Source organism: Sphingomonadaceae bacterium OTU29LAMAA1, assembly GCA_024072375.1.
Taxonomy (GTDB): Bacteria; Pseudomonadota; Alphaproteobacteria; order Sphingomonadales; family Sphingomonadaceae; genus Sphingomonas.
The window spans coordinates 964,964-1,018,648 of record CP099617.1; the positions used below are offsets into that span (position 1 = coordinate 964,964).

Below are 53,685 nucleotides of genomic sequence, written 5' to 3' on the forward strand. Positions count from 1 at the left end.
ACGAATGACATGGATGCGTCGAGGGCATTCTACGACGCCACGCTGGGAGCGCTCGGCGCGGGGCCGGGTCGCGCCGATCCGATGGGGCGCACGGCCTACATGCATGGCGACGGCCTGTTGATCCTGACCAGGCCGATCAACGGCGAGCCGGCCTGCCACGCCAATGGCGGTACGATCGGCTTCGCCGCCTCCTCGCCTGACGCGGCTGATGCATGGCATGCGGCGGGCGTCGCGGCCGGAGGCACCGCCATCGAGGATGCGCCGGGCGTGCGTAATTCGCCGTTCGGGCCACTCTATCTCGCCTACCTCCGCGATCCCGCCGGCAACAAGGTATGCGCGATGCATCGCGTCGCCGCCTGATGACCGATGCGGCGCGCGCGCTGGTCCTGACGCTGACCTGCCAGGATCGCGTGGGCATCGTCGCAGCGGTGTCCAGCGCGCTCGCCGGTATCGATGGCTTCATCCTCGATAGCCAGCAATATGCGGATCTGGAGACGGGGCGCTTCTTCATGCGCGTCGTCTTCACCGGCGGCGGCGCGCGCTTCCCCCACGATCCCGCAGTGGTACGCGCGATGCTGGTTCCGGTCGCCGCCACCTTCGGCTTCGACTGGAACCTGCACGCGCCGGAGGATCGTCCCCGTGTGCTGATCGCCGTGTCGAAGGGGTCGCATTGCCTCAACGACCTGCTCCACCGATGGCAGACGGGCACCCTGCCGGTGGACATCGGTGGCGTGCTGTCGAACCACGACACGCTGCGACCGCTTGTGCAATGGCATGGTCTGCCGTGGCATCACCTGCCGGTCACCACCGAAACCCGCCACGATCAGGAAGCGGCGATCGTCCGGCTGATGGCGGACACGCGAGCGGATTATCTGGTGCTCGCCCGCTACATGCAGGTGCTCAGCCCCACGCTGGTCACGGCCCTGGAAGGGCGCTGCATCAACATCCACCACAGCTTCCTGCCGGGCTTCAAGGGCGCACGACCGTATCATCGCGCGCACGCCCGCGGCGTCAAGCTGATCGGCGCCACCGCGCATTTCGTCACAAGTGACCTAGACGAGGGACCGATCATCGAACAGGCGGTCGAGCGCGTCGATCATCGCGCCAGCGTCGACGATCTGATCCGCATCGGTCGCGACATCGAGTCGCAGGTGCTCGCCCGTGCGGTCGCATGGGTCGGCGAGCGACGCGTCTTCCTCAACGGCAACAGGACATTGGTGTTCAGATGACGATCGAGACCGTTTCAACGGCCAGGGCATATGGCGGCACGCAAGGCGTCTACACCCATGCCTCGACCGCGACCGGAACGCCGATGACGTTCTCGGTCTACGTACCGCCGCATAACGAGGGAGCGACGTTGCCGGTGGTATGGTATCTGTCGGGGCTGACGTGCACTCATGCCAACGTCACCGACAAGGGCGACTATCGCCGTACCTGCGCGGAACTGGGGCTGATCTTCGTCGCACCCGATACGTCGCCGCGGGGCGAGGGCGTGGCAGACGATGCCGCCTACGACTTCGGTCAGGGTGCGGGCTTCTACGTCGACGCCACGCAGGAGCCGTGGTCGTCCCATTTCCGTATGTGGTCGTACGTGACCGAGGAGCTGCCCGCACTGATCGCCCGACATTTCCCGGCAGACATGAACCGTCAGTCGATCATGGGTCATTCGATGGGCGGACACGGTGCGCTGACGATCGGACTAACGCTCGCGGATCGCTTTCGCGCGGTGTCCGCCTTCGCACCGATCGTGGCGCCGTCACAAGTGCCGTGGGGACACAAGGCGCTGGGCGGCTATCTGGGCGAGGACCGGGCGGCGTGGCGGGCGCATGATGCGGTCGCGCTGATCCAGGACGGCGCAAGCGTGCCATCGCTGCTGGTGGATCAGGGCGATGCAGACCAGTTCCTGGATAGCCAGTTGCAACCGTCACTGCTGGCGGACACCTGCGGGACCGAAGGGATCGACCTGACGCTGCGGATCCAGCCCGGGTACGACCACAGTTATTATTTCATCGCGACGTTCATGGCCGATCATCTGCGCTGGCACGCGGCGCGGCTGGGATAGCGGTTTGCGATGCTGCCGGGGCAGACGCGTTCCGGCATACGATCAGCCGCCGACCAGGCTGTGCATCATAACGCCAGCCGGTCATCGCGACCTGTCGATGACGGAGCACCGGTCAGGCCGGCGACGGGCCTTCTACGAATTAGCGGCGGGCGATGGTGATATCGGCCGCCGTGCGCTGGTCGGGCAAGGTGAAGCTGAGCGTATTGGCGGTCGCATCGCGTTGCGCCGCAACCGCGCGCCGCGCTGCCGATACCGCGCCTTCGCCCGTCCAGCCGTGGACCACCACGCGCAGCTGCTTCCACCACGGCGCATAACGCCCCTGCCGCGCCGCGAAGCGCAGCGTCATGCCGGCGTCGCCCACCTGACATGAGATCGCCTGCCGCAGGAACTGCCCACGGGTATAGCCCATGGAATGACCGTCGTCGGCGTACAGGTCGCCGCGGCAATCCTCGCCGGGATAGACGTCGAGTTGCAACGGGCCGTCCGGCACCTGCGCCGTGCTCTGTACCAGCGGCTGGCGGGGCAGGATCGTCCCTGCGCGTACGAACACCGGCAGCGTTGCGATCGTCGGGGTCACCGTAACCCGGTCGCCCGATACGGTCGCCTGCCCGGTCGCCTGCGTCGCCGACTGGATCTGCCCCGGTCCGGTCTGCTGCTGCGGCACGCCGGCGCGCTGGCCCGTCCAGTAATCGTACCAGCCGCCCGCCGGCAGGCAGACGTCATAGGCGCGCGGCTGGTCGGGGTTGGGCGCAGGCGCAACCAGTAGCGAGCGGCCGAGCGTGAAGGTCCACGACTGGTCGCACGACATGCGCATCGCCGACGGATAATCGTAGAACACCGGGCGCAGGATCGGGTCGCCGGTGCGTGCGTTCTGCTCCGCCAGCGCATACAGGTACGGCATCAGGCGATAGCGTTCCTCGACGAATCGCCGCCGGATCGCGAGATGTTCGGGCGAACCGACCCACGGCTCCACCCGGGGTGTGCCCTTGGCACTGTGGTTGCGGAAGACGGGATAGAAGGCGCCGATCTGGAACCAGCGCGTCAGCAAGTCCTCGCCCGGCCCGCCCGCGAAACCGCTGACGTCCGCCGCGCCATAGGAAAAGCCGGACAGGCCGAGATTGATGATCTGCTGGATCGACAGCTTCAGATGATCCCAGGTCGCGAGATTGTCGCCGGTCCACGTCACCGAATAGCGCTGTCCGCCGGCGTAGCTGGCGCGCGTCATGACGAACGGCCGCTCGTTCGGTGACAGCTTGCGCAGACCCTCGAAGGTCGCGCGGGTGTTTTCCATACCATAGACATTGTGGATTTCGGCATGCGTCGCGGTGCGGCGGGCGAAATCGTCGCTGACGATGCGGTGCACGACGTCGTCGGGCATCGTCTTGGTCGGCGTTTCGAAGATCGCCGGTTCGTTCATGTCGTTCCACGCCCCGGCGACGCCCATCTTCACCTGATCGGCGAACAGGCCGCCGAACCAGTCGCGCGTCTTCGCCTGCGTGAAATCGGGGAACACCGAGGGTCCGGGCCAGACGGGGGCGACGTATACCGAATGGTCGGCGCGGCGGATGAATTCGTCACGCTTCGTGCCATCGTCATAAGGGGCGTAGCCCTGCCCTTCAGCCCTGGCGATGTGCATGTCGGTGATCGTCACCACCTTGAAACCCTGCTGTTTCAGGTCGCCGATCATCCCCTTCATATCGGGAAACGCCTTGGTATCGACGGTGAACGGCCGGTTTCGATCCTGCCAGTCGATGTCCAGCCACAGCACGTCGGTCGGCACGCGTTCCTGCCGCAGCCTGGCCGCGACACCGCGCAACTCGTCGGCGGTCATGTAGCTGTAGCGCGACTGCTGATACCCCAGCGCCCATTGCGGCGTCAGCGGCGCCTTGCCGGTCAGGTCGGTGTAGCGGCGCACAACCTCCGCCGTCGTCGGTCCGGCGATCAGATAATAGTCCACCGGTCCGTCAGGCCCGCCGAAGCTCAGTTCGTTCGCGTTGCGGTGGCCAAAGTCGAACCAGGTCCGCCATGTGTTGTCGAGGAACACGCCATAGCTGCCGCCTGCCCCGCCGACTCCGATGAAGAACGGGATCGATTTGTAGATCGGATCCTCCGCGCTCGTGAAGCCGAACGCATCGGTGTTCCAGTGGACGAAGCTCTTGCCACGTCGGTCCAGCCCGCCAGTCTTGTCGCCCATGCCGAAATAATGTTCGGCCTGCGGCATCGTCTTTTTCAGCGTGAATGCGGTGCCGTCGAACGTCGCCGGAGTGGCATCTTCCGAGATAACGTTCCCCGCCAGATCCTCGACACGCAGCCGCCCGTCGGCAAGGAACCGCACCCGCATCGTCCTGGTCGTAAATCCATCCGCGGCGGGGGTGACGGCGACCTTTTGCGCGCGCGTCGCCTTGTCGACCGCCCAGCTCGCATCCTCGGGCATCGCACCGTCGCGGCCAATCCGGATGCGGAGGATGGCATCGGTCAGCGCGACCACGCGAACGATCGCATCGCCCTGCCGCGCTTCGGCGCCATCGGTCCGGACGGTAACGGCGGCGGCGGTCTGTGCCGTTGCGGCTGCCGGCACCGTCATCGTCGCCAGCGCAGTCATCGCCAGCAGCAGGTTGGCTCGCATCGTCGTCTCTCCCGTCGTCGTTTGACGCGGCTCTGGGCGGGAGGCGGGAGGCCGTCAACCGCACGGCCGAGGGCATACGTATGCAGGGATCAGGATGCCGGCGGGGCAGCTCGACGGGACCGTGGCCTCACCCCGAGCGCGTCGAGGGCGTCGGCATTCTCGCGTCCCCACGCGTACAGCATCTCGACCGGGGTGACGAAGCGGCGACCGAGATCGGTCAGGCGATATTCCACCGCTGGCGGGATCGTCCCCTGCACGTGGCGCGACACCAGCCCGCTGCCCTCCATCTCGCGCAGGGTCTGCGTTAGCATCTTCTTGGATATGCCGGGCAGACTGCGCAGCAGCACGCCGGTGCGCGCGGCGCCATCATGCCGGGCATGCAACGTGTGCAATATCATGCTCGTCCATTTCGTCGCGAACAGCTCCAGCACGCGCCGCGGTGCACAATCCTCGCGCCATTCGTCGTCGTCGCTACCCGGTTGCATCGCTGGGTACCTTCTGGTGCCTATGATCCCAAACGGTGCCGTCTAGAAGATGCGCCGCGCACTGCCTAGCTCGTTGACCGAACAGGATAAGGACACGACTTTATGGCAGGTACCGCATTGGTGGTCGGCGCGAGCGGCATCGTCGGCAGCGCGACGGCAGAATTGTTGAACCGCGAAGGATGGACCGTCCACGGCCTTGCCCGTCGCCCCGTCGCGCAACCCGGCGTCACGCCGGTCGCGGCCGACCTACTCGACGCCGCCGGCACCGCGGCGGCGCTGGCCGATATCCGCCCGGATGCGGTCTTCATCACCACGTGGCTGCGACAGGACAGCGAGGCGGAGAATATCCGCGTCAATGCGACGATGGTCCGCAACCTGCTCGATGGCCTGCGTCCGGGAGGTGCGCCGCGTCACGTCGCACTCGTCACCGGTCTGAAGCATTACCTCGGGCCGTTCGAGGCTTATGGCAAGGGCACGCTGCCCCAGACCCCATTCCGCGAGGAACAAGGCCGGCTGGACGTGGAGAACTTCTATTATGCACAGGAGGACGAGGTGTTCGCCGCTGCTCGGCGCGATGGATTTTCGTGGAGCGTCCATCGCCCGCACACGGTGATCGGTAAGGCAGTCGGCAATGCGATGAACATGGGTACGACGCTCGCCGTCTATGCCACCCTGTGCCGGGAAACGGGGCGACCGTTCCGCTTCCCGGGGTCGGCAGCGCAATGGAACGGCCTGACCGACATGACCGATGCCGGACAGCTGGCCGCGCACCTGCTGTGGGCAGTGACCACACCCGCCGCGCGCAACGAGGCGTTCAACATTGTCAACGGCGACGTTTTCCGCTGGAGCTGGATGTGGGGTCGCATCGCCGAATGGTTCGGCGTCGAACCAGCCCCGTTTGACGGCACGATCCAGCCGCTCGAAACCGCGATGGCGGGCGACGCCGACCGCTGGCGCCGGATCGCCGGGCGTCACGATCTGGTCGAACCCGACATGTCGCGACTCGCATCGCCTTGGCACACAGACGCCGATCTCGGCCGCCCCATCGAGGTCGTGACGGATATGTCGAAGAGCCGGCGGCTAGGCTTCACGTCCTATCGACCGACCGACGATGCGTTCTTCGATCTGTTCGCCCGGTTGCGTGCTGATCGGCTGATCCCCTGACGGACACGGACGGCCCGGCGGTGCGTTTACCCACTGCCGCGCCGTTCGCCCGGCCGTTTCAAGGACATCCGAATGACCGACGACAGCAGCCCCTCCAGAGGCCGCGCGGTGCCTAGCGGCCGGCTGTCGCGGCTCGGCGCGTTCGGACGGCTCGCCGCCGGGGTCGGCGGCGGCGTCGTCGCCGAGGGCGCGCGACGGCTCGCGGCGGGCGAACGTCCCCGGCTGGGCGACATGCTGCTGACGCCGGCCAACGCGACCCGCGTCGCCGATCAGCTCTCCCATCTCCGCGGTGCGGCGATGAAGCTCGGCCAGATGATCTCGATGGACGCAGGCGACATGCTGCCGCCAGAGTTGGCCACCATCCTCGCGCGGCTGCGCAACAACGCTCATCATATGCCGCCGCAACAGCTCGATACCGTACTGGCGCGCGAATGGGGGCGCGACTGGCGGCGGCGCTTCGCCCATTTCCAGGCGCATCCCATCGCGGCTGCATCGATCGGTCAGGTGCATCGAGCCCGCCTGCCCGATGGGAGCGAATTGGCGATCAAGGTGCAATATCCCGGGGTGAAGGAGAGCATCGACGCCGATGTCGACAATGTCGCCACGCTGCTCCGCGTCTCCGGCCTGTTGCCGAAGGAGCTCGACATCGCGTCGCTGCTCGGCGAGGCAAAGCGTCAGCTTCACGAGGAAGCGGATTATGTGCGCGAGGGCGACATGCTGGCCCGCTACCGCGCCGCGCTCGCCGGCGATCCCGCGTTCGTCGTCCCCGCCCTGCATTCCGATCTCACCACCCCGCGCGTCCTTGCGATGGACTTCGTCGCCGGCACCCCGATCGAGGCGCTGGAGACCGCCGAGCCGCCGATCCGCGACCGCGTGATGGCCAGCCTGATCGCGCTGGTATTGCGCGAGTTGCTCGACTGGGAGTTGATGCAGACGGATCCCAACTTCGCCAATTATCGGTGGCAGGCCGATACCGGACGGATCGTGCTACTCGATTTCGGCGCGACACGTCCGATCCCGGCGGAAACCGTCGCCAATTATCGTGCGCTGCTCGCCGCCGGGCTGTCCGGCAGCCGCGATGCGGTACGCGCGGCGGCGATCGCCGCGGGCTTCCTCGGCGCTGCCGCCGCCGCCCGGCACGAACCGCTGATCGATACGATGATCGACGTCATCCTTGGCGAACTCAACCGCCCCGGCCCGTTCGACTTCGGCGACCGGGCCTTCGTCGGCGTCGTGCGGGAACAGGGCATGGAGATGGCGCGCGACCGTGCCACCTGGCACCTGCCGCCCGCCGACACCCTGTTCGTCCAGCGCAAGATCAGCGGCACGGCACTGCTCGCCGCACGCCTGCGGGCGCGGGGTGACATTCGCGCGATGGTCGAGACCAAATTGGGTATTGCGCTCACGCGCTGACGCTTGCGCCTCGCCCCCACTGCCTGCGGCGGCGGAAGGTGAGGCGCAGGTTGCCCGCGGCTAGCGAATGTCCAGCATCACCACCGATTTGGGCGGCAGCGTGACCGACACCGTGCCGTTCGCAAGCGTCGCACCGGTGAATGCCACCGGCCTTACCGCATCGGGCGCATCGAAGGTGTTATGCGCATCGATCGTGGGTGCGGTCAGGATACGGCCGGTCACCGTGCCGCCGGCGATCCCGGCCAGTTGCACCGTGACAGTCGCCGACTGGTTCGGATCGACGTTGGTCAGGCCGACGTGGACCACGCCGTCGATGCCGCGTACCGCGCTGGAGCTGACCGAACGCAGCGTCCATTCACCATGCTTGTACAGGTGCGAACTTACCTCGGCAGGCAACACGGTACCGTCCTGATAGTCCTTGTACATGTCGAACACCCAATAGGTCGGCGTCTTCACCATACGTTTGCCATCGGTCAGCAGCATCGCCTGCAATACGTTGACCATCTGTGCGATATTCGCACCACGCACGCGATCCGCATATTTCGCAAAGATGTCGAGGTTCAGGCTCGTCACCACGGCATCGCGTAGGCTGTTCTGCTGATACAGGAAACCGGGGTGCGATCCCGGTTCCTGGTCGTACCACGTCCCCCATTCGTCTACTAGCAGCGCGACCTTCTTCCCGGGATCGTATTTGTCCATGATCCGGGAATGGCCCTGGATCAGCTCGTCCATTTTCATCGTCTTGACGAGCGTACGCGCCCACGCGTCCTCGTCGAAACCGGTCGCGGGGCCCTTTTTCGCCCAGCTGCCCGGCACGGTGTAATAATGGACGCCGATGCCTTGGAAGACGGTGCCCGCCTTCTTCATCATCACTTCGGTCCAGTTGTAATCCTCGGCATTGGCGCCGCTCGCCACCTTCATCACCGGCACACCGTCCGGCGTCTTGACGAACGTCGCATAGCGCCGCGTTTCGTCCGCCGCATATTCGGGCAGCATGTTGCCGCCGCAGCCCCACAGTTCGTTGCCGATCCCGAACATCGGCAACTTCCACGGCTGCTTGCGCCCGTTGGCCGCGCGTTCCCTGGCCAGGCTCGATCCGGTCGGCGAGGTCATATACTCGACCCACTCCGCCATCTCGCGCGGTGGCGCGGACCCCACGTTGCCGGATACATAGGCCTCCGCGCCCAGCATCTCGGAATAGTCCATGAACTCATGCGTGCCGACAGCATTGTCCTCGGTCACCCCGCCCCAATGCGTATTGATCTTGACCGGGCGCTTCGCTCGCGCGCCAATCCCCTCCCGCCAATGGTATTCGTCCGCGAAACAGCCACCGGGCCAGCGGACCACAGGGACGCGGATCGCCTTCAGTGCGTCGATGACATCGGTGCGATAGCCCCGGACGTTGGGAATCTTGCTGTTCGGTCCGACCCAGATACCGCCATAGATGCCGGTGCCCAGATGCTCGGCGAACTGTCCGAACAGGCGCTTGTCGTATTTGGGGCCGGGTTGATCGCCGCGGATCGATACGGTGTCGGGCGTGGTCGTCGCAGCCGGTGCTGCGGCCTGCGCCGACAGTCCGGCCGGCGCCAGTGCCGCCAGCCCGGCACCCAACAGCCATGTCAGGGTCGTCTTCATCCATCTCTCCCCTTCGCGTCCATGCGCGTCCGGTGATGATGATTACCCGGCCGAACGACCCTCGTCAATTTGCCTGACAAATAGCCGGTCTTGTGAGCGTGTCGAGAATGTCGAGACGGTGCAAGGCAGCGGATAAAAGTTGGCATCGGACCGATTGCAGCTTTGGCCAAAGCGCGCGATACCAATGCGATTATGGCCACGATTTCCGCAACCTGCCTTCAATGGATGTCGGTCGCTGGCGACGCGCATGCGGGCAGGCCGGGCCGCCTGGCGCCGCCATCGCGGGCCGGCGCGGGGTTGCTGCGACTGACGACGGTCGGCCGGCAGGCGCTCCGATGACGATCGACCTGCGCGACCGCCGCATCCTCATCGTCGAAGATGAATATCTCGTTGCGGACGATCTGGCGCTGGCGCTACGCGATGCCGGTGCGACGGTGGTCGGGCCGGTCGGCAGTGTCGCCGACGCATTGTCGCTGATCCGCGCTACCGCCCGGATCGACGGCGCGGTGCTGGACATCAATCTGCACGGCACGATGAGCTATCCCGTCGCCGAGCTACTGCTGGCGAGGGCGATACCGTTCCTGTTCGCGACCGGGTACGATGCATGTACGGTCGATGAAGCGTATCGATCGATCGTCCATCACGAAAAGCCGGTCATGCCCGCCGATATCATCGAATCGCTGTTCGCGATCGAGCAAATGACGAACCGCTTCTAGCGACGACCGCGCCTCGCCTCCGACTGTCGTGCCGATGCGATCGTATCGACGACCATCTCGTAGAATGCCGGCGAATAGCCCGATGCGAGGAACGCCTTCACCTCCGCCGATGCGATCGAATATCCTCGCTTCCAGCTTAGCACCGCGATACGGCGCAGCGCCTCCAGCTTCGGATCGGCGAGCTGGGGGCTGATCCGCACGCCGAACACCAGCCCAAGCCAACGCGATACCCGCCCCGGCTGGCGCAACGTCGCCAGACCGTCATGGCGGGCGATCCCGATGACCGACCGTTCGAGTTCCGTCAGCATTGGCCGCTCTTCCGCGACGATTACAGGGGCGTCCCGATCCACGACGATCGATCGGGGAAACGGAGCAGACGACATCGCGGTCACGCGCGCATAGCCGGCGTTGCCGGGCTCGGCGAAAGCAAGAAAGGCCATGGCGTCACTCCCGTTACGATCCGCGAACCATCCCATCGCTCCGCCGCTGCCTAGTAGCAGCGAAGTGTTGCGTCCGTTTTGCTGCCGCCGACCGGCATGCGTATTGATGATCGAAGGTCACGCGCGGTTTCGTCCGTCACCTTCTATACTGCTTGGTATATAACGCGAGCCCGCCGGCGTCAATGGTTTTCATACCGGTCAGTAGCAAAGATCCGCGACGAACGTCGGGAAAAAGGGCCGGGCCGCTCGATCGACGATCGCTCTGCCGGACGGAACACGATTGCACCCACCGCGCGTTGCCAGCCTGTCACATCAGGAGGTTACCATGTCTGACACGCCAAAGGTCGATCCCGGTCGCGATCGTCGAGGCAATCCGTTCGACAGCGAGGATGGATTTTACGGGCTCGACTACAACAAGGATCGGGAAGCCGAACTCGGTCGCCAGTTCCCCAGTGGCAAGGTCGCCGCGAAGCCGACCGACGCAGGCCCGCCGCGCGACCCTGCCCTGCCCCCGGAAAACGGCCGGCGCGCCTCGTTCGATCCGAAGACCGGTGCGGTACACGGCAGCGGTAGCAGTGCCGGCGGCGGCAATCCCGGCGAGGACTTCGCCAGCGATGCGGCGGCAGGCGACGGCTTCCCGATAACCGGCGGCGTAGGCTCGACGAAGAACGGCGATACGGATCTGGGACCGCCCCACTTCAAGGAGTGACAGGCCGCGCCATGCATTGGTGACAGGGGGCGAGATGAAAGGCGCCCCCAACCCGGCGGACCGACGACCGTGAGAAGACGGGAGGGCGATGCCTCCACCGTCACCTGAGCGGAACGATCACCTCATCGGGATGCGCCACGTTCAATTCCTTGCGCACCATCTCGTCCACCATATCCGGGTTTGCATGATCCGGATCGAGCAGCGCCACGCGGTTCTTCAGCACCGCCCGCTTCTGGTCCAACGCCGTGAATTGCTTCTCTCGCCGTGCCAGCTGCTTTTTATAGTCCCCGTACGCGAGGATGCCGTTCGGCCCCAGCACCGCATAGGCGCCGAAGAACGCCATGATCGTCAGCCCGAGGGCGGGCAACGCGGCGCGCCGCATCACCCTTCGAAACGCCGATTTCCGGACTGTCCGCGCCATAGGCTACATCCTCGCTCGCAACACGCCTGCGATCAAGCCTTGAGAACGCTGCGCCCGGCATAACGTGCCGCATCGCCGAGCTCTTCCTCGATACGGATCAGCTGGTTGTACTTGGCGAGCCGGTCGCTGCGCGCGAGGCTGCCGGTCTTGATCTGTCCGCAATTGGTCGCGACCGCGAGATCGGCGATCGTCGCATCCTCGGTTTCGCCCGAGCGGTGGCTCATCACCGCGGTATAGCGGTTGCGCTGCGCCATGTTGACCGCCTCCAGCGTCTCGGTCAGCGTGCCGATCTGGTTGACCTTCACCAGCAGCGAGTTGGCGTAGCCGCCGTCGATGCCGCGCTTGAGGCGCTTGGGGTTGGTTACGAACAGGTCGTCGCCGACCAGCTGGACCTTGTCACCGATCAGATCGGTGAGCGCCTTCCAGCCCTCCCAATCGTCCTCGCTCATGCCGTCCTCGATCGAGAAGATCGGATACCGGCGCGTCAGATCGGCGAGATATTCCGCCATCGCGCCGCTTTCGAGCACCTTGCCCTCGCCCGAAATGTCGTAGCGACCGTCCTTATAGAATTCGGTCGCAGCGCAATCCAGCGCCAGCATCACGTCGTCGCCAGGCGTATAGCCAGCCTTTTCAATGCTCTGCATGATAAAGCCGAGCGCTTCCTCGGTCGACGCGATGTTCGGCGCGAAACCGCCCTCGTCGCCGACGCCGGTCGCCAGCCCCTTGTCGTGCAGCGCCTTCTTGAGCGTGTGGAAAATCTCCGAACCGCAGCGCACCGCCTCGACGATGTTCTCGGCGCCCACGGGGACGATCATGAATTCCTGGAAATCGATCGGATTGTCGGCATGTTCGCCGCCGTTGATGATGTTCATCATCGGCACCGGCAGCACATGCGCCGACACGCCGCCGACATACTTGTACAGCGGCATGCCACGCGCTTCGGCTGCGGCCTTGGCGGCGGCGAGGCTGACGCCCAGGATCGCATTGGCGCCCAGCCGACCCTTGTTCTCCGTTCCGTCCAGTTCGATCATCGTGCGGTCGAGGTCAGCCTGATCCTCGGCATCCAGACCGATCAGCGCCTCGACCAGTTCGCCGTTCACCGCATCGATCGCGTCGTCGACACCCTTGCCGCCCCAACGGCTCTTGTCGCCGTCGCGCTTCTCGACCGCCTCGTGTGCGCCGGTCGACGCGCCCGACGGCACGGCGGCACGACCGAAGCTGCCGTCTTCCAGCAACACGTCGACTTCCACGGTGGGATTGCCTCGGCTGTCGAGGATCTGGCGGCCATGGATGTCGATGATTGCGGTCACGTAACGATGCTCCTACGTCTCGGGCGGGATGCGGCGGCCTCTACCCTGCCGGACGCGGTGCGGCAATCTCCCGAACGATCAGGGAACCGCACTCGCAACGACGGGGTTGAGGGTGTCGAACAACAGCAAAGGGCGCGTCATGGCCGATAACGACCTGAAACCGATCAACGACGGCGACATCACGCCACCCCCCGCCAGCACGGAATTCACGCCCGCAGAGCCGCTGAAGGATGCAGGCGTCGATTTCGATCCGGCATCGGGCGGCAGCAAGACCGAACAGGCGAAACAGACTGTAAAGGACTATTCGTCCAAATACGGTGCGCAGGCGACGGACAAGATTCGCACCCTGGCCGATACCGGCAAGGAACGTGCGGTGGGTGGTCTCGATCAGCTGTCGCAGATGATCAATGACGCTGCCGGTCAGGTCGACGAGAAGCTCGGCGCGCAATATGGCGAATATGCCCGTTCGGCGGCCGGCGCGGTCTCCAGCTTCTCCGAACAGATCAAGGGCAAGGACGTCGAGGAACTGCTAGACGAGGCGCGCGAATTCGTTCGCAAGAGCCCGGGCGTCGCCGTCGGTGTGGCCGCAGCGCTTGGCTTCGCGGTCGCCCGCATCGTCCAGTCCGGCATCGACGGCAACAAGGCCTGACCGGTCCCATGGCGGTGATCGAACAGGTGGCGGAGGACGAGGGCATCGGCACCCTAGTATCCCAGCTCGTCGAGGATGCCCGTGGGCTGGCCGGCGCCGAGGTTGCGCTGGTCAAGGCGCGGGTCGGCGAGCGGGCGAGCGCGTACAAGAATGCGGCGGTCTTCTTCGCCGTTGCGGGCGTGCTCGCACTGGCGGCGCTGATCGCGTTGCTGGTCGGGTTGATCCTCAGCCTCGCGACGCTGATCGGGCCCGGCCTCGCCACCGCCGCGGTGGTGATCGGCACGCTGGCGATCGCCGGCGTACTGGCGATCATCGGCAAGGGGCGTCTGACACCGGGGAAGCCGCAATGAGCACCGCCGATCCTTCGACCCGCCTCGCCGACGCCGAGCAGGAGGCCGCCGCGGCGCGCGAGCGCCTGTCCGCCACGCTCGGCAAGCTGCAGGTGAAGCTCAACCCCAGGACGCTGGCGTTGCAGGCGGCCCGCGACGTCACCGACAAGGGTGGCGCGGCGGCTCAAGCCAGCCTGAACGCCGCAGTGCGCAATCCCGGCGCGGTAGCCGGCGCCACCGCGGTAGCGGGCCTGTTCCTGGCCCGCCACCGGATCGCCAGCATGTTCCGCCGCAAACCCAAGCCGCACAAGCCGGGTTATCGCGATCACGAACCCGGCCTCGGCCCGCAAGACCAACTCCCACAAGGATGAACCCGATGTCCAATCTGCATACCCAGGACCGCATCGACGACGCCAAGCATGCCGCGAGCGACGCAGCGCATCGCGCCGCCGACGCGATCGAATCCAACCCGCTCGCCATCGTCGCCGGCGGCCTCGCCATTGGCGCACTGGCCGGTGCGCTTATCCCGCGTTCGGCAAAGGAAAAGGAACTGCTCGCCCCCGTCGGCCGCAGCCTCGGCGAACGGGCGCGGAGTGCGTTCCAGGCGGCGCGGGAAACCGGCACGAGCGAATTGCAGAACGCCGGCCTGTCGAAGGATGCGGCAAAGGATCAGGTCAAGTCGCTGTTCCAGGGCATCGCCAAAGCAGCGACCAGCGCCGGCTCCGCCGCCGCCAAGACCGCGGCCAACAAGGGCTGAACACCCGGCGGGATTGGCGATCATCGCCGGTTCCGCTGCCGTCGGGGGTTCAATACTGCAGCGCAACACGCTAGTGCCGCTGCCTGAACCTCACACCCGGGACACTCGCATGAGCAAGCTCCACCTCGTCTTCGGCGGTCGCGTTACCGATCCCCGTACACTCGAATTCGCCGACCCGTCGAAGCTGGAGGTCGTCGGTATCTTTGCGGACTATGCCAGCGCCGAAAAGGCTTGGCGCGCGAATGCGCAGCGCACCGTGGACGACGCCGAGATGAAGTTCGTGGTCGTTCACCTGCACCGCCTGCTCGAGCCGGAATTGCTCACGCCACCAGCTTGAGGTGCTTATCGCCCTCACGCTACTGCGTTATTCCCGCTAGGGCGGGAATCCATAATCAAGACGGCTAAGTCAGATCGCAGCAGGATCGACTAGTCATCCCCGCATTCGCGGGGATGATGTTGCGATGCGCCAGTTCAGCGACAGGTCAGACGCCCCCTCCCGGTAATCCCGGCGAACGCCGGGACCCATGGATGCGGTGAACTCAACACGGCGGGCACATCAGCGGCGGTGCGAAGCCGTGGGTCCCGGCGTTCGCCGGGATGACAGAAGTTGAAGCTCGATGAAGTGCCGACCGATGGTGGCGCTTCCCCCTCACCCCTTGGCGATCAAATAAACTCGATTTTCGACACGACGTAATACCGGTCACCCGCGGGCACCGACACCTCGACCTCTTCATCGACCTTGCGCCCAATGAGCGCCCGGCCCAGCGGCGAATTGTACGAAATCCGGCCGGTCTTGGCATTCGCCTCGGTCTGGCCGACGATCTGGTACTTCACCGGCTTGTCGTCGTCGTCGAGCAGCGTCACGGTAGCCCCGAACACCACCTTGTCACCCGACAGCTCCAGCGGATCGATGATCTGTGCACGGGACAATTTGTCCTCGATATCGCTGATCGTCGCCTCGTTCTGGCCCTGCTGCTCCTTCGCAGCATGATATTCGGCGTTTTCCGACAGATCGCCGTGCGCGCGCGCTTCCTCGATCGCATCCACGATCAGGGGACGCTCCGCTTTCAGACGCTTCAGGTCCGCGGTGAGCGTCTCATAGCCCTCCTGGAGCATCGGCATCTTTTCGACGGTCGCCATATCTACGTCCCCAATTCACTCTGACCCGTGCGCGCCTTTCACCGACGCGCCCGCACACATTCCATTATGTCGGGATTAGTTGTGCGACTGCGAATAATAGGATTGCAAGGGCCGGACTTCAAGATGCGTCACTCCGATCGCCGCCGCCGCCTGCACACTGGCAGGTGCCGTGGTGAAGTACGGGATCTTCTGCGCCAGCGCCGCCTGACGGATCGGCTTCGAATCCTTCAGGCTCTGCCAGCCTTCGGTCGTGTTGAAGATCAAGGTCACCTCGCCGTCCATGATCCGGTCGAGGATATGCGGCCGCCCCTGCGCCACCTTGTTGACCTTCTCGACCCCCAGACCGGCGAGCGCGAGGTAGTCCGCCGTCCCGCCGGTCGCCAGCACCTTAAACCCGCGCTCCAGCAGCGACTTCACCGCCGGCACGATATGCGGTTTGTCGCCGTCCTTGACGCTGACGAAGGCGGTGCCCCCGGTCGGCAGCACGGTACCCGCACCCAACTGCGACTTGGCGAAGGCGGTAGTGAAATCGGGATCGATCCCCATCACTTCGCCGGTACTCTTCATTTCCGGTGACAGCACCGGATCGATGCCGGGGAAGCGATTGAACGGGAACACCGCTTCCTTCACCGCATAATAATCGATGTGGCGATCGATCTTCGGCAGGTCGCGCAGCATCTCGCCCGCCATCACGCGGCTCGCGATCTTGGCGATGGGAACGCCGATCGCCTTGGCAACGAACGGCACGGTGCGCGATGCGCGCGGGTTCACCTCGATGAGGTAAACCTCGCCGTCCTTCACCGCGAACTGGATGTTCATCAGGCCCTTGACCGACAGCGCATGCGCCAGCGCCACCGTCTGCCGCTCGATCTCGGCGATCGTCTCCGGCGTCAGCGAATAGGGCGGGATCGAACAGGCGCTGTCGCCGGAGTGCACGCCCGCCTCCTCGATATGCTGCAACAGGCCGGCGACGACGACATCCTCGCCGTCGCAGATCGCATCGACATCGACCTCGATCGCGTCGCGCAGATATTGGTCGATCAGCACCGGCGAATCGCCCGACACCTGCACCGCGGTCTGGATGTAATCGTCGAGCTGCTGGAGCGAATCGACGATCTCCATCGCTCGCCCGCCGAGCACGTAGCTCGGCCGCATCAGCACCGGATAGCCGATGCGCTCCGCCGCCGCGACCGCCTCGTCGCGGCTGCGCGCGAGGCCGTTCGCCGGCTGCTTCAGCCGCAGCTTGTTGACCAGCGCCGCGAACCGCTCGCGATCCTCGGCCAGATCGATCGCGTCGGGCGAGGTTCCCAGGATCGGGATGCCCGCCTTCTCCAGCGCGCGCGCGAGGTTGAGCGGCGTCTGCCCGCCGAACTGCACGATCACCCCGACCAGCTCGCCGCGCGACTGCTCGACGTGCAGGATCTCCAGCACGTCCTCGGCGGTCAGCGGTTCGAAATACAGGCGGTCGGACGTGTCGTAGTCGGTGCTCACCGTCTCCGGGTTGCAGTTGATCATGATCGTTTCGTAGCCCGCATCCGCCAGCGCAAAGCAGGCGTGGCAGCAGCAATAGTCGAATTCGATCCCTTGCCCGATCCGGTTCGGGCCGCCGCCCAGGATCACTACCTTGCGACGATCGGAGGGCATGCTCTCGTCCTCGGGTTCGCCGAACGAGGGCGCCTCATAAGTCGAATACATATACGGCGTCTTGGCGTCGAATTCCGCCGCGCAGGTGTCGATGCGCTTGAACACCGGCCGCACACCGTGACGATGGCGCAGCGCCCGCACTTCCTCCTCGGTGACGCCTCCGGTCATCGCGACGACCGCTTCGTGGATCAGCCCCGATCCGCGAGCAATGCCGCGCTCCATACCCCGCAGATTGGCCGACTTCAGCGCCAGATAGGCGAGCCGTTTGTCGCTGAACCCCATCGACTTGAGCTTGCGAAGACCCGCTGCCTCGATCGGCAGGCCGTTCTTGCAGACCTCCGCCTCAGCCGCGACAATCTCTTCCAGCCGCTCGATGAACCACGGATCGAACTTGGCGATCGCGTGAATTTCCGCGACCGTGAAGCCCTCGCGCAAAGCCTGCGCGGCGACCAGCAGCCGGTCGGGTGTCGCCACCGCAAGCGCGGCTTCGATCTCCGCACGCGGCGCGCCGACCAGCCGCTCGACCGCGTTGAAGCCCGACAGGCCGGTCTCCAGCCCGCGCAACGCCTTCTGCATGCTCTCGTGGATATTGCGCCCGATCGCCATGACTTCGCCGACGCTCTTCATAGCCGTCCCGAGCACCGATTCCGCGCCCTTGAACTTTTCGAAGGCGAAGCGCGGGATCTTGGTGACGACGTAGTCGATCGTCGGTTCGAAGCTCGCGGGCGTCGCGCCGGTGATGTCGTTCTCGATCTCGTCGAGCGTATAGCCGACCGCCAGCTTGGCGGCGACCTTGGCGATCGGGAAGCCGGTCGCCTTCGATGCCAGCGCCGACGAGCGCGACACGCGCGGGTTCATCTCGATGACGACCAGTCGGCCGTCCTTCGGATTGACTGCGAACTGTACGTTGGAACCGCCTGTTTCGACACCGATTTCCCGGAGCACCGCGATCGATGCATTGCGCATGATCTGATATTCCTTGTCGGTCAGCGTCAGCGCCGGCGCGACGGTGATCGAATCGCCGGTGTGGACGCCCATCGGATCGACGTTCTCGATCGAGCAGATGATGATGCAATTGTCGTTGCGATCCCGCACCACCTCCATCTCGTATTCTTTCCACCCGAGCAGCGATTCCTCGATCAGCACCTCGGTGGTCGGCGATGCGTCGAGCCCCTTGCGGACCATGTCGACGAATTCGGAGCGGTTGTAGACGATGCCGCCGCCGGAGCCGCCCATCGTGAAGCTCGGCCGGATGATCGCGGGCAGGCCGGTGATCTGCAGCCCCGCCAGCGCCTCTTCGATCGTGTGCGCGATGGCGGAGCGGGCGCTTTCCAGCCCGATCTTGGTCATCGCATCCTTGAACTTCAGCCGGTCCTCGGCCTTGTCGATCGCCTCGGCATCCGCACCGATCATCGTCACGCCGTACTTCTCCAGCGTGCCGTCGTGAAACAACGCCAGCGCGGTATTAAGCGCCGTCTGCCCGCCCATCGTCGGCAGGACCGCGTCGGGCCGCTCCTTCTCGATGATCTTGGCGACGATCGCGGGCGTGATCGGCTCGACGTAGGTCGCATCGGCCAGCTCGGGGTCGGTCATGATCGTGGCGGGATTGGAATTGACGAGGACGATGCGATAGCCCTCCTCCTTCAACGCCTTGATCGCCTGCGTGCCCGAATAATCGAACTCGCATGCCTGACCGATAACGATCGGCCCCGCGCCGATCACGAGGATGGAGGAGATGTCGGTGCGTTTTGGCATTACTTGTCTTCCGAAATCTGTTCGTTGCCGACGAAGCCGATGTTCGGCATGTCGACCACCGCGCTGATCTTCCTGAGCATGCACTCGATCTTCTTATATTCTGCATCCGGATTAGCCTTGAACACGACTTCCCGGCCTCTCAGTTCGACCCACTTTCGCGGTGCGTGGCACGCATCGGCCATCGCATTCAGGCGTGCCTGGCTCATCTGGCGACGTGATGAGGAATGAGGGAGCGTCGCAGCCTGCACAGCAAGTGCGAGCAACGCACTCATGATGCCGACCGGCTAAGCGACCCGACAAACCGCTCGAACAGATACAGGCTATCCTGCGGCCCTGGCGACGCTTCAGGGTGATACTGCACGCTGAACGCCGGCCGATCCGTCAGTTCCAGCCCGGCGTTCGACCCGTCGAACAGTGACACATGTGTCTCCCGAACGTTAGCCGGCAGGCTGTCGCGCTCGACCGCGAAGCCGTGGTTCATGCTGGTGATCTCGACGGCGCCATCGCTCAGCCGCTTGACCGGGTGGTTGGCGCCGCGATGGCCCTGGAACATCTTGGTCGTGGTCGCGCCCACCGTCAGCCCCAGCAACTGGTGGCCGAGGCAGATGCCGAACAGCGGCTTTCCCGTATCGAGCAATTGCCGGATCACCGGCACCGCATATTCGCCCGTCGCAGCAGGGTCGCCTGGGCCGTTGGACAGGAAGATGCCGTCCGGGTTCTGCGCCATGACCTCGTCGAACGTCGCCTCTGCGGGCAGCACCGTCACCTTCGCACCGGCCTGAACAAGGTTGCGGAAGATGTTGTGCTTGCTGCCGTAATCGATCGCGACGACGTGCGGTCGCTCGCCGCCTTCGTCCCCACCATAGCCGAAGCCCAGCCGCCACGGGCCGCCCTCGCGTGTCTCGCCCCAGGCGTAATGCGTCTCGGTCGACACGCTCTTGGCGAGGTCCATTCCCTCCAGCCCCGGCCACGCCCGTGCCATCGCCAGCAGCGCGTCGAGATCGAACACCCCGTCCGCCGCATGCGCGACTACGCCGTTCGGAGCGCCACCGCTGCGGATGCGCCGCGTCAGCGCCCGCGTGTCGATCCCCGACAGGCCGATCCGGGCATGGCGCTGCATCCAGCCGTCCAGCCGCTCGACCGCGCGGAAATTCGACGCCGCGGTCACGTCCTCGCGCACGATCATGCCCAGCGCATGCGGCGCATCCGCCTCGATATCGTCCGGGTTCGCGCCGACGTTGCCGATGTGCGGGAAGGTGAAGGTGATGATCTGCCCCGCGAACGACGGGTCGGTCATGATCTCCTGATAACCGGTCATCGCGGTGTGAAAACACACCTCGCCGACCGCCGCGCCCTCCGCGCCGAAGCCGCGGCCCCACGCGACGTCGCCGCTCGCGAGAACCAGAACGCCGGTCGCACCCTCAGGTTTGGCGGGCATGGCAATGGGCTTGGCGTCGGCCATGGCTTGGCGGGCACTCCGGTTGGTTTCGTCTATGTCGCTAAGCGGTGGCCGCTAGACCCCTGCCCCCCTCAGGTCAACCGGTTCACGGGCAGCCGTTCCTCCGCTAGGTCGTCCGCTTCACCGTCATCTTCGAGAGCTTCCCCATGATTCGCGACGACATCAAGGCCGCACAGGTCACCGCCATGAAGGCCGGCGACAAGGAAGCGCGCAACGCGATCAGTCTGATCCAGGCCGCGATCAAGAACCGCGACATCGAACTGCGCACCGGTACCGCGCCCGCCGACGACGATGCGGTGGTGGTCGAGGTGTTGCAGAAGATGGTCAAGCAGCGCCGCGAATCGATCACGATGTACGAGACGGGCGGGCGTCAGGAGCTTGCCGATGCCGAGAAGGCGGAGGTCGCGGTGATCGAACGCTTCCTGCCTGCGCAGATGAGCGAGGCCGATACCGTGGCGGCGATCGAGGCGATCAAGGTGGAACTCGGCGCATCGGGGATGAAGGACATGGGTCGCGTGATGGCGGAGCTGAAGGCGCGGCATGCGGCCAACCTCGACATGAGCAAGGCGAGCGGGCTGGTGAAGGCGTCCCTATCCTGAGGAAAGGGAAGCCCTGTCCTACAAGGAACCCCCTGTCCTACACGGAACAAAGTGTGTACGCTTGTTGCCTACGCTCTTTCCCATCGTCGATCGTTCACGCACCCCGGCCGGGCAGGTCACCCGCCGGGAAGGTGTTTCCGAACCCGACGTAGTGGCAAGTTTGGCAACTTCCGCGGCTTCGAAGGTCGAGATTTGCCGCGCGGCCCCGCTTCGTTCATGGTAGAATCAGCCGCATGAGCCTGTCTCCGCAGTTCCTTGACGAGCTCCGCGCCCGCACCTCGCTGTCGGCGCTGATCGGCAAGACGACCAAGCTGCAAAAGGCCGGGCGCGAGATGCGCGGGTGTTGCCCGTTCCACAACGAGAAGACTCCGTCGTTCTACGTCAACGACGACAAGGGCTTCTACCATTGCTTCGGCTGCTCCGCGCACGGTGACGCGATCAAGTGGATGACGGACCAGCGCGGCCTGCCGTTCATCGATGCGGTCAAGGAACTCGCGCAGGCCGCCGGGCTCGAGATGCCGGCGCAGGACCGCGCCTCCGCCGCCAAGGCCGAGCGTGCCAAGGGCCTGCACGATGCGATGGCCGACGCCGCGACCTGGTTCACCGAACAACTGGGCGGCATCGGCGGCAGCGAGGCCCGCGCCGTGCTCGCGAAACGCGGCATCTCCCCCGACACCGCGCGCACCTTCGGCATGGGCTTTTCCCCCGACAGCCGCGGCAAGCTGAAGACCGCGCTGAAGGACTACGGCGACCCCGCGCTGGTCGAATGCGGGCTGCTGATCCAGGTCGAGGGGAAGGCCCCGTACGACCGGTTCCGCGGCCGGCTGATGATCCCGATCCGAGACGCGCGCGGGCGGACGATCGCCTTCGGTGGCCGCGTCATTGGTGAGGGCGAACCGAAATATCTTAACTCCCCCGATACGCCGCTCTTCGACAAGGGCCGCACGCTCTACAATCTCGACCGCGCCGCCCCGGCCGCACGCAAGGCCGCCCGCGTGCTGGTGGTCGAGGGCTATATGGACGTCATCGCTTTGTCGCAGGCGGGCATTCACGAAGCCGTCGCGCCGCTCGGCACCGCACTGACCGAAGCGCAGCTGGAGCGGCTGTGGCGGATGGTCGACGTGCCGATCCTTTGCTTCGACGGCGACAGCGCCGGGCAGAAGGCGGCGTTGCGGGCGGCGGCGCGCGCGATGCCATTGCTCGGCAACGGTCGAAGTCTGTCGTTCATCACCCTCCCACAGGGGCAGGACCCCGACGATCTGGTCAAGGCGGGCGGCGCGCAGGCGATGGAGGCGCTGCTCCAGCAGCCGCAGCCGCTGGTTGATCGCCTCTGGCAAAGCGAGGTCGCCGCCGGCCCGCTCGATACACCCGAACAGCGCGCCGGCCTGAAGCAGCGCCTGGCAGAGCTCGCCGCGACGATCGCCGATGCCTCGGTCCGGCGCGAATATGAGAACGACTTCAAGAACCGCTTCTACGAACATTTTGCGCCGAAGCGCCGCGTCTTCACCCCCAACGCCCCTCGGCCGCAGGGCAAGCGCGGCAGCGACGGGCAGTGGAAACAGCCGATCGCGCCGCCGACCGAGGACGTAAAGGCGTTCCACGCCGTCGGCATCGACCGCGTACTCGCCAAAGCGGTACTGGCCGGACTGATCCGCCATCCCGTGGAAATCGCCCGGCATATGGAGGTGCTCGGCAGCCTCAAGCTGGTGGGCGGGCCGCTCGGCCGGCTGTTTGAGGCGGTGGTCGACGTCGCGCTGGAGGATCAGGCGCTTGATAGCGCGGCCCTGCGCACCATATTGGCACGAAGCGGTTTTGATTCAGTCGCGAGCGAACTGCTGAGAGCCGATACGATGCCCTATTCGTTCACGCAAAGCGGCGGTGATCCGGACCGCGCCCGAGCCGACCTAGACGAAGCGATCGCCATCATGGTGGCGCGTCCCGAGGTCGATCTGGCGCTGATGGAGGCGACCGCTTCGATGCAGACGCACTTCACCCACGAGGCGTTCGAACGGCAGGTGGCATTGGTGAAAGAGAAACAGGCGTTGGAGCTTCGACTTGCAAATTTGGTGCAGTCGAACGAAGACGCCCGAGCGTTGGGATCCGAGGGCAATTGATGGCGAAAGTTAACGGTAACGGTGGCGATGAGGGTGGTGACGTGACCGACGCGCCGCTGATCGACCTCAATGATGCCGATATCAAGAAGCTGGTCGCCCGCGCCAAGAAGCGTGGGTACATCACCTACGACCAGCTCAACGAGGCGCTGCCGCAGGACCAGATGTCGTCCGACCAGCTCGAGGACATCATGTCCGCGCTCAACGAGATGGGCGTCAACATCGTCGAGAACGACGAAGCGGGCGATGACGGCGACGAGAAGGAGCAAGCCGAGGACGACGAGCCGGAGGTCGTCGAGGTCGACGGCGACGGCACCGCCGCGCCTGCGCTAGAGACCAAGAAGAAGGAAACCGTCGATCGTACCGACGATCCGGTCCGCATGTACCTGCGCGAGATGGGAGCCGTCGAGCTGCTGTCGCGCGAGGGCGAGATCGCGATCGCCAAGCGGATCGAGGCCGGCCGGGACACGATGATCCTCGGCCTGTGCGAATCGCCGATCACCTTCAACGCGATCATCGACTGGTCGACCCAGCTCAACGAAGGCACAATGCAGCTGCGCGAGATCCTCGATCTCGATGCGATGCTGTCCAAGGGACCTTCGCCCGAGCAGGTCGAGGGTGCCGAGGACGACGAATCGGGCGAGATCAGCGAAAAGACCGCCGGCGCCAGCTTCAAGGACGAGCCCGAGCCCGAAGAGGCGTCGGCCGACGAGGACGACGAATCCGGTGAGCCGCGCGCGCCGCGTCCGTCCGACGACGAGGATGAGGACAACACCCTCAGCCTTGCGCAGATGGAAGAAACGCTCAAGCCACAGGCGCTGGAGCGGTTCGCCAACATCACGGCGCTCTACAAGAAGTTCAGCAAGATCCAGCAGGCGCGCCTCGATGCGATGACCGCTGGTGGCGAGTTGTCGGCGTCGGACGAGCGCAAGTATCACAAGCTGCGCGAGGAGCTGACCGCCGAGGTCGAGAGCGTCCAGTTCCACAACGCCAAGATTGAATATCTGGTCGATCAGCTGTATGCCTACAACCGGCGCCTGACCGCGCTGGGCGGACAGATGCTGCGCCTCGCCGAGCGTCACAAGGTGAGCCGCAAGGACTTCCTCGACCGCTACGTCGGCCACGAGCTGGACGATACGTGGCTGCAGACGGTCGGCAAGCTCGACAAGAAGTGGGTTGCATTCGCCACCAACGAGGGCGAGGCGGTCGACCGCATCCGCGGCGAGATCAGCGAGATTTCGCAACAGACCGGCATGGCGCTCCCCGAGTTCCGCCGCATCGTCAACATGGTGCAGAAGGCGGAGCGCGAGGCGCGTATCGCCAAGAAGGAGATGGTCGAGGCGAACCTGCGCCTCGTGATCTCGATCGCCAAGAAGTACACGAACCGCGGCCTTCAGTTCCTGGATCTGATCCAGGAGGGCAACATCGGCCTGATGAAGGCGGTCGATAAGTTCGAATATCGCCGCGGCTACAAGTTCAGCACGTACGCGACGTGGTGGATTCGGCAGGCGATCACCCGCTCGATCGCGGATCAGGCGCGGACCATCCGCATCCCGGTTCATATGATCGAGACGATCAACAAGCTGGTCCGCACCAGCCGCCAGTTCCTCCACGAGCAGGGCCGCGAGCCGACGCCGGAAGAGATGGCGGAGCGCCTCTCGATGCCGCTCGAGAAGGTCCGCAAGGTGATGAAGATCGCCAAGGAGCCGATCTCCCTCGAAACGCCGATCGGCGACGAGGAGGATTCGCATCTCGGCGACTTCATTGAGGACAAGAATGCGGTCATTCCGGTGGATGCGGCGATTCAGGCGAACCTGAAGGAAACGGTCACCCGCGTCCTCGCCTCGCTGACGCCGCGTGAGGAACGCGTGCTGCGCATGCGCTTCGGCATCGGCATGAACACTGATCATACACTCGAAGAGGTCGGCCAGCAGTTCAGCGTGACACGCGAACGCATTCGTCAGATCGAGGCGAAGGCGCTGCGCAAGCTCAAGCACCCGAGCCGCAGCCGCAAAATGCGCTCGTTCCTCGACCAGTGAGCATCGATCGGCAGGAGCCACCGGGCTTCTGCCGATCAGCGTATTATTCGCAGTCGATACGCCATTGGCAGAATGAAGGTCGGGCAGATGCTGCCAGCCTTGTTCTGCCAACCTACCGTATGCCGGGCACGTCCATCGCGACGAGATCTACCGTGATCGGTGCGGCATCACGTTGAACCGTCAGGTGCACCGGGTCCCCCGGTCGCAGCTTTGCCATCAGCTTCGTTGCCACTTCATAGTCGCCGAAGGTCTTGCCATTGATGGCGTGGATGACATCGCCGACACGCATCTGCGCCAGCGCCGCCGGGCTGCCGGCATCGACGTCGCCGACGACGAGGCCTCTTGTCTTGCGGGTTCCATCTCCGGTCGCATCGCTGACCTGATCGGTGCGGAAGCCCAGATATGCGATGCGCTCGAACCGGGTGCCTGGTGCGAACCGACCGCCTGCCAGCGCCAGTATATTGATCAGCCCGTTGAACGTATTCTCGTCTTCGATCGCTTTTCGCACTGGCGTCACACCCGATACGGCCGGAAAGAACCGGGCCGCCTGTGCCCGTACCACCGTACCACCGCGCTTCGCAGCGAGCAGAAAGACGACCTCCTTGCGCACCGGCACCGCCGTACCGGTCGCTATCAGGTAACGCAGGTCGCCCGCATTGGCGCCCGCCATCTGGACGATGGTGGTTTCGCTGGTGGGTACATCGCAGCGTAACGTGTCGCGCATGCTGCCCTTCCAGCGGACGCTCCAGCCGATCTTTTCACACAGGCCCGCCAGCGTCGCCCGCGTGTTCGCCACATCCGATGCGAACAGCATCTCGGCGTCGCCGGAACTCGTAACGACGCGCTTCTTGATCGTCGCGGGCACGGGCCTGCGTTGCGCCTCTGCCAACAGCGGCATGAAGGCCATGGCCATCATGGCAACGGCATGAACGGCTTTCCGTCGACAGTCAGGCATGTCCGTCACTCCCGCATCATCCCGATAGCTTTACGTCAATTCATACGGCAATCGATCGACTGTCCATCGAAATGACGTGTCAGCACCTTCACGGCAAGTCGTTCTGCCGCCTGCCGATCCAGCATCACCACCATTTAGTCGTCGATCTGCCCGAAGGGCAGCAAGCGTGCCGCCAGCGTTCGGGTCGCGCCCGCATTGCCGGATTGGATCGAGGCCAGTATCGCAGCGGCGGCACGACGCATCACGCGATCGAAAGCTGTAGGCGCACCCGCCCGGCTCGCAAATTCGGCAAGCGCGCGCCCCTTCGGATCGCCTGCATCCTGTTCCAGCCGCAACAGCGCCGCCACGCCGGCGTAGATCGCCCGGTTGCCCCCACCCGCCACAGCGCGGTCCAGCGCAGCGAGGCCGACACTCTTCTGTGCGCCCAGAGCCGCACGACCGATCATGCCCCCCAGCTTGAACACCGCACCCATGTGCCAGGCGCCCAGGCCCAGCTGCGGCTCGGGATCGAGTGGCGCCTTTGCCGCGAGCGCCTCGAACATCTTGCGAGCCGCGATCGCATCGGCCCTGCTGCCGTTCATCTTGGCGCGATAGCTGCGAGCCGTGGCCTGCATCAACAGCGCCTCCCGATCGCCGGGTGCGTGGGCCAGCACCGAAGCCGCCAGTCGTTCCGCCTCGCCGATGCTTTGCAACGCCGCCGGTTTGCTGCGAGCCGAGAACGATGCCTGGGTCAGGACGTCCCGCGCCGATTGCGCGGCTGCCGGCGCAACCGTCAACGCGGCCGCGGCGAAAAGCGTCATCACCCTGAATATCATGCGCCGCCTTCTCCGGTCCGGTTCGTCGCGGCGAAGACAGCACATTGCCGTCGCCGCGGCAATGCGCGTCAGCTGCTTTGACAATCCCGAACACACATCAACAACTTCGTAGCATCATACCCGTAACATCCTATAAATACGTCATTTATTTGCTGTATCGGGCATCCTTTCATCGTGATGAACGTAACGTTCTCAGGGATCAGGGCCGCCACGCCTGTTGGACCCTTGCCGAATGTCAGGGAGGTTACGAACGATGATGGAGTCAGATCAGCTGATCCATACGATGGACGCGCGCGTCCGGCGCCGTGAAGACCGTCGGGCTTTTTTCAAGACCGCGATCGGTGCCGCCGCTATCGGTGCGACGCTTTCCATTCCACTGGACGCCGCTGCGCAGACCGCGCCGTCGGATGCGGATATCCTCAACTTCGCGCTGAACCTCGAATATCTCGAAGCGCAATTCTACGCTTATGCGGCCAACGGCACCGGCCTTGCCTCCAACCTGCTCACCGGCAGCGGCACGCAGGGGTCCGTCAATGGCGGGCGTCAGGTGACCTTCACCGATCCCGTCGTACGCCAATATGCGCGGGAGATCGCAGCGGACGAGGTGGCGCATGTCGCCTTCCTGCGCAACGCGCTCGGCACCAGCACCGTCGCACAGCCGGCGATCGACATCGGCGTCGGCCCCAACACCGCCTTTTCGAATGCGGCCCGCGCTGCCGGCCTGATCGGCGCCGGAGCGACTTTCGATCCCTATGCCAATGACGAGAATTTTCTGCTCGGCGCGTTCATCTTTGAGGATGTCGGCGTTACCGCCTACAAGGGCGCATCGCCGCTGATCACCAACAACACCTACCTAGATGCCGCCGCCGGCATTCTGGCGGTGGAGGCGTTCCATGCCGGGCTGATCCGCAACGCGCTTTACGCCAAGGGCATCGGTGCATCGACCCTGCGCACGGCTTCGGAGTCGATCTCCAACGCCCGTGACACGCTCGATGGCCCTGCGGATCTCGACCAGGGCGTTGCCACGCAAACCGTGCCTTACGTTAATACCGGCGGCACCACCGTCAACGTCCAAGTCAGCAACATCGCGCCGACCGACGCCAACGGCATCGCCTTCAGCCGGACGCCCGCGCAGGTGCTCAACATCGTCTATCTGACCGCCGGCACGTCCGCTTCGTCGGGCGGCTTCTTCCCCAACGGCGTCAACGGCACGCTCCGCACGACCGCCGCCTGACGATACCGAACCAGGGAGAGACCCGTTATGACCGACCAGACCACGATCCTCGACATGATGGAAAGCGCCGGCCACGCCCGCGCCGCCCGACGCCGTTTCATCCGCTTGTGTGGCGGCGCTGCCGCGATGGCAGGCGGCCTGACGTTGTTGTCCGCCTGTGACGACGACGACGAGCAATCAACGCCGTTCCCTACGCCAACCCCTACCCCCACCCCGTCCGCAAACGTCGATGTGGACATCCTCAACTTCGCGCTTAGCCTCGAATATCTCGAAGGTGCCTATTACAACCAGGCGGCGTTCGGACAGCCGGTCCGCGCCGACCTGACCACGGGCGCCGGCACGCAAGGCGCGGTTACCGGCGGTCGTCAAGTGAACTTCACCGATCCCGTCGTCGCAGACTATGCGCGCGAAATCGCTTTTGACGAAACCGCGCATATCCGTTTCCTCCGCACGTCGCTGGGCAGCGCCGCGGTGGCACAGCCCGCCATCAACATCGCGGGAGATGCCACCGGTGCGTTTACGGCGGCAGCGCGCGCTGCAGGCGTGATCGGCGCAACCGAGACGTTCGATCCCTATGCCAATGACGAGAACTTCCTCGTCGGCGCTTATCTGCTGACCGATGTCGGGGTCACAGCCTATCGCGGCTCGGCACGGCTGATCACGAACAAGACGTTTCTGGAAGCATCGGCCGGTATTCTCGCCACTGAATGCTACCATGACGCCGCGATCCGCAGCACATTGTGGTCGAAGGGGCTGACGCGATCGGCGATCTACGGCAACATCACCAAAATCAGCGACACGCGCGATACGCTGGATGGCGCTGGTGACACCGATCAGGACATCGGCAATGCGACGACCGCCAACTTCGTGCCGGCGGTCACCAATGGTTTGGCGCTTGGCCGAACCGCGCCGCAGGTGCTGAACGTGGTGTACCAGAACCGCGCAGCAGTCACGTCCGGTGGCTTCTTCCCGGCGGGTGTCAACGGCAATATCCGGACCAGCGCTGCCAATACCTGATCCGCGACCACATCAAAAAGGGCGCGGAGGTCATCCTCCGCGCCCTTCCTTGTATCCAAAGACCGGCCGGGATTACTCCGCGGCGACGGTGCCCTTGGCCGGACGCGTGTCGCGGCGCTCGGCGATACGCGCCGACTTACCGGTGCGGCCGCGCAGATAGTACAGCTTGGCACGACGGACGGCGCCCTTGCGGACCACGTCGATCGAATCGATGTTCGGCGAGTACAGCGGGAAGACGCGCTCGACGCCCTCGCCGAAGCTGATCTTGCGAACGGTGAACGACGAGCCCATGCCCTTGTTCGAACGCGCGATGCACACGCCTTCGTAGTTCTGGACGCGGGTGCGCTCGCCTTCGACGACCTTCACGCCGACCTTCAGCGTATCGCCGGGACGGAATTCGGGGATCGCGCGCTTGGCGGTCAGCTTTTCGATCTGCTCGGCTTCGAGCTGCTGGATGATGTTCATAAACTTCAGTCCTTCGTTCGCCGCGCGCCAGAGGGAGGCTTGACCCGAGCGCCCTCATGGCGCTCCCACAGGTCCGGCCTCCGTAGCCGTGTATCGGTCTCGGCCATCGACTTGCGCCAGGCCGCGATCCTCGCATGATCCCCCGATCGCAGCACTTCGGGGATCGTGCGCCCTTCCCATTCATATGGTCGGGTATATTGCGGATATTCGAGCAGCCCCGTTTCGAAGCTCTCGTCCACACCGCTTGAAGCCGCGCCCATTACGCCGGGGAGCAGCCGAATGCAAGCATCGAGCAGGACGAGCGCCCCCATCTCGCCGCCCGACAGGATATAGTCGCCGATCGACACCTCCTCGATCTCGCGACCTTCGAAGATGCGCTCGTCGAAGCCCTCGAACCGGCCGCAGAGGACGATCGCGCCGGGGCCGGCGGCGATCTCGCGGACGCGGGCCTGGGTGAGCGGCCGACCGCGCGGCGTCATCGCGAGGATCGGGCGATCGTCGGCGACGCTGTCGATCGCGGCGGCGAGCACGTCGGCGCGCAGCACCATGCCGGCGCCGCCACCCGCAGGCGTGTCGTCAACCGAGCGGTGCCTGTCGGTGGCGAAGTCGCGAATCTGCACGGGGTCGCACGCCCAGCTACCCTCCCGCAGCGCGCGTCCGGCGAGCGACGCGCCAAGCTGGCCGGGGAACATCTCGGGGTAGAGCGTCAGGATCGTGGCGGTGAAGGTCATCGGGTCCAGTTCTCGACAGACAGGCCGGGGATGTCGTCGAAGTCGCCTTCGTTATTGGTGACGACGATCAGTCCCAGAGCAATGGCGTGCGCACCGATCAGCCGGTCGAAGCGCCCGCGCCTGAACGGAACACGCTGATAGACTTCAGCCGCCGCATCTCCGAATGGCAGCACCCTGCACACTGTGAAGAACGCCTTCGTCGCCGCCATAGCTCGCGCATTCGAGGGGTCGACCCCCCGCAAGACCTCCGCATACGTGATGGAGGACGCGGCGATCTCACCGGGGGCGCACGCCTCGACACGCGCCCGGGCGACGTCCGAAAGACCTTCCAACACGTAGATACAGATGTTCGAATCGAGCAGGTAACGCGGCTCAGTCACGACGCAGGAGCTTCCCCTCCCAGTCCAGTTCCCGTGGCTCCATCATCCGCTCATCGCGTGAGAGAGGCTTCAAACCCGGACAGGAACCGTAGATCCCGGTCAGGTCGATTCTCTTGCGCTCGACCGGCGCGGGTTCGAACGTGAACTTTCCCGCCTCCTCGCGCAGGACCATCTCGGCGCCATCGGCGATGCCAAGCGCTTTCGGTAGCCGCAGCGCGACGGAATTACCTGACTTGAACACCTTAGCGCGATATTCGTTACCCATGACGTATCTCCGTATACACGGGATGTATATACATGCTTGATCGGGTGCAAGGCTGATGGACGATTGCATCATCGTCGGCGCGGGGCCGGCGGGGCTGACCGCGGCGATCTACCTGGCGCGTTTCCACCTGTCGATCCGGTTGTTCGACAGCGGATCGAGCCGGGCGGCGATGATCCCGTGCACGCACAATCATGCCGGCTATCCCGAGGGGATCGGCGGCAAGGCGCTGCTGGGACTGATGCTGGCGCAGGCGGAGAAGTATGGTGCGCGTCGTGAGGAAAAGCGGGTCACGGCGATCGAGCGTGACGGAGAGGATTTCCGCATCGTTACCGACACCGGCAGCTATGCGGCGCGGACGGTGCTGCTGGCGACCGGTGTGGTCAACCATCGGCCGAACATCCTTCCCGAGGTGCACGATCCGGCGCTGGAGCGCGGAATGATCCGCTATTGCCCGATTTGCGACGGATACGAGGTGACCGACAAGCGCGTAGGGGTGGTCGGCACTGGCGATCACGGGACGCGCGAGGCGCTGTTCCTGCGCGGCTATACGCGGGACGTGACACTCATCTCGCCCGAGGCGGAGCATCTACTTGATGACGCCTGCGCCGCCAAGCTGGACGAGGCCGGCATCGTGCGGGTGCAGGGACCATGCGGCGGCTGGGCAATCAAAGGCGATCTGCTGGCTCTGGATACGGCGCGCGGGCGGATGCGGTTCCACAGCGTCTACCCGGCGCTGGGATCACGCATCCGCTCGCATCTGGCGGTCGCGGCGGGTGCGCGGGCGAGCGACGAGGGGTGTCTGGAAGTGGACGATCACCAGCGGACCACCGTGCCGGGCCTGTTCGCGGCGGGAGATGTGGTGAAGGGGCTAGACCAGATCAGCCACGCGATGGGCGAAGCCGGCGTCGCGGCGACGACGATCCGGAACCTGCTGAGCGAGCGGCGGCCGATCCGGCGGTAAGGTGCGCGCCCCTTTCCGTCATCACGGCGAACGCCGGAACCCATGGAAATGGATACGCACGGTCGGCGATGATCCGCGTCACACGCCCCAGGTGCCTCCATGGATCCCGGCTTTCTCGGGGATTGCGAGTTGGGAGTACCTCACGTCACTCGACGAAGTCGGCGTTCACCACCAGCCGTTCGGCGCTCCATTCGGGCACCGCGTCGGCGTTCATCGGGATCATGAAACGCTTGCCGTTCGGCCGCTCGATCTCAAGCACGTCACCGGCGCCGAAATTCTCGATCAGCACCACGCGGCCAAGCTCTTCCGCCGTGGTAGACACCACCGGTAACCCCATCAGATCGGCGTGGTAATATTCGCCCTCGCCGAGCAGTGGCAACGCCGACCGTGGGACGGTGAGTTCGGTGCCGCGCATCGCCTCGGCGTCGTTGCGGTCGGCTATCTCGGCGAAACGCGCGATCGTGCCGTTGTTGCCGGCCTGCGACGCCTTCAGCGTCAGTGCGCCTTGGTTGAAGCTCTTGTAGCTGCCGAAATCTTCGGCGAACACCTTCAGCCGCACCTGGCCGTGGATGCCATGCGCACCGATCACCACAGCCAGCGTGACGCTGGGTTCAGCCGCCGGCTTGTTCGGGCGATCCGTCGCCTCCTGTTGGGGCATCGTCGTCACCTTCCGCGGGCTCGGTGTTTGAAACGCCTTCGTTAGTGGCGTCGCTGGTGGCACCGTCCGCGAGATCGTCGGGCGCGGTGCGGGGATCGGGTTCGATGGCCATGATGCGTCAACTCCTTCAGAACGAGGAGGTCAACGCATCATGGCCGGTTCCGATGCTTACGCCTCGGTCGTCTCGGTGGTGGCGTCGTCGGCCGGAGCCTCCTCAGCGGCAGCCGGAGCGGCGGCGGCGGCCGCAGCGGCCTCTTCCTGCGCCTTCAACTTCTCGGCCCGCTCTTCGGCGCGCTCGGTGGCCTTCTCGCCCGGCTTGCCCTTGTTCGGGTTGGTGCGAGCCGCGCGCTCACGGACGCCGGCGACGTCGAGGAAGCGAGCGACGCGGTCGGTCGGCTGCGCGCCGTTCGACAGCCAATACTTCGCACGCTCGGCATCGAGCACGACGCGGCTTTCCGAATCCTTGGCGAGCAGCGGGTTGTAGTTGCCGATCTTCTCGATGAATTTGCCGTCGCGGGGGCTGCGCGCATCGGCAACGACGATGCGGTAATAGGGACGCTTCTTGGAGCCGCCACGCGACAGACGAATGCTGAGAGCCATGTGATATTCCTTCGTTCTAAATCAGTTGAGTTGAATGATTACTTTTTCTTGAGAAGATTTTCGAAGCCGGGCGGCAGCTTGGGCATGCCGTCCTGACCGCCGCCGAGGCCGGGCAGACCCTTGGGCAGCCCACCACCGGCCTTGTCCATCATGTCGCCGAGCCCCGCACCGCCGAGGGCGTTGCCGAGACCGCCCATGCCGCCCTTCCCCAGCATCGCCATCATGCCCTTCAGCCCGCCCATCTTCTTGATCTTCTTCATGGCGGTGGACATTTCCTGATGCATCTTCAGGACCTTGTTGACCTCCTGCACCGTGGTGCCGGAGCCTTTGGCGATGCGGATCTTGCGCTTGGCGTTGATGAGTTCGGGCTTGGCACGCTCCTTCACGGTCATCGAACCGATCATCGCGTCCATGTGAATCAGCATCTTGTCGCCGCCTGCGGTGGCGAGCGCGCCTTGCGCCTTCTTCATGCCGGGCATCATGCCGGCGAGCGCGCCAAGGCCGCCCATGCGGCGCATCTGAGCGAGCTGGCTGCGCAGGTCGTTCATGTCGAACTGACCCTTGGCGAGCCGCGCGGTCATCCGCTCGGCGTCTTCCTGCTGGATCGATTCCGCCGCGCGCTCGACGAGGCTGACGACGTCGCCCATGCCGAGGATGCGGCCGGCGACGCGGCTGGGGTGGAAGGCTTCGAGCGCGTCGAGCTTTTCGCCCACACCGGCAAACTTGATCGGCTTGCCGGTGACCGCGCGCATAGACAGCGCCGCGCCCCCGCGGGCATCGCCGTCCATGCGGGTCAGCACGACGCCGGTCAGCTGCACCTGATCGGAGAAGTTCTGCGCGACGTTGACCGCGTCCTGCCCAGTCAGCGCATCGACGACGAGCAGGATTTCCTGCGGCACCGCGATTTCGGCCACCGCCTTCATCTCGTCCATCAACGCCTGATCGACGTGGAGACGACCGGCGGTGTCGAGCATCAGGACATCATAGCCCTGCAGCCTGGCGGCCTGGAGTGCGCGGCGGGCGATGTCGACCGGCTGCTGGCCGGCAACGATCGGTAGCGTGGCGACGTCGATCTGCGTCCCCAGCGTGGCGAGCTGTTCCTGCGCGTTGGGGCGATTGACGTCGAGCGACGCCATCAGCACCTTCTTGCGCTCGCGGCCGCCGACACCCGAGGTCAGCCGCCTGGCGATCTTTGCGGTCGTCGTCGTCTTGCCCGAGCCTTGCAGGCCGACCATCATTACGACGGCCGGCGGCGTGACCGACAGTTCGAGTTCGGATTCGTCGGCGCCGAGCATTTCCACCAGCGCATCGTTGACGATCTTGACGACCTGTTGCCCCGGCGTGACCGAGCGCAGGACGTTCTGGCCGACCGCCTGTTCGGTGACCTTGTCGACGAAGCTGCGTGCCACCGGCAGCGCCACGTCCGCCTCCAGCAGCGCGACGCGCACTTCGCGCATCGCCGTCCGCACGTCGGCTTCGGTCAGCGCGCCACGGCCGCGAAGGCGGTCGAATACGCCGCCAAGCCGGTCGCTCAGACTGTCGAACATCGCCTCAAGACCCTCATCATACCCGCAACGCAAAAGACGCCGGCGGGCGAAACCTCGCCGGCCAGCGTGCACCCGTAGGCGCGCCATCAATCGCATTCCGTGGTGGAACGTGTGCGGCGCTTACCTTGGTTCGGCGGGAAAGGCAAGGTTCGGTTTTCCGTGGGGGTTGTTCGCGCGAAGACGCGAAGAAGAGTGGTTCACGCGGAGACGCAGAGAGAAGAAGAGTTTTGCGCGCAGAGGCGCGGAGGGCGCAGAGAGGGTGCGATTGCGGTGCTTTGCGCCATCTCAACGCATCCTCCGTCATCCCGGCGAACGCCGGGACCCATGGCTTCGATGGGGTCGTAGGGATTACCGCAGCCGGAGGGGGTCCATGGGTCCCGAATTTCGTCGGGATGACGGAAGGGGGTTGGGTTATCGCTTACTTAATTCTCTGCGTCCTCTGCGCCTCTGCGCGAACGCCTTATCAGCCCTGCCCTACCAACCGGCATCCGGTTGCGCGAGATATGTCTCTTCCGCCGCCGTCGACTCGCGGCCCAGCGCCGCGTTGCGGCTCGGGAAGCGGCCGTGGTCGGCGATGACGTCGCGGTGGTCGCGGGCGAAGGCGAGGTTTTCGGGGATGCCTAGGGCTTCGAATTTGGCGACGGACAGGTCCTGCATCGCCATGTCCTCGGCGTGCATCAGCGGCATGTAGAGGAAGACGCGGCGGTCGGGCGGGTAGCGTTCGTCCCAGCCGCGTTCGATTGCGGACCGCGTCAGCTCCAGCGCGAGGCCGTCGGCGGCGAAGGCGTCGGGCGTGCCGCGATGGATGTTGCGGGAAAACTGGTCGAGGACGATGATCGCCGCCAGCAATGCGTCGGGGTCATCGCGCCAGCCCTCTGCCCGGCCGCGCAGGATGCCGTCGCGAAGGTCTGCGAAGCGGTCGGTGATCGTCCGGTCGAGCGCATCGTCCTTGTCGAAATGCTGCTCGGTGGTCATCGCGAACCAGAAGTCGAGCACCTCCGCCGCCATGTCATGGACTTGGCGGTTTCCGTCGATTAGATCGCGCGTCATGCATGCTCCCGCGCCAGAGGTGATTTCCCTCGGCTGCCGTCTCAACATCGCCGAGAGCGAAACGATCCGCACGCTGATCGCGGGGCGGGACACCGTCGTGGTCAATTCCTGTGCGGTGACCAATGCCGCGGTGAAGGCGACCCGCAGCGCGATCCGGCGGGCGCGGCGCGATCGGCCGGGGGCGGAGCTGGTTGTCACCGGCTGCGCCGCGCAGATCGATCCGCAGGGCTTTGCGGCGATGCCCGAGGTCGACCGGGTGATCGGCAACGGCGAGAAGCTGTCTCCTGCCGTATGGGCGAGCGCAGAGGCGGTCGTTGTCGGCGACATCATGCAGTTGCGCGAGACGGCACCGCATCTGGCCGCGAGTTTCGGCGGGCATGCGCGCGCGTTCGTCGAGGTGCAGAACGGCTGCGACCATCGCTGTACGTTTTGCGCGATCCCGTTCGGACGCGGACCGAGCCGGTCGGTGCCGGCGGGCGCGGTGGTCGACCGGATCGCGGGGCTGGTCGATGCGGGCCATGCCGAGGTGGTGCTGACCGGCGTCGACCTGACCAGTTATGGCCATGACCTGCCGGGCGCGCCGACGCTGGGGCTGCTGGTCGAACGCATCCTGCGCCATGTGCCGGCGTTGCGACGGCTGCGGCTGTCGTCGCTCGATTCGATCGAGATCGACGAGCGGCTGTTCGAGATCGTGACCGGCGAGGCGCGGGTGATGCCGCATCTGCATCTGTCGTTCCAGGCGGGCAACGACATCATCCTGAAGCGGATGAAGCGGCGACACAGCCGGGCGCAGGCGGTCGAGGCGGTGCAGCGGTTGCAGGCGGCGCGGCCGGAGATCGCGATCGGCGCGGACCTGATCGCGGGTTTTCCGACCGAGGACGATGCGATGGCGGCGGACACGCTGGCGCTGATCGCCGATGCGGATATCGTCCACGCGCATATCTTTCCCTATTCGGCGCGGGCGGGTACGCCGGCGGCACGGATGCCGCAGGTCGATGCCGGCACGATTCGGGCGCGGGCGGAGCGGCTGCGCGAGGCGGCGGCGGCCCGTAGGGCGACGTGGCTGGCGAAGCAGGTCGGGAGCTTGCACGATGTGCTGCTGGAACGGCCCGGCGACCGCGGTCATGCCGGCACTTTCGCGGAGGTGCGCCTCCCCTCGCCCGCGGAACCGGGCGACATCGTCAGGGTCCGCGTCACGGCTGCGACAGACACTCATCTCATCGGAACATCGGTATGAGCACCATCCCCACCTGGCACGAACGGCTGCTCGGCGGCTTCAAGAAGACCTCCGACCGTCTCGTCGGCAACCTTGCCGGCCTTGGTGGTGCGCGGCTCGACGAAGAGACGCTCGACGAGATCGAGGAAGCGCTGATCGCGTCCGACCTCGGCCCCGACACCGCCGGCAAGATCCGTACCCGACTGGCCGAGGGAACGTTCGAGCGAAACATGGAGGAACTCGGCATCCGGCTGGTCGTCGCCGAAGAGGTCGAGAAGGCTCTGGAACGCGTCGCAACCCCTCTGGAGGTCAACGCCTTTCCGCGACCGCAGGTGATCCTGGTGATCGGCGTCAACGGGTCGGGCAAGACGACGACGATCGCCAAGCTGGCGCATCTGCTGATGGAGCAGGACTATGGCGTCATGCTGGCGGCGGGCGACACGTTCCGCGCCGCGGCGATCGGCCAGTTGCGGACCTGGGCAGACCGCGTCGGCGTGCCGATCGTCACCGGGCCGGAGGGCGGCGATGCCGCCGGCGTGGTGTGGGACGCGGTCAAGAAGGCGACCGAGACCGGCATCGACGTGCTGATCGTCGACACCGCCGGCCGCTTGCAGAACAAGCGCGAACTGATGGACGAACTCGCCAAGATCCGCCGCGTGCTCGGGCGGATCAACCCCGCCAGCCCGCATGACGTGGTGCTGGTGCTGGATGCGACTACCGGCCAGAATGCGCTGTCGCAGATCGAGGTGTTCAAGGAGGTGGCGGGTGTAACCGGCCTCGTGATGACCAAGCTAGACGGCACCGCGCGCGGCGGCGTCTTGGTCGCGGCGGCGGAGAAATACGGGTTGCCCATCCATGCGATCGGGGTCGGCGAAGGCATGACCGACCTTCGGCCGTTCGATGCGAACGAGGTGGCGCGGATCATCGCGGGCGTCGAGGCGGGAGGGCGGAAGTGACGGCGTCGCGCGCGCCCTCCCCCGGTTTGCGGATGGGCGTGGAATACGGCCCGCTGCTCGTGTTCTTCGCGGTCAATTTCCTGTTTCCCGCCACGCTTGCGATGCGGCTGGTCGGGGCGAGCACCGGCTTCCTTTCAGACTTGGACCGCGCCGGTGCGCTGGTGATCGCCAAGGTGATCGTCGCGACGACCGCCTTCGTCATCGCCACGGTCGCGGCGATGATCGTATCCAAGACGCGGCTCGGCCACATATCGCCGATGCTTTGGATATCGGGGGGGTTCGTTGTTGTGTTCGGGGGGCTGACGGTGTATTTTCACGACCCCAAGTTCATCCAGATGAAGCCGAGCTTCGTCTATGGCATGTTCGCCGCCGTGCTGGGGTTTGGATTGCTGACCGGGCGACCTCTGCTGCAAGGGTTGCTCGGCACCGCGTATCCGGGCCTGACCGCAGACGGCTGGCGCAAGCTGACGCGCAACTGGGCGCTGTTCTTCCTGTTCATGGCTGCGCTCAACGAGACGGTGTGGCGGACGACGAACTGGGATTTCTGGGTCGGGTTCAAGCTGTGGGGCGCGATCCCGCTGACCCTGCTGTTCGCATTCGCCAACATTCCCATGCTGTTGCGGCACGGATTGAGCACGGGGGATGAGGTCGCGGCGGACGTGCCGGTCGAGTGACCGGACGATAGTCCTCCCCCGCTGAAGCGAGGGAGGAATACGACAGTTTCAGGCGGCGTCGAAACGCTTGCCGGCTTCGTCCCAGTTCACGACGTCCCACCACGCCTTCAGATAGCCGGGGCGATCGTTCATGTACGTCAGGTAATAGGCGTGCTCCCACACGTCGTTACCCAGGATCGGCGTACCCGGCTCCTTGGCGTCGTCCATCAGGGGATTGTCCTGGTTCGGCGTCGAGGTCACCTTCAGCGCGCCGGACGAGTCCTTGATGACCCATGCCCAGCCCGAGCCGAACTGACCCGCGCCCTTGGTGTTGAAGTCGTCCTTAAGCTTGTCGAGGCCGCCGTATGCGTCGATCGCATCCTTCAGCGCGCCCGACGGCTGGGTCGACCCCTTCGGCGCCATGATCTTCCAGAAGAAATCGTGGTTCCAGAACCCGCCACCGTTGTTGCGGACCAGCGGCGGCAGCGTCGAGATCATGCCGAGGATATCCTCGATCGACTTGCCTTCCAGCTTGGGATCGGCGGCGACGCCTTCGTTGAGCTTGTTGGTATAGGCTGCGTGATGCTTGTCGTGGTGGAACTTCATCGTCTCCTTGGAGATGACCGGCTCCAGCGCGTCATAGGCGTACGGCAGCGGCGGGAGTTCGAATGCCATGGAATAGGCTCCTCAATGAAGGTGGGACGATGTCGTCCCCGCGTTAACGCGACACGTCGCCTAACGCTCCCGACACGTTACGCAAGCGTCATGAGCTACCGGCATTGATGAGGTCATGCCGACGCAGGGCATGACGCAACTGGTCGTAGCTGAGGCCCAGCGCCTCGGCTGTCGAACGCTGGTTGAAGCGATGCTCGGCCAGGGCGCGGGCCAGCAGTTCGCGTTCGAACCGTGCCACCCGTGATTTGAAGTCGGACGGACCGGTGTCGCACGCGACGACGGGGTCGTCCTCCGGCTGTTGCGGCTGGGACGCGGCGCTCGAGGGCGATGCATCCGCTTTCGGTCTGGCCGGTCCGCCCCCTGCCCCGCCCGTCGGCCGGAACGGCGAGGCGAAGGGATCGATCTCGATCGCATCGACCGGACCGTCACCGTCCCAGCGATAGACTGCCCGCTCGACGACATTGCGCAATTCGCGCACGTTGCCCGGCCAACGATGCGTCAGCAACTGGTCCAGCGCCCGAGGGCCGAAACCCGGCCAGCGATCCCAGCCGATTTCCGATGCCATCCGCCGTCCGAAATGATCCGCCAACACCGCAATGTCGCCCGATCGCGCCCGCAACGGGGGCAACGTCACCACCTCGAATGACAGACGATCGAGCAGGTCGGCGCGGAATTCATGCGCGTCGACCTTGTCGGGCAGATGTTCGTTGGTCGCCGCGACGATACGGACGTCGACGCGCAACGGCCGCGACGATCCGATCCGCGTCACCTCGCCATATTCCACCGCACGGAGCAGCCGGTCCTGCGCCGCCATCGACAGGGTGCCGAGTTCGTCGAGGAACAGCGTGCCGCCGTGCGCCTCCTCGAACCGGCCCGTCCGCGCCTTGGTCGCGCCGGTGAAGGCACCCGCCTCATGCCCGAACAGTTCCGCTTCGATCAGCGATTCGGGCAAGGCCGCGCAGTTCATGATGACGAGCGGCTGATCCCAGCGCGGCGACAGGCGGTGGAGGCGCTCAGCGACCAGCTCCTTGCCTGTACCCCGCTCGCCGATCACCAGCACCGGGCGATCGAGCGCCGCCGCGCGACTGGCCCGTTCCAAGGCATCGAGAAACGCCCCCGACTGGCCGATGACCTGTGCCGCTCTTTCCATCGCCAACATCTGGCGTAAAACACCAACGTTACGCAAGCGTTCATCCGTGGTTCATGCGAATAACACACCAGAAACCACGGTTTTTAGCCAATTTCAAAATTGGCACGCACCCTGCAATGCTACTGGCATACCGCCGCACGGTGGTCACCCAAGGTTCTCAGGGTTCAGAATTCAGGAGGTTTCCATGTTCAATTCCGAGATCGGCCGCAAGCTCGCTACCCTCGTCTGCACCATCCTGTTCAGCGCGACCTGCGTCGCCGGAGCAGTCGGACCGGCGACGGGCGGCAGCCAGACGGCCACCGTGAAGGCAGCCCGCCTGACGGCGTAAGCAGCCCCAAACCGGGGCGGCCGATTTCCCTCGCCCGCCCCGGCCATTGTTTGAGGAGTATCGACACCGATGGGCATTTTCTCCCGCACCCGCGACATCGTCGCAGCCAACTTCGCCGATCTGCTGGAAAAGGCGGAAGACCCGGCGAAGATGATCCGGATGATCATCCTCGAAATGGAGGAAACGCTGGTCGAGGTCCGCGCCAGTGCCGCCCGCACGATCGCCGATCAGAAGGAAATGCGCCGGCACATCAACAAGCTGGACCAGCTTCAGGCGAACTGGATGGAAAAGGCCGAACTGGCGCTGAGCAAGGACCGCGAGGACCTGGCCAAGGCGGCGCTGGGCGAGAAGCAGAAGGCGGCGGACATGGCCGAACAGCTGCGGATCGAGGTCGGCGTGCTCGACGATGCGCTGCGCGCTTCGGAAGAGGATATCGCCAAGCTCCAGAAGAAGCTGACCGAGGCGCGCTCGAAGCAGTCCAACGTGCAGAACCGGCTGGAAAGCGCCAACAACCGCTATCGCCTGCGCGAGATGTATTCGGGCCCGAAGACGACCGAGGCGTTCAGCCGCTTCGACATCCTCGAACGCCGCGTTGACGATGCCGAAGGCCGCGCCGAGGCGCTGGGACTGGGCGTGCCGAAGACGCTGGAGGAAGAGATCGCCGAGCTGCGGCAGGGCGACAAGGTCGACGCCGAACTGGCCGCGCTGAAGGCGCGTCTGGGTCGCGGCACCGGCGGGGAGGGCTGACATGAACTTCGAAGGAGTTCTGGCGATCTTCCTCGCGCTGATCGGCCTCCCGTGGCTGATCTTCCACTACGTTACGAAGTGGAAGCAGGCGCCCAAGATCACCGACGAGGACGAGAAGCTGCTCGACGAGATGTTCAATCTTGCCCGCCGCCTCGAGGAACGCGTCAATACCGTCGAGCGGATCGTCGCCGCCGACAACCCCGACTTCAAGCCGAGCCTAACGGCTCAGCCCACCACCTATCAGCTCGACCGGAGGAATTGAGATGTCCGCCCGTACCAAATTCTACCTCGATCCGCAGGACGGCAAGTGGAAGGGCGTGTGCGCCGGGATCGCCGATTACACCGGGGTCGAAGTGCTCTGGGTCCGGCTGGGTGTCGCCGCCATGACGGTGATCGCGCAGCAATGGTGGATCGTCCTCGCCTATTTCATCATCGCCTGGGTCGCCGAAGCCAAGCCCAACGGTCTGTACGACACGCCGGAGGACGCCAAGTTCTGGCAGGGCATGCGATCGAACCCGAAGCGTTCCACCGCCGAAGTGCGCAGCAAGTTCCGCGACATCGATCGCCGGCTCGCCGACATCGAGCTGCATTATACCAGCCGCAACACCCGGCTGGCCGAGGAAATCGACAGCCTGCGCTGAGCCGAGCTCGCCGGGTTTCAGGGAGAAAGACGATGGACATGGGTTGGATGGTGCCGGTCGGCATCGTCGGGGCGGTCTCCGCTCGCCACGCCTTCACCGTGTGGGTCAAAGCCAAGCATGGCTACCCGCTCGACGACAACAAGGGCTGCAGCCGCCGCAGCCGGCGCGGCATGAACGGCATGAACGGCAATGACGACATCGCGGCGGAGCGCAAGATCATGCTGCTCACCAACGAAAACGACAAGCTGACCGGGCAGGTCGGCCGTCTGGAGGAACGCATTGCCGTCCTCGAACGCATCGCCACCGATCCCGCCGAGCGCACCGCTCGCGAGATCGAAGCCCTCCGCGACCGGTAAGGACCCTTACGATGAACTGGGATGGACCCTCTTTCGTCATCGCCCTCGTCCTGATCTCGACGGTCGGCTGGATCATCAACAACTGGATCCGTGCCCGCCACGGCTACGCGCCGAGCGACGACTGGGGGAAAACGCTCAAGCGTGATCCGGACGGCGAGCGCGAGATGCTGGCGCTGAGCAACGAGAACGATCGCCTGACCGGACAGGTCAGCCATCTGGAGGAGCGGATCGCCGTCCTCGAACGCATCGCCACCGATCCCGCCGGGCGCACCGCTCGCGAGATCGAAGCCCTCCGCGACCGGTAAAGGACCAGCACGATGGAACCCGAATACGTCTTCTCGATGATCTTCGGCTCGCTGATCACGCTGGCGATCCAGTGGTACGGCCGCCGCAAGGTGAAGCAGGCGATCACCGCCCCCGATCTGGCGGCGCGTCACGACATCGAACTGCTCGATGCCGAAAACGCCCGTCGCGTCGGCCAGATCGACCGGTTGCAGGAGCGGCTGGCGACGATCGAGAGCATCGTCACCGATCGCTCGCACCGGCTGGATCGCGAGATCGAACAGCTCCGCGTCAGTTAAAGGATCGCATGCGATGTTTCCCTTCGAAGCTTTCGTCCCCGTCGTGGCTCTGGTCGGTCTGGGCAGCGTCGGCGGCTGGGTCCTGACCACCTGGCTCCGCGTCAAGAACGGCTATCCGCTGGACGGTGCCTGGGGCCAGGCGGTCTACCCTCGCAAGAACGAAGAGGCGATGGAGCGGGTGAAGCTGCTCAGCCAGGAAAACGCGCAGCTGCGCGCCGAACTCGGCTCGATCAAGGATCGCCTCGGCAACGTCGAGCGCATCGTTACCGACAGCAGCCACCAGCTGGATCGCGAGATCGAACAGCTGCGGCACAAGACCAACTGAGAGGCACGACGATGAACCCGATTATGATCCCGATCCTCGGCATCTGCTGCGGGCTGCTTGCGATCTTCGGCGGCGTGTTCCTGCGCCCCTGGTTCCGGTTGCAGGAGCGCCGGATGGAGATCGAGGCGAACAAGGTCGCGGAAAAGGCGGCGCAATATGCCGCCCAGACCGAACGGCTGGAGGAACGCGTCCGCGTCCTCGAACGCATCGTCACCGATCGCGGTGTCGATCTGGCGCAGGAAATCGACGCGCTGCGCGACGATCGCACCACACCGAACCGTTTGCCCGTCAACTGATCCTGCCGAAAGGAGGCAGTCCATGTACGATCCCAACGTCTACCTGACCGTGTCGCTATCGTCGCTTGCCGCCGTCGCGATGGTCACCACCGCGGGCCTGTCCGGCTGGCGCAGCTGGCTCGCGCTGAAGCATCAGCAACTCGACCAGATACAGGACCCGGTCCCGCACGTCGCCAATGCCGGCTCGCGGATCGAGATCGCCGACCTGAAGGAACGCATCAAGAAGCTGGAGGCGATCGCGGCGGGTGTCGACCTTTAGGTCGTTCGGGATGGGTTGCCGGGCGGCGTGACGGTTGCCCCGTCCCGCCCCCGCCTGTACCGCGACGGCCATGACCAGCATCGCCGACGTCCGCGACGAATACGACTTTCTCGAACCCGACGATCGCTATCGGTTGTTGATCGATCTGGGACGGCAATTGGAACCGATGCCCGACGCGCTGAAGACCGATGCGACGCTGGTCCGCGGCTGCTCGGCTTCGGTCTGGGTCTATCCGACCCGCGCGGACGACGGCAGCCTGCACTTCCTCGCGGATAGCAACGCGGCGATCACCAAGGGCATCATCGCTCTGGTGTTGCTGACCGTACAGGATCGGGAACCGGGCGCGATCTCGGCAACGGATATCGAGGGTGAGCTGGCCCCGTTCGACCTGAAGACGGCGCTGAGTTCGAACAGGACGCAGGGAATACCGAACATGATCGCGCTGATCCGCGAGACTGCGGCGCGCTACGCCTGACGCGACGTTGTCCGCCCTCGTGGCACCGCGAGGAGCCTACAACCCGTTGGTGACCGGTTGGCTTGCCCGCTGCAGCCGCGCCGCCAGTTCGACCACATCCGCGCCGCGCGGCACAACCAGCCATTCGGCGGGCTGACGGCTGTCGACCATAACCACGGCGCCGCGTGGACACACGCCCAGACAGCGCGTCTCGACCACCCCGAGCGACGCCTTGCGTCCCGACTTCAGCCCCAGGATCTTGCGCAACAGCCTGGAAAGGGACGTACGTCCCTTCTTGCCGAAGCCGCCGTCGATCTTCTTCGAACATTTTCCGCAGACCAGAATGGCACCCTGCCAGTCGCTGCGAATGCGCTTCAGCTCGGTCGCCACTCGCGGCGTTCCTCTGCAGTGCGCAACACGTCATAGGCCGCCTGCACCGTCTGGAACCGGACCGCGGCATCCGCGTCGCCCGGGCGTACGTCCGGATGGTTCTCTTTCGCCATGCGACGCCAGGCCGTCTTCACCGCGTCGAAATCGGCATCGCTCTCAAGCCCCAGCACCTCCAGCGCGCGCATCTCGTCGCGAGAGCGGCTGCCGTCGCCCGATCCGCCCCAGGCATAATGGCTTGCGTTGGCGTAGCCCGACGCGGTCCGGCTTTCGGACGCTTCGCGCTGACTGGCCTCTTCCGCCGACAGGCCCTCGAAATAATTCCAGCCGCGATTGTATTCGGCGGCGTGCGTTTCGCAGAAATACCAGCGATCGGGGCTGTTCGGCGACTTAGGGGCGGGGCAACGGCCGGGTTCCTCACAGCCATGGCGGTCGCACAGCCGCACGGTGGTCGCCTCGCGGCTGGAGCCGTAGCCCCGCCAGCGGGGAAAACCCCAGTCGTTCGATCGGGACGGGATGCGCGCCATCGCCGTCCACATAAGCGTTCGGCAGCGGCGCGCAACCGGCGGCGCGTCAGTCGGGGATCCTGAACATCACCCGCCGCGTGCTGGCGCCGCACGCCAGCCCGCCATCGGGACGGTACGTTCTGGAAAACAGCGACGTGCTCGCCGTCTCCGCCCCCGCCTGCGTGAAGATGAACGGCGGATAGGACAGGATTGCGCGGGAATTTACGACCTTGCCATCCGCGCCGATGTCGAATTGCGTCTCGGTCCAGCCCTCGAAGCCCCAGGACAGCGCCTCCTGCGGGAACGTACCGCCGGTACGCAATATCCGCGGAGGTTTGTCGATGAGCGCACATTGACCGGCGCTCAACCCCGACCGGGCAAACGCGGCCCGGGCTTCCGCCTCGTCGCCGCGCTGTTGCGCGATCGACGCCAGCCGGATCAGCGCACCCACCTTCAGCGGATCGTTCGTCGGCAGGGCGGCATCGCCGGCAACCTCGTCAAGCAACGCGGATGCCGTCTTGCCCGACGTGCTCCGCTCCGCATCCGCCAGCAGCAGTCGTATCGCCGCCCGGGCCTGCGGATCGGCCGCATAGGGTGCCTGCGTCAGCAGCGGCATGACGAGACGCCGATATTCCCCGCGCTTCCACACATCGGCGCTGCCGCTGAGACGGGCGTCCAGATCGAGTGCCAGTTGTGCGGTGGCGGGCGCTTTGCCTGCCTGCGCGATCGCGAGTGCGGTCCGGGCCAATGCCGCCGTCTCCTCGCCCGAAACCACCGGGGATCGGATCAACGCGACGAGCGCGGGGAGCGAGGCGCCTCGATCACCCCGCGTCTTCGCCGCCGCCAGCGCCGCACGTTGCGCTGGCAGCGCCTGGGCGGGATTGTCCGGCTCGTCGGCGATCGGTGCGCCGCGCGCGGCAGACCATGCGATCAGATCGGCCATCAGGCCGTCGCTGACGGATGGCCGCTCGAATGCCATGTTGCAGCGCAATTCGACCCGCGCATTGTAGCGCAGGAAGGGCGGCATCGCCTTCACCTGCTCCGCCGACCACGACCAGCGACTGGCCGCCTGTGCGAATGCCAGCGCAACTCGGCCCCCGCCCGCGGCATAGATCGGCGCGGCGACCAGCACCGTGCCATCGTCGGCGACGGAAAACTGCACGACCGCCATGTCGGCCGGCTTCAACCCGGCCTCGCCGCCGCAATCCGGCGGGGTCATCGCTGCGCCCATGTCGAAATTGCCGCTCGGTACCCGTCCCGCGCCGGTCATCGCCATATAGCGGCGCGCGCTCTCCTTGCGGCCCGACAGCAGCAGGGCGATGGCCGCATTCGATCGCGCCGCGACATCGCGCGTATCGGTCTTGCTCGTCAGACCCCCGAGCATCTTCACCGCGGTCATCGACTCCGCAGTCGCTCGCGGCAGGTCGCCGCGGTTGAGCGCCAGCACCGCCTTGGCGGAGGCGAAGTCGGCCGCCAGCGCAGCGTCGACCTTCACCGTCGCGATCAGCGCATCGGCGCGCGCCGCCGCCGCCGCGGCAGCCGCCGGATCGGTGAAGGTCGCGGTCTGGATCAGCCCCCGTAACGCCCCCAATTTCTCCCCGGGCGTTTGCGCTTCCTGCTCCGCCGACTGAAACGCCACGACCGCGCCGGCGTAATCGATACCGTACTGGAAGATCGTTGCGAGGTTGAGATGCGCCTTGAACCGGTCTTCACGCAGAGCGGCCTCGGCGGCGGGCAAGCCGGCAAGGCCCGCCCGCGCCGCGGCGACCGCTTCGTCCCGGCGGTCCAGCGCCAGCAACGCCGCGCTCTTCCGGACGAGGACGATCGCGTGGCTGCGCGGCCTGGTGGCGACACGCTTTTCCAGCGCTTCCCACGCCGCCAGCGCGGCGGGCCGATCGGGCCCGGCGGACAGCGCCGCCGCCGCCTCGAAATCCTGCTGCACGGTTCGCGTTCCGGCCTGCTGCGCGCCCGCCATTCCGGCAAGCGCACCCGTCAGCGCAAGCGCCGCCATCACCGTCTTCATCGTCGATCCCTCCCCCGCGAACCGCGCAAGTCTGGCCGGTAAGCAGGGGAAACGCCAGAGGGTCTGTAAGCCGGGTTCTGTCCCTTTCCTTGCGGAAATTAGGCGACCATTCCTCTAGGACGACGCTTGCGCGCCGCCTCAAGCAACCAACCCGGACGACGAGCTGAAACGAAGCCCATATGCCGTCCCTATTCGGTTTTGCTCCCGGTGGGGTTTGCCGTGCCGCCCCTGTTACCAGGCGCGCGGTGCGCTCTTACCGCACCCTTTCACCGTGACCGTCCCGAAGGCCGGCCGTCTGCTCTCTGTGGCACTGTCCCTGGGGTCGCCCCCGCCGGGCGTTACCCGGCACCGTCGTTTCGCGGAGCCCGGACTTTCCTCGCGCGCTCGAAAGCACCCGCGGCCGCCCGACCCTCTGACACGATCCCCTTACTCATCGCCTTGCGGCTTGGGAAGCAGCAACGCGAGCAGGATCATCCGGCATTCGGCATCGATCTCGCCGTCGATCAGTTCGGGGCGGAAGCGGCGCTGGAACGCCACGATCGCCGCCATCGCATCGGCGACGTCATAGCCGAACCGCTCCAGCGCCAGGAGGAAGCCGCCCTGCGTCCACATCGGGTCCATCAGGTTACGGGTCGGCCGCGGTAGCGCGAGCCGCAATCGGGCGAGCCGCGACCAGGGGAACAGCTCGCCCGGATCGCGCTTGCGGGTCGGCGCGATATCCGAATGGCCGACGATGTTGCCGCGGGTGATACCGTGGCGTTTCTTGATCGCGGCGACCAGCGGCACCAGCGCGTCGATCTGTTCATCGGTGAAGGGGCGATAGCCCCATTCGTGACCGGGATTGACGATCTCGATGCCGATGCTGGCGGAATTGACGTCGGTCGTCTCACGCCAATGCGACCGTCCGGCGTGCCACGCACGCTTGCTCTCGTCGACCAGCCGGCAGACGGTGCCGTCCTCCTCCACCAGATAATGCGCCGAGACCTTGGCCTCCGGATCGCGCAGCCGCGCCAATGCCGACGGGCCATCCTGCATACCGGTATAGTGCAGCACGATCATGCTGATCGGCAGCAGCCGCTCGTCGAAGTTCGGCGAGGGCGTGTCGAGAAAGGTCATGCGCCCGTCCTAGCCGAGCAGGCGCGGCCGCGTAAGAGGCGTCAGGCGACGGCGCGCTCGGCGGCAGGCACCGGGACCCGTTCGTAGAAACCGCGTAGACGCCGGCTTGGCTCGAACATCCGCGTCTGCCCGATCACGGTCTCGCCCGCGCCCAGCACCAGCGTACCCCCACCCCGCATCGCGCCGGCGAAACGGGCGAATACGTCCGACTTCATCTGCGCCGAGAGATACAGCAGGACGTTGCGGCACAAGATCACATCGAAATGCCCCGCCGGTGGCCGTTCGGCCACCAGATTGTGGCGGCGCACGGCGATCAGCTTGCCCAGTTCGGGCTTGGCGACCCAGTCGTTGCCGTCGGCGTCGAACCACCGCATCATGCGGCGGATCGGCAAGCCGCGCTGGATTTCGAACTGGGTGTACCGGCCGGCGCGCGCGCGCGCGGTCGCCGCGTCCGACACATCGGTGGCAACGATCTCCGGCATCGCCTTGCCCCCCTCCGCGCGCTCGGCGAACAGCATCGCGAGCGACAGCGGCTCCTGCCCCGTCGAACAGCCCGCACACCATATCCGTGCCCGACGCCCCTCCGCCTCGACGGCGGCGACCGCCTCCACGATCAGATCGAATACCGGCGCATCACGAAAGAACGAGGTTTCCTGATTTACCAGAGCGTCGACGATCTGGTCGCCCACGGCGGCATCATGCCCCTCCAGCAATAACGTGACCAGCTGGTCCAGCGTCGCGAGCCCACGATCCCGCAGCAGCGGCTTGAGCGCGGTATCGATCCGCCACGACCGGTATGCGGCGATCTGCTGCCCGGTGCGCGCTTCCAGCAACGCGCTGAAGACGTTCAACGCGACCTGGGACACGGACTGGCTTTGCACGGACGAATGCAAGGATGCAGCGTTCATGGCCGCTGCCGCGCCGCGGCAAGGCGTCCGATCGCATCGGGGGGCAGCACGGCATGGGCGTATCCCGCCTCCGCCACCGATCCGGGCATTCCCCACACCACCGAGCTTGCCTGATCCTGCACCACGACGCATCCCCCCGCCTCGTGCACCCGGCGGGCACCCTCGGCACCATCGCGTCCCATACCGCTCAGCACGACTGCGAGCATGCGCTTGCCGAATACCGACGCCATCGATGCGAACATCGGATCGACCGATGGCATGCACCCGCTGGCGCTCGCATCGGTGGCCAGCCGGATCGCCGACGATCCGTCCGCCAGCGCCACACAGCGCATGTGGGCATCACCGGGCGCCACGGCGATACGTCCGGGCCGCAGCCGCAGCCGATCGATCGCGACATCGCACGGTCGCCCGCTGAGCACCGCAAGCTGCGCCGCGAAGTACGGCATGAACGATGCCGGCAGATGTTGCGTGATCAGGATCGGCAGCACGAAATCCGCTGGCAAGGCCCGCAGAAACTGGCTGAGCGCGTGGATGCCGCCGGTAGACGCGCCGATCGCCACGACGTCATATTCGTCGCGGCCGGAAAAGGTGCGCTGCAGCGGCGGCAACGCGGATTCGGCCGGAGCCTCTGCGATGTGCCGCGCCGGACGAGCGTCGGCGAGGTTGTCCAGCTTGTCGATCAGCGCTTCGCCGAAACGGGTCATCCGTTCGCCATTGGCCGGTTTGAACAGCGTGTCGGCCGCGCCCAGTGCCAGCGCCTGTACGGTCGTTGTCGCACCTTCGCTCGCCTGGCCGGATACGATCACGATCTTGGCGCCCTGCCCCGCAACGATCAGATCGGGCAACGCAGTCAGTCCGTCGACACCGGGCATCTGAACGTCCAGCAGCACCAACGCCACGCGCTCCCGCTCCAGAAACGCCAATGCTGCCCGTGCCGTGCTGACGCTGGCCGCCACCGTGAACCGACCGGTAGCAGCGATCAGCCGCTCCATCACCGCACGCGCAACCGCCGAATCATCGACGATCAGGACGCGCTGGAGTCCCACATCCGGCAATGCGACCGGATCGGGAAACAGTGGTTGCACGGCGAACGCCACGACCGGCTCCTCCGCCTCAGGCCATGCCGACGATCTGGAGTTTTGATTCCAGCGTGTCGCGGTCGAAAGGCTTCATCACATATTCGTCGGCCCCCGCCTCGATCGCGGCACGGATGTATGCCATGCCGTTCTCGGTCGTGCAGAACACCACCTTGGGCCGCGACGGGATGTTCGAATCGCGGAGCGCTCGCAGGAAATCCATTCCGCTCATCACCGGCATGTTCCAGTCGAGCAGGATGACGTCGGGCGCCGATGCCAGACAGGCGTCGAGCGCCTCACGCCCGTCACAGGCTTCGGAAACCGTGAAGTCCAGCGTCTCCAGGATATGGCGGGCAACCTTGCGGATCACCTTGGAATCATCGACAACGAGGCAGGTCTTCATGGGATGGCCTTTTTACCAGCGGATAATCGCCGTTCGGACTATGGCAGCGAAGGGTAAGCGTCGCGTTAAGCGGCGGCCGCCTGCTGCGGCACCAGTGCCGCAAGATCGACGATCAGCATCGGTTCGCCATCGCGTTCGATCAGACCGGTGCCGACAGCCTGCCAGCCACGATCGAGCGCAAGACCGGATGACAGCGGCTGACGTTCGAACAGTGCGACGTCCTCCAGCGAATCGACCAGGATCGCGTAATGGTGCCCGTCGACACGGGTGATCACCGCCCGCCGGGCCGATTCCGGGGTAGGCTCCAGTCCCAGCGCGGTGCCGGTGTCGATCACCGTCACCACCCGGCTGCGCAATGCGACGAGCCCGCGAATCGCCGTTTCGGTACGCGGCACCTGAACCACCTCTGCGATGTCGACGACCGAATCGACCTGCGTCGTATCGATGGCGACGCCGCGTCCGGCGAAATGCGCGATCAGGAACAGGTCCATCAGCGACCTCCCGTAGCTTGCGCCAGCGCATCGAGCAGCGCGGGTCGATCGTATCGATAGATGCTGGCCACATCGCCGGTGATGGCGCTGCGCAGCCGGACGACCTTGCACGTGATGTCGTCCGCAACGCGGGCATCGTCCATCACCAGGGCGATGTCGGCGGGCGCAGATGCCGGCATCTGCGTCACACAGCGATAGCCCGACGCTTCCAGCATGGGACGCAGGAACGTCTCCATCCAGCCGCCGGAGTCCGTCTGCAACAGGCACACGCGCTCGCGTGAGGCCTGCCCCGCCTCACCGGCGAACAGGGCATGTGCGTCGAGCAGTTCGACCTGTTCGTTATCGATGATCACCACGCCCGCGATCGGACCGGATACGCGTGCCGGGGCGATCTCCGCCGGCAGTTGCACGATCTCGATGGGTTCGTGGATCGCATAGGCGATCTCCGTCTGTCCATCGGTCAGGCGAAGCACCGGCACTTCCAGCCGGTCGCCGATCGCGGCGGCGGCATACAGCGGCACCAGGCTGCCCCCGATCGCAAGTCGCAGCTGACCCGCGGTGTGACGGATCGCATCCGTCGCCACCGGTTCGACGCGGTCGATCGCCGCCAGCGGCAGCACCCGGCGTTGCCCGTCGAGATCCTCGAACAACAGGGCCGGCACGCTCGCCCGCTCCGCCTCGACCGTCTCGTCTTCCACCACCACAGTGCGATGGAAGCGCAGGCCCGCGACTGTCGCGATCCCCGATCCATCGAGCAGCAGCATCGGCAATCCGGAATCGGGCAGCGTCTGGCCGGCGTAGACGCCGGTCGCCATCACCGCGGGCGCGGCCGGCTTGACCACGAGTTCCTCGGTGTCGATCACATGATCGATACCGAGCGCATATTCGCCCTCGCGCGTCGAGACGATCGCCAGCGTCCGTTCGCCGACCCCCTCGCCGCCAGCGTTGATCCCCAGCAATCGACCCAGCGACACCAGCGGCAGGCGCCGACCGCGTACCGTTGCGACCTCCGCGTCGCCGACGATGTCGATCCGCACTGCCTCGCCACGAACGCGCAGGATTTCGTCGACCGACTGGCGGGCGATGGCGAACCGCTGCCCGCCGACGCCGACGACGATCGTCGACATGATGGACAAGGTCAGCGGCACGTAGATGACGATGGTCAGCCCCTTGCCCGCCTGATTGGTCAGGTGGATGCGGCCGCCGATGTGTTCGATGTTCGACCGGACCACGTCCATGCCGACGCCGCGGCCCGATATCGCCGTCACCGTGTCGCGGCTGGACAATCCGGCATGGAAGATCAGGTCCAGCCTGGCCGCGGCGTCCATCGCCGCCAGTTCGGCGTCGGTATACAGCTTTTGCGCGCGCGCCTTCGCGACCAGGCGATCGACGTCGATCCCGCGACCGTCGTCGGCGATCTCCACGAGGATCTGGTTGCCCGACTGGCGTGCAGAGACCAGCAGATGGCCCGCCTCGCGCTTGCCGGCCGCCCTGCGATCCGCCGGCGCCTCTATCCCGTGATCGACCGCATTACGGATGATGTGGACCAGCGGATCGCGCATCAGCTCGATCATCTCGCGGTCCAGCTCGACGTCCGATCCGTCGATGCTCAGCGCCACCTGCTTGCCCAGTTCGCCCGCCGTATCGCGCACCATGCGCGGCAACGCGGAAAACAGCGCGTCGATCTTTTGCATGCGCGTCCGCGTTACCGTGTCGCGCATCTCCGCCACCGTCAGCGACAGCCGCTCCAGCGCCGCCTCGACCAGCGGATCGACCTGTTCGTCCCGCAGTCGACGTGCCAGCTCGTTGCGGGCCAGCACCATCTCCGACATGCCGCTCATCATCCGGTCGAGCAGGTCGACGTTCAGCCGTACCGACCGGCTGTTGGCGCGGGGATGACTGGCCGGTTGTGAAGGAGCCAGCGGCTGCGCATCCTCGGCCAGCGCCGCAATCAGCAGATCTTCGCTCGAATCATCCAGCGCCGCGCCCGAATCGAT

At 65.6% G+C, this 53,685-nt stretch carries 64 protein-coding genes, 1 other RNA gene and 2 pseudogenes (2 of these 67 only partly in view); 33 read left to right on the top strand and 34 right to left on the bottom strand.

The genetic code is table 11. The annotated features are described in order from the left end of the window. The 3 genes in view from NF699_04845 to fghA are tightly spaced (each overlapping or abutting the next) and all read left to right on the top strand, a layout consistent with a single transcriptional unit that may run on beyond the window. On the top strand, positions 1-360 hold the 3' portion of the coding sequence (locus NF699_04845; GenBank protein ID USU06012.1) for a VOC family protein. Its footprint begins 24 nt before the window's first position; only the last 360 of its 384 coding nucleotides appear in the window; its start codon lies off the left edge, out of view; the stop codon is at positions 358-360. Continuing rightward, positions 333-1,229 (top strand): formyltetrahydrofolate deformylase, encoded by an 897-nt coding sequence (purU, locus tag NF699_04850; protein ID USU06013.1) that lies wholly within the window; start codon positions 333-335, stop codon positions 1,227-1,229. The genes NF699_04845 and purU overlap by 28 nt, the downstream gene beginning before the upstream one ends. Beyond that, complete coding sequence (fghA, locus tag NF699_04855) at positions 1,226-2,062, top strand: S-formylglutathione hydrolase (GenBank protein USU06014.1); 837 nt, start codon at positions 1,226-1,228, stop codon at positions 2,060-2,062. The genes purU and fghA overlap by 4 nt, the downstream gene beginning before the upstream one ends. A 139-nt stretch (positions 2,063-2,201) precedes the next feature. Here the strand turns inward: fghA and NF699_04860 are convergent, their stop codons facing one another. Further along, positions 2,202-4,688, bottom strand: a complete 2,487-nt coding sequence (locus NF699_04860) for a DUF5110 domain-containing protein (protein USU06015.1) — start codon at positions 4,686-4,688, stop codon at positions 2,202-2,204. An 89-nt stretch (positions 4,689-4,777) separates the two neighbouring features. Beyond that, positions 4,778-5,173, bottom strand: a complete 396-nt coding sequence (locus tag NF699_04865) for a helix-turn-helix transcriptional regulator (protein USU06016.1) — start codon at positions 5,171-5,173, stop codon at positions 4,778-4,780. Positions 5,174-5,275: 102 nt separating this feature from the next. Here NF699_04865 and NF699_04870 point away from each other — a divergent pair, with 102 nt between their 5' ends. Both NF699_04870 and NF699_04875 read left to right on the top strand, forming a co-directional pair. Then, complete coding sequence (locus NF699_04870; protein ID USU06017.1) at positions 5,276-6,337, top strand: SDR family oxidoreductase; 1,062 nt, start codon at positions 5,276-5,278, stop codon at positions 6,335-6,337. A 72-nt stretch (positions 6,338-6,409) separates the two neighbouring features. Then, a complete protein-coding gene (locus NF699_04875) occupies positions 6,410-7,750 on the top strand; it encodes an AarF/ABC1/UbiB kinase family protein (GenBank protein USU06018.1) in 1,341 nt (446 codons plus the stop codon). A 60-nt stretch (positions 7,751-7,810) separates the two neighbouring features. Here NF699_04875 and NF699_04880 read toward each other — a convergent pair whose 3' ends face one another. Next, positions 7,811-9,385, bottom strand: a complete 1,575-nt coding sequence (locus NF699_04880; GenBank protein USU06019.1) for an alpha-N-arabinofuranosidase — start codon at positions 9,383-9,385, stop codon at positions 7,811-7,813. A gap of 192 nt (positions 9,386-9,577) precedes the next feature. Here NF699_04880 and NF699_04885 point away from each other — a divergent pair, with 192 nt between their 5' ends. Together NF699_04885 and NF699_04890 are read left to right on the top strand one after the other, a co-directional pair. Further along, entirely contained in the window at positions 9,578-9,724 is a 147-nt protein-coding gene (locus NF699_04885; protein USU06020.1) for a hypothetical protein, read from the top strand. Further along, the gene (locus tag NF699_04890; protein USU06021.1) at positions 9,721-10,101 is read left to right on the top strand and encodes a response regulator; all 381 of its coding nucleotides are present in this window, start codon (positions 9,721-9,723) and stop codon (positions 10,099-10,101) included. The genes NF699_04885 and NF699_04890 overlap by 4 nt, the downstream gene beginning before the upstream one ends. On the opposite strand, the gene NF699_04895 is transcribed toward NF699_04890, so the two are convergent. After that, positions 10,098-10,541 carry a hypothetical protein gene (locus tag NF699_04895; protein ID USU06022.1) on the bottom strand — a complete coding sequence of 148 codons (444 nt, stop codon included), beginning with the start codon at positions 10,539-10,541 and terminating at the stop codon, positions 10,098-10,100. The genes NF699_04890 and NF699_04895 overlap by 4 nt on opposite strands. A 325-nt stretch (positions 10,542-10,866) precedes the next feature. On the opposite strand from NF699_04895, the gene NF699_04900 reads away from it, so the two are divergent. Then, a complete protein-coding gene (locus tag NF699_04900) occupies positions 10,867-11,250 on the top strand; it encodes a hypothetical protein (protein USU06023.1) in 384 nt (127 codons plus the stop codon). A 100-nt stretch (positions 11,251-11,350) separates the two neighbouring features. Here NF699_04900 and NF699_04905 read toward each other — a convergent pair whose 3' ends face one another. Then, on the bottom strand, positions 11,351-11,632 hold the full coding sequence (locus NF699_04905) for a septum formation initiator family protein (protein USU06024.1): 282 nt from the start codon (positions 11,630-11,632) through the stop codon (positions 11,351-11,353). Positions 11,633-11,703: 71 nt separating this feature from the next. Beyond that, the gene (eno, locus tag NF699_04910) at positions 11,704-12,981 is read right to left on the bottom strand and encodes a phosphopyruvate hydratase (GenBank protein ID USU06025.1); all 1,278 of its coding nucleotides are present in this window, start codon (positions 12,979-12,981) and stop codon (positions 11,704-11,706) included. A 139-nt stretch (positions 12,982-13,120) separates the two neighbouring features. Here eno and NF699_04915 point away from each other — a divergent pair, with 139 nt between their 5' ends. From NF699_04915 to NF699_04935, 5 genes are all read left to right on the top strand, one after another. Continuing rightward, positions 13,121-13,630 (top strand): hypothetical protein, encoded by a 510-nt coding sequence (locus NF699_04915; GenBank protein ID USU06026.1) that lies wholly within the window; start codon positions 13,121-13,123, stop codon positions 13,628-13,630. Between the two features lie 8 nt (positions 13,631-13,638). Continuing rightward, complete coding sequence (locus NF699_04920; protein ID USU06027.1) at positions 13,639-13,980, top strand: phage holin family protein; 342 nt, start codon at positions 13,639-13,641, stop codon at positions 13,978-13,980. Then, positions 13,977-14,330 (top strand): DUF3618 domain-containing protein, encoded by a 354-nt coding sequence (locus tag NF699_04925; protein ID USU06028.1) that lies wholly within the window; start codon positions 13,977-13,979, stop codon positions 14,328-14,330. Before NF699_04920 ends, NF699_04925 begins: the two co-directional genes overlap by 4 nt. Before the next feature lie 5 nt (positions 14,331-14,335). After that, positions 14,336-14,716 carry a hypothetical protein gene (locus tag NF699_04930; protein USU06029.1) on the top strand — a complete coding sequence of 127 codons (381 nt, stop codon included), beginning with the start codon at positions 14,336-14,338 and terminating at the stop codon, positions 14,714-14,716. A gap of 109 nt (positions 14,717-14,825) precedes the next feature. Next, positions 14,826-15,053, top strand: coding sequence for a DUF4170 domain-containing protein (locus tag NF699_04935; protein ID USU06030.1), 228 nt, complete (start codon positions 14,826-14,828; stop codon positions 15,051-15,053). Between the two features lie 326 nt (positions 15,054-15,379). Here the strand turns inward: NF699_04935 and greA are convergent, their stop codons facing one another. The 4 genes from greA to carA all read right to left on the bottom strand — a co-directional run bounded on the left by greA (position 15,380) and on the right by carA (position 20,717). Next, a complete protein-coding gene (gene greA / locus NF699_04940; GenBank protein USU06031.1) occupies positions 15,380-15,856 on the bottom strand; it encodes a transcription elongation factor GreA in 477 nt (158 codons plus the stop codon). A 75-nt stretch (positions 15,857-15,931) separates the two neighbouring features. Next, positions 15,932-19,255 (bottom strand): carbamoyl-phosphate synthase large subunit, encoded by a 3,324-nt coding sequence (gene carB, locus NF699_04945; GenBank protein ID USU06032.1) that lies wholly within the window; start codon positions 19,253-19,255, stop codon positions 15,932-15,934. Next, on the bottom strand, positions 19,255-19,527 hold the full coding sequence (locus NF699_04950; GenBank protein ID USU06033.1) for a hypothetical protein: 273 nt from the start codon (positions 19,525-19,527) through the stop codon (positions 19,255-19,257). The genes carB and NF699_04950 overlap by 1 nt, the downstream gene beginning before the upstream one ends. Continuing rightward, positions 19,524-20,717, bottom strand: coding sequence for a glutamine-hydrolyzing carbamoyl-phosphate synthase small subunit (carA, locus tag NF699_04955; protein USU06034.1), 1,194 nt, complete (start codon positions 20,715-20,717; stop codon positions 19,524-19,526). Before carA ends, NF699_04950 begins: the two co-directional genes overlap by 4 nt. A 143-nt stretch (positions 20,718-20,860) precedes the next feature. Between carA and NF699_04960 the strand changes: the two genes are divergently transcribed. From NF699_04960 to rpoD, 3 genes are all read left to right on the top strand, one after another. Further along, positions 20,861-21,313 (top strand): GatB/YqeY domain-containing protein, encoded by a 453-nt coding sequence (locus tag NF699_04960; protein USU06035.1) that lies wholly within the window; start codon positions 20,861-20,863, stop codon positions 21,311-21,313. Between the two features lie 233 nt (positions 21,314-21,546). Further along, positions 21,547-23,427 carry a DNA primase gene (gene dnaG, locus NF699_04965; GenBank protein USU06036.1) on the top strand — a complete coding sequence of 627 codons (1,881 nt, stop codon included), beginning with the start codon at positions 21,547-21,549 and terminating at the stop codon, positions 23,425-23,427. Continuing rightward, a complete protein-coding gene (gene rpoD / locus NF699_04970) occupies positions 23,427-25,463 on the top strand; it encodes an RNA polymerase sigma factor RpoD (GenBank protein ID USU06037.1) in 2,037 nt (678 codons plus the stop codon). Before dnaG ends, rpoD begins: the two co-directional genes overlap by 1 nt. 112 nt (positions 25,464-25,575) lie before the next feature. Here the strand turns inward: rpoD and NF699_04975 are convergent, their stop codons facing one another. Both NF699_04975 and NF699_04980 read right to left on the bottom strand, forming a co-directional pair. Next, positions 25,576-26,379, bottom strand: coding sequence for a PDZ domain-containing protein (locus tag NF699_04975; protein USU06038.1), 804 nt, complete (start codon positions 26,377-26,379; stop codon positions 25,576-25,578). Positions 26,380-26,552: 173 nt separating this feature from the next. Then, the gene (locus NF699_04980) at positions 26,553-27,218 is read right to left on the bottom strand and encodes a hypothetical protein (protein ID USU06039.1); all 666 of its coding nucleotides are present in this window, start codon (positions 27,216-27,218) and stop codon (positions 26,553-26,555) included. Between the two features lie 268 nt (positions 27,219-27,486). Here NF699_04980 and NF699_04985 point away from each other — a divergent pair, with 268 nt between their 5' ends. Both NF699_04985 and NF699_04990 read left to right on the top strand, forming a co-directional pair. Then, positions 27,487-28,467 carry a ferritin-like domain-containing protein gene (locus tag NF699_04985; protein ID USU06040.1) on the top strand — a complete coding sequence of 327 codons (981 nt, stop codon included), beginning with the start codon at positions 27,487-27,489 and terminating at the stop codon, positions 28,465-28,467. 27 nt (positions 28,468-28,494) lie between these two features. After that, on the top strand, positions 28,495-29,484 hold the full coding sequence (locus tag NF699_04990; protein ID USU06041.1) for a ferritin-like domain-containing protein: 990 nt from the start codon (positions 28,495-28,497) through the stop codon (positions 29,482-29,484). A 72-nt stretch (positions 29,485-29,556) separates the two neighbouring features. On the opposite strand, the gene rplS is transcribed toward NF699_04990, so the two are convergent. The 5 genes and pseudogenes from rplS to NF699_05015 form a co-directional block, all read right to left on the bottom strand. Continuing rightward, entirely contained in the window at positions 29,557-29,949 is a 393-nt protein-coding gene (gene rplS, locus NF699_04995) for a 50S ribosomal protein L19 (protein USU06042.1), read from the bottom strand. A gap of 5 nt (positions 29,950-29,954) precedes the next feature. Next, positions 29,955-30,680 carry a tRNA (guanosine(37)-N1)-methyltransferase TrmD gene (gene trmD, locus NF699_05000; GenBank protein USU06043.1) on the bottom strand — a complete coding sequence of 242 codons (726 nt, stop codon included), beginning with the start codon at positions 30,678-30,680 and terminating at the stop codon, positions 29,955-29,957. Then, a pseudogene (locus NF699_05005) lies at positions 30,677-30,778 on the bottom strand (VapC toxin family PIN domain ribonuclease). The gene trmD and the pseudogene NF699_05005 overlap by 4 nt, the downstream one beginning before the upstream one ends. After that, a pseudogene (locus NF699_05010) lies at positions 30,770-31,015 on the bottom strand (VapC toxin family PIN domain ribonuclease). Before NF699_05010 ends, NF699_05005 begins: the two co-directional pseudogenes overlap by 9 nt. A 37-nt stretch (positions 31,016-31,052) precedes the next feature. Then, positions 31,053-31,325 carry an AbrB/MazE/SpoVT family DNA-binding domain-containing protein gene (locus NF699_05015; protein ID USU06044.1) on the bottom strand — a complete coding sequence of 91 codons (273 nt, stop codon included), beginning with the start codon at positions 31,323-31,325 and terminating at the stop codon, positions 31,053-31,055. 55 nt (positions 31,326-31,380) lie between these two features. Here NF699_05015 and NF699_05020 point away from each other — a divergent pair, with 55 nt between their 5' ends. Further along, positions 31,381-32,286 (top strand): NAD(P)/FAD-dependent oxidoreductase, encoded by a 906-nt coding sequence (locus NF699_05020; protein ID USU06045.1) that lies wholly within the window; start codon positions 31,381-31,383, stop codon positions 32,284-32,286. Between the two features lie 145 nt (positions 32,287-32,431). On the opposite strand, the gene rimM is transcribed toward NF699_05020, so the two are convergent. The 5 genes from rimM to NF699_05045 all read right to left on the bottom strand — a co-directional run bounded on the left by rimM (position 32,432) and on the right by NF699_05045 (position 36,141). After that, on the bottom strand, positions 32,432-32,944 hold the full coding sequence (gene rimM, locus NF699_05025; protein USU07004.1) for a ribosome maturation factor RimM: 513 nt from the start codon (positions 32,942-32,944) through the stop codon (positions 32,432-32,434). Next, positions 32,898-33,056 (bottom strand): hypothetical protein, encoded by a 159-nt coding sequence (locus NF699_05030; protein USU06046.1) that lies wholly within the window; start codon positions 33,054-33,056, stop codon positions 32,898-32,900. The genes rimM and NF699_05030 overlap by 47 nt, the downstream gene beginning before the upstream one ends. Before the next feature lie 56 nt (positions 33,057-33,112). Beyond that, positions 33,113-33,544, bottom strand: a complete 432-nt coding sequence (rpsP, locus tag NF699_05035; GenBank protein ID USU06047.1) for a 30S ribosomal protein S16 — start codon at positions 33,542-33,544, stop codon at positions 33,113-33,115. Positions 33,545-33,582: 38 nt separating this feature from the next. After that, positions 33,583-35,091, bottom strand: a complete 1,509-nt coding sequence (ffh, locus tag NF699_05040; protein USU06048.1) for a signal recognition particle protein — start codon at positions 35,089-35,091, stop codon at positions 33,583-33,585. A 474-nt stretch (positions 35,092-35,565) separates the two neighbouring features. Beyond that, positions 35,566-36,141: a DUF924 domain-containing protein gene (locus NF699_05045; protein ID USU06049.1), complete on the bottom strand. Its 576-nt coding sequence runs from the start codon at positions 36,139-36,141 to the stop codon at positions 35,566-35,568. On the opposite strand from NF699_05045, the gene mtaB reads away from it, so the two are divergent. The 3 genes from mtaB to NF699_05060 are packed head-to-tail and all read left to right on the top strand — an operon-like array spanning position 36,140 to position 38,987. Further along, the gene (mtaB, locus tag NF699_05050; protein ID USU06050.1) at positions 36,140-37,378 is read left to right on the top strand and encodes a tRNA (N(6)-L-threonylcarbamoyladenosine(37)-C(2))-methylthiotransferase MtaB; all 1,239 of its coding nucleotides are present in this window, start codon (positions 36,140-36,142) and stop codon (positions 37,376-37,378) included. The two genes, NF699_05045 and mtaB, sit on opposite strands and share 2 nt — an antisense overlap. Then, positions 37,375-38,313 (top strand): signal recognition particle-docking protein FtsY, encoded by a 939-nt coding sequence (ftsY, locus tag NF699_05055; protein ID USU06051.1) that lies wholly within the window; start codon positions 37,375-37,377, stop codon positions 38,311-38,313. Before mtaB ends, ftsY begins: the two co-directional genes overlap by 4 nt. 32 nt (positions 38,314-38,345) lie before the next feature. After that, complete coding sequence (locus tag NF699_05060; protein ID USU07005.1) at positions 38,346-38,987, top strand: septation protein IspZ; 642 nt, start codon at positions 38,346-38,348, stop codon at positions 38,985-38,987. A gap of 48 nt (positions 38,988-39,035) precedes the next feature. Here the strand turns inward: NF699_05060 and NF699_05065 are convergent, their stop codons facing one another. Both NF699_05065 and pspF read right to left on the bottom strand, forming a co-directional pair. After that, positions 39,036-39,641, bottom strand: a complete 606-nt coding sequence (locus tag NF699_05065) for a superoxide dismutase (protein ID USU06052.1) — start codon at positions 39,639-39,641, stop codon at positions 39,036-39,038. Between the two features lie 88 nt (positions 39,642-39,729). Then, positions 39,730-40,791 (bottom strand): phage shock protein operon transcriptional activator, encoded by a 1,062-nt coding sequence (gene pspF, locus NF699_05070; protein USU06053.1) that lies wholly within the window; start codon positions 40,789-40,791, stop codon positions 39,730-39,732. A gap of 184 nt (positions 40,792-40,975) precedes the next feature. Here pspF and NF699_05075 point away from each other — a divergent pair, with 184 nt between their 5' ends. From NF699_05075 to NF699_05125, 11 genes are all read left to right on the top strand, one after another. Continuing rightward, positions 40,976-41,119 carry a hypothetical protein gene (locus NF699_05075; GenBank protein USU06054.1) on the top strand — a complete coding sequence of 48 codons (144 nt, stop codon included), beginning with the start codon at positions 40,976-40,978 and terminating at the stop codon, positions 41,117-41,119. A gap of 69 nt (positions 41,120-41,188) precedes the next feature. After that, positions 41,189-41,866, top strand: coding sequence for a phage shock protein PspA (pspA, locus tag NF699_05080; GenBank protein ID USU06055.1), 678 nt, complete (start codon positions 41,189-41,191; stop codon positions 41,864-41,866). Position 41,867: 1 nt separating this feature from the next. Beyond that, positions 41,868-42,128 carry an envelope stress response membrane protein PspB gene (pspB, locus tag NF699_05085; protein ID USU06056.1) on the top strand — a complete coding sequence of 87 codons (261 nt, stop codon included), beginning with the start codon at positions 41,868-41,870 and terminating at the stop codon, positions 42,126-42,128. Position 42,129: 1 nt separating this feature from the next. After that, the gene (pspC, locus tag NF699_05090; protein ID USU06057.1) at positions 42,130-42,507 is read left to right on the top strand and encodes an envelope stress response membrane protein PspC; all 378 of its coding nucleotides are present in this window, start codon (positions 42,130-42,132) and stop codon (positions 42,505-42,507) included. A 47-nt stretch (positions 42,508-42,554) separates the two neighbouring features. Beyond that, positions 42,555-42,863, top strand: coding sequence for a hypothetical protein (locus NF699_05095; protein ID USU06058.1), 309 nt, complete (start codon positions 42,555-42,557; stop codon positions 42,861-42,863). An 11-nt stretch (positions 42,864-42,874) separates the two neighbouring features. Then, positions 42,875-43,168 (top strand): hypothetical protein, encoded by a 294-nt coding sequence (locus NF699_05100; GenBank protein ID USU06059.1) that lies wholly within the window; start codon positions 42,875-42,877, stop codon positions 43,166-43,168. Between the two features lie 12 nt (positions 43,169-43,180). Next, a complete protein-coding gene (locus tag NF699_05105; GenBank protein ID USU06060.1) occupies positions 43,181-43,444 on the top strand; it encodes a hypothetical protein in 264 nt (87 codons plus the stop codon). 13 nt (positions 43,445-43,457) lie between these two features. Further along, entirely contained in the window at positions 43,458-43,769 is a 312-nt protein-coding gene (locus NF699_05110; protein ID USU06061.1) for a hypothetical protein, read from the top strand. An 11-nt stretch (positions 43,770-43,780) separates the two neighbouring features. Then, a complete protein-coding gene (locus NF699_05115; GenBank protein ID USU06062.1) occupies positions 43,781-44,065 on the top strand; it encodes a hypothetical protein in 285 nt (94 codons plus the stop codon). Between the two features lie 22 nt (positions 44,066-44,087). Beyond that, the gene (locus tag NF699_05120; protein ID USU06063.1) at positions 44,088-44,324 is read left to right on the top strand and encodes a hypothetical protein; all 237 of its coding nucleotides are present in this window, start codon (positions 44,088-44,090) and stop codon (positions 44,322-44,324) included. A gap of 70 nt (positions 44,325-44,394) precedes the next feature. Next, positions 44,395-44,799 carry a SufE family protein gene (locus tag NF699_05125; GenBank protein USU06064.1) on the top strand — a complete coding sequence of 135 codons (405 nt, stop codon included), beginning with the start codon at positions 44,395-44,397 and terminating at the stop codon, positions 44,797-44,799. 36 nt (positions 44,800-44,835) lie between these two features. Here the strand turns inward: NF699_05125 and NF699_05130 are convergent, their stop codons facing one another. The 10 genes from NF699_05130 to NF699_05175 form a co-directional block, all read right to left on the bottom strand. Continuing rightward, entirely contained in the window at positions 44,836-45,168 is a 333-nt protein-coding gene (locus tag NF699_05130) for a (2Fe-2S) ferredoxin domain-containing protein (GenBank protein ID USU06065.1), read from the bottom strand. After that, positions 45,153-45,692 carry a J domain-containing protein gene (locus NF699_05135; GenBank protein ID USU06066.1) on the bottom strand — a complete coding sequence of 180 codons (540 nt, stop codon included), beginning with the start codon at positions 45,690-45,692 and terminating at the stop codon, positions 45,153-45,155. The genes NF699_05130 and NF699_05135 overlap by 16 nt, the downstream gene beginning before the upstream one ends. Before the next feature lie 46 nt (positions 45,693-45,738). Then, entirely contained in the window at positions 45,739-47,694 is a 1,956-nt protein-coding gene (locus tag NF699_05140; protein USU06067.1) for a hypothetical protein, read from the bottom strand. A gap of 50 nt (positions 47,695-47,744) precedes the next feature. Continuing rightward, positions 47,745-48,110, bottom strand: an RNA gene (gene rnpB / locus NF699_05145) — RNase P RNA component class A. A 10-nt stretch (positions 48,111-48,120) separates the two neighbouring features. Next, positions 48,121-48,810 carry an N-acetylmuramoyl-L-alanine amidase gene (locus tag NF699_05150; protein ID USU06068.1) on the bottom strand — a complete coding sequence of 230 codons (690 nt, stop codon included), beginning with the start codon at positions 48,808-48,810 and terminating at the stop codon, positions 48,121-48,123. A 41-nt stretch (positions 48,811-48,851) separates the two neighbouring features. Continuing rightward, complete coding sequence (locus NF699_05155) at positions 48,852-49,661, bottom strand: chemotaxis protein CheR (GenBank protein USU07006.1); 810 nt, start codon at positions 49,659-49,661, stop codon at positions 48,852-48,854. Between the two features lie 53 nt (positions 49,662-49,714). Further along, positions 49,715-50,710: a response regulator gene (locus tag NF699_05160; protein USU07007.1), complete on the bottom strand. Its 996-nt coding sequence runs from the start codon at positions 50,708-50,710 to the stop codon at positions 49,715-49,717. Between the two features lie 121 nt (positions 50,711-50,831). Further along, a complete protein-coding gene (locus tag NF699_05165) occupies positions 50,832-51,197 on the bottom strand; it encodes a response regulator (GenBank protein USU06069.1) in 366 nt (121 codons plus the stop codon). Positions 51,198-51,262: 65 nt separating this feature from the next. Beyond that, positions 51,263-51,688 carry a chemotaxis protein CheW gene (locus NF699_05170; protein USU06070.1) on the bottom strand — a complete coding sequence of 142 codons (426 nt, stop codon included), beginning with the start codon at positions 51,686-51,688 and terminating at the stop codon, positions 51,263-51,265. Next, positions 51,688-53,685: the 3' portion of a chemotaxis protein CheW gene (locus NF699_05175; protein USU06071.1), read on the bottom strand. It continues 300 nt past the right edge of the window; 1,998 of the gene's 2,298 nt are visible here — the last part of the coding sequence; its start codon lies off the right edge, out of view — the gene reads right to left on this strand; its stop codon occupies positions 51,688-51,690. The genes NF699_05170 and NF699_05175 overlap by 1 nt, the downstream gene beginning before the upstream one ends.

Coding starts and splice junctions, on each gene's coding strand:
- purU (USU06013.1), top strand. CDS start 333: ATGCGCGATGCATCGCGTCGCCGCCTGATGACCGATGCGGCGCGCGCG.
- fghA (USU06014.1), top strand. CDS start 1,226: ATGACGATCGAGACCGTTTCAACGGCCAGGGCATATGGCGGCACGCAA.
- NF699_04860 (USU06015.1), bottom strand. CDS start 4,688: ATGCGAGCCAACCTGCTGCTGGCGATGACTGCGCTGGCGACGATGACG.
- NF699_04865 (USU06016.1), bottom strand. CDS start 5,173: ATGCAACCGGGTAGCGACGACGACGAATGGCGCGAGGATTGTGCACCG.
- NF699_04870 (USU06017.1), top strand. CDS start 5,276: ATGGCAGGTACCGCATTGGTGGTCGGCGCGAGCGGCATCGTCGGCAGC.
- NF699_04875 (USU06018.1), top strand. CDS start 6,410: ATGACCGACGACAGCAGCCCCTCCAGAGGCCGCGCGGTGCCTAGCGGC.
- NF699_04880 (USU06019.1), bottom strand. CDS start 9,385: ATGAAGACGACCCTGACATGGCTGTTGGGTGCCGGGCTGGCGGCACTG.
- NF699_04885 (USU06020.1), top strand. CDS start 9,578: ATGGCCACGATTTCCGCAACCTGCCTTCAATGGATGTCGGTCGCTGGC.
- NF699_04890 (USU06021.1), top strand. CDS start 9,721: ATGACGATCGACCTGCGCGACCGCCGCATCCTCATCGTCGAAGATGAA.
- NF699_04895 (USU06022.1), bottom strand. CDS start 10,541: ATGGCCTTTCTTGCTTTCGCCGAGCCCGGCAACGCCGGCTATGCGCGC.
- NF699_04900 (USU06023.1), top strand. CDS start 10,867: ATGTCTGACACGCCAAAGGTCGATCCCGGTCGCGATCGTCGAGGCAAT.
- NF699_04905 (USU06024.1), bottom strand. CDS start 11,632: ATGCGGCGCGCCGCGTTGCCCGCCCTCGGGCTGACGATCATGGCGTTC.
- NF699_04915 (USU06026.1), top strand. CDS start 13,121: ATGGCCGATAACGACCTGAAACCGATCAACGACGGCGACATCACGCCA.
- NF699_04920 (USU06027.1), top strand. CDS start 13,639: ATGGCGGTGATCGAACAGGTGGCGGAGGACGAGGGCATCGGCACCCTA.
- NF699_04925 (USU06028.1), top strand. CDS start 13,977: ATGAGCACCGCCGATCCTTCGACCCGCCTCGCCGACGCCGAGCAGGAG.
- NF699_04930 (USU06029.1), top strand. CDS start 14,336: ATGTCCAATCTGCATACCCAGGACCGCATCGACGACGCCAAGCATGCC.
- NF699_04935 (USU06030.1), top strand. CDS start 14,826: ATGAGCAAGCTCCACCTCGTCTTCGGCGGTCGCGTTACCGATCCCCGT.
- greA (USU06031.1), bottom strand. CDS start 15,856: ATGGCGACCGTCGAAAAGATGCCGATGCTCCAGGAGGGCTATGAGACG.
- carB (USU06032.1), bottom strand. CDS start 19,255: ATGCCAAAACGCACCGACATCTCCTCCATCCTCGTGATCGGCGCGGGG.
- NF699_04950 (USU06033.1), bottom strand. CDS start 19,527: ATGAGTGCGTTGCTCGCACTTGCTGTGCAGGCTGCGACGCTCCCTCAT.
- carA (USU06034.1), bottom strand. CDS start 20,717: ATGGCCGACGCCAAGCCCATTGCCATGCCCGCCAAACCTGAGGGTGCG.
- NF699_04960 (USU06035.1), top strand. CDS start 20,861: ATGATTCGCGACGACATCAAGGCCGCACAGGTCACCGCCATGAAGGCC.
- dnaG (USU06036.1), top strand. CDS start 21,547: ATGAGCCTGTCTCCGCAGTTCCTTGACGAGCTCCGCGCCCGCACCTCG.
- rpoD (USU06037.1), top strand. CDS start 23,427: ATGGCGAAAGTTAACGGTAACGGTGGCGATGAGGGTGGTGACGTGACC.
- NF699_04975 (USU06038.1), bottom strand. CDS start 26,379: ATGATGGCCATGGCCTTCATGCCGCTGTTGGCAGAGGCGCAACGCAGG.
- NF699_04980 (USU06039.1), bottom strand. CDS start 27,218: ATGACGCTTTTCGCCGCGGCCGCGTTGACGGTTGCGCCGGCAGCCGCG.
- NF699_04985 (USU06040.1), top strand. CDS start 27,487: ATGATGGAGTCAGATCAGCTGATCCATACGATGGACGCGCGCGTCCGG.
- NF699_04990 (USU06041.1), top strand. CDS start 28,495: ATGACCGACCAGACCACGATCCTCGACATGATGGAAAGCGCCGGCCAC.
- rplS (USU06042.1), bottom strand. CDS start 29,949: ATGAACATCATCCAGCAGCTCGAAGCCGAGCAGATCGAAAAGCTGACC.
- trmD (USU06043.1), bottom strand. CDS start 30,680: ATGACCTTCACCGCCACGATCCTGACGCTCTACCCCGAGATGTTCCCC.
- NF699_05015 (USU06044.1), bottom strand. CDS start 31,325: ATGGGTAACGAATATCGCGCTAAGGTGTTCAAGTCAGGTAATTCCGTC.
- NF699_05020 (USU06045.1), top strand. CDS start 31,381: ATGGACGATTGCATCATCGTCGGCGCGGGGCCGGCGGGGCTGACCGCG.
- rimM (USU07004.1), bottom strand. CDS start 32,944: ATGCCCCAACAGGAGGCGACGGATCGCCCGAACAAGCCGGCGGCTGAA.
- NF699_05030 (USU06046.1), bottom strand. CDS start 33,056: ATGGCCATCGAACCCGATCCCCGCACCGCGCCCGACGATCTCGCGGAC.
- rpsP (USU06047.1), bottom strand. CDS start 33,544: ATGGCTCTCAGCATTCGTCTGTCGCGTGGCGGCTCCAAGAAGCGTCCC.
- ffh (USU06048.1), bottom strand. CDS start 35,091: ATGTTCGACAGTCTGAGCGACCGGCTTGGCGGCGTATTCGACCGCCTT.
- mtaB (USU06050.1), top strand. CDS start 36,140: ATGCATGCTCCCGCGCCAGAGGTGATTTCCCTCGGCTGCCGTCTCAAC.
- NF699_05045 (USU06049.1), bottom strand. CDS start 36,141: ATGACGCGCGATCTAATCGACGGAAACCGCCAAGTCCATGACATGGCG.
- ftsY (USU06051.1), top strand. CDS start 37,375: ATGAGCACCATCCCCACCTGGCACGAACGGCTGCTCGGCGGCTTCAAG.
- NF699_05060 (USU07005.1), top strand. CDS start 38,346: ATGGGCGTGGAATACGGCCCGCTGCTCGTGTTCTTCGCGGTCAATTTC.
- NF699_05065 (USU06052.1), bottom strand. CDS start 39,641: ATGGCATTCGAACTCCCGCCGCTGCCGTACGCCTATGACGCGCTGGAG.
- pspF (USU06053.1), bottom strand. CDS start 40,791: ATGGAAAGAGCGGCACAGGTCATCGGCCAGTCGGGGGCGTTTCTCGAT.
- NF699_05075 (USU06054.1), top strand. CDS start 40,976: ATGTTCAATTCCGAGATCGGCCGCAAGCTCGCTACCCTCGTCTGCACC.
- pspA (USU06055.1), top strand. CDS start 41,189: ATGGGCATTTTCTCCCGCACCCGCGACATCGTCGCAGCCAACTTCGCC.
- pspB (USU06056.1), top strand. CDS start 41,868: ATGAACTTCGAAGGAGTTCTGGCGATCTTCCTCGCGCTGATCGGCCTC.
- pspC (USU06057.1), top strand. CDS start 42,130: ATGTCCGCCCGTACCAAATTCTACCTCGATCCGCAGGACGGCAAGTGG.
- NF699_05095 (USU06058.1), top strand. CDS start 42,555: ATGGTGCCGGTCGGCATCGTCGGGGCGGTCTCCGCTCGCCACGCCTTC.
- NF699_05100 (USU06059.1), top strand. CDS start 42,875: ATGAACTGGGATGGACCCTCTTTCGTCATCGCCCTCGTCCTGATCTCG.
- NF699_05105 (USU06060.1), top strand. CDS start 43,181: ATGGAACCCGAATACGTCTTCTCGATGATCTTCGGCTCGCTGATCACG.
- NF699_05110 (USU06061.1), top strand. CDS start 43,458: ATGTTTCCCTTCGAAGCTTTCGTCCCCGTCGTGGCTCTGGTCGGTCTG.
- NF699_05115 (USU06062.1), top strand. CDS start 43,781: ATGAACCCGATTATGATCCCGATCCTCGGCATCTGCTGCGGGCTGCTT.
- NF699_05120 (USU06063.1), top strand. CDS start 44,088: ATGTACGATCCCAACGTCTACCTGACCGTGTCGCTATCGTCGCTTGCC.
- NF699_05125 (USU06064.1), top strand. CDS start 44,395: ATGACCAGCATCGCCGACGTCCGCGACGAATACGACTTTCTCGAACCC.
- NF699_05135 (USU06066.1), bottom strand. CDS start 45,692: ATGGCGCGCATCCCGTCCCGATCGAACGACTGGGGTTTTCCCCGCTGG.
- NF699_05140 (USU06067.1), bottom strand. CDS start 47,694: ATGAAGACGGTGATGGCGGCGCTTGCGCTGACGGGTGCGCTTGCCGGA.
- NF699_05150 (USU06068.1), bottom strand. CDS start 48,810: ATGACCTTTCTCGACACGCCCTCGCCGAACTTCGACGAGCGGCTGCTG.
- NF699_05160 (USU07007.1), bottom strand. CDS start 50,710: ATGGAGCGGCTGATCGCTGCTACCGGTCGGTTCACGGTGGCGGCCAGC.
- NF699_05165 (USU06069.1), bottom strand. CDS start 51,197: ATGAAGACCTGCCTCGTTGTCGATGATTCCAAGGTGATCCGCAAGGTT.
- NF699_05170 (USU06070.1), bottom strand. CDS start 51,688: ATGGACCTGTTCCTGATCGCGCATTTCGCCGGACGCGGCGTCGCCATC.